Annotated in this window: 52 protein-coding genes and 3 pseudogenes (1 of these 55 cut by a window edge); 33 read left to right on the forward strand and 22 right to left on the reverse strand. The window is 67.5% G+C overall.

From position 1 onward, the window contains the following. Positions 1-167 precede the first annotated feature (167 nt). From AC5Y2S_RS04045 to rraA, 7 genes are all read left to right on the forward strand, one after another. Positions 168-860 carry a TMEM165/GDT1 family protein gene (locus tag AC5Y2S_RS04045; RefSeq protein WP_499953927.1) on the forward strand — a complete coding sequence of 231 codons (693 nt, stop codon included), beginning with the start codon at positions 168-170 and terminating at the stop codon, positions 858-860. A gap of 454 nt (positions 861-1314) precedes the next feature. Beyond that, positions 1315-1713, forward strand: coding sequence for a helix-turn-helix transcriptional regulator (locus AC5Y2S_RS04050; protein WP_066930409.1), 399 nt, complete (start codon positions 1315-1317; stop codon positions 1711-1713). A 131-nt stretch (positions 1714-1844) separates the two neighbouring features. Then, on the forward strand, positions 1845-2501 hold the full coding sequence (locus AC5Y2S_RS04055; protein WP_499953928.1) for a DUF6474 family protein: 657 nt from the start codon (positions 1845-1847) through the stop codon (positions 2499-2501). Then, positions 2498-3130, forward strand: coding sequence for a YcnI family copper-binding membrane protein (locus AC5Y2S_RS04060; RefSeq protein WP_499953930.1), 633 nt, complete (start codon positions 2498-2500; stop codon positions 3128-3130). The genes AC5Y2S_RS04055 and AC5Y2S_RS04060 overlap by 4 nt, the downstream gene beginning before the upstream one ends. Further along, entirely contained in the window at positions 3127-3639 is a 513-nt protein-coding gene (locus AC5Y2S_RS04065) for a copper resistance CopC family protein (protein WP_499905366.1), read from the forward strand. Before AC5Y2S_RS04060 ends, AC5Y2S_RS04065 begins: the two co-directional genes overlap by 4 nt. Before the next feature lie 113 nt (positions 3640-3752). Next, the gene (locus tag AC5Y2S_RS04070) at positions 3753-4193 is read left to right on the forward strand and encodes an Rv3852 family protein (RefSeq protein WP_499953932.1); all 441 of its coding nucleotides are present in this window, start codon (positions 3753-3755) and stop codon (positions 4191-4193) included. Position 4194: 1 nt separating this feature from the next. Further along, a complete protein-coding gene (gene rraA, locus AC5Y2S_RS04075) occupies positions 4195-4680 on the forward strand; it encodes a ribonuclease E activity regulator RraA (RefSeq protein ID WP_499953934.1) in 486 nt (161 codons plus the stop codon). Here the strand turns inward: rraA and AC5Y2S_RS04080 are convergent. After that, positions 4677-6146, reverse strand: coding sequence for a flavin-containing monooxygenase (locus AC5Y2S_RS04080; protein ID WP_499953936.1), 1470 nt, complete (start codon positions 6144-6146; stop codon positions 4677-4679). The two genes, rraA and AC5Y2S_RS04080, sit on opposite strands and share 4 nt — an antisense overlap. A gap of 76 nt (positions 6147-6222) precedes the next feature. Here AC5Y2S_RS04080 and AC5Y2S_RS04085 point away from each other — a divergent pair, with 76 nt between their 5' ends. The 3 genes from AC5Y2S_RS04085 (at position 6223) to AC5Y2S_RS04095 (ending at position 10087) form a co-directional block, all read left to right on the forward strand. After that, positions 6223-6864, forward strand: coding sequence for a TetR/AcrR family transcriptional regulator (locus AC5Y2S_RS04085; RefSeq protein ID WP_499953938.1), 642 nt, complete (start codon positions 6223-6225; stop codon positions 6862-6864). Positions 6865-6887: 23 nt separating this feature from the next. Beyond that, positions 6888-8093, forward strand: a complete 1206-nt coding sequence (gene dinB / locus AC5Y2S_RS04090; protein WP_499953940.1) for a DNA polymerase IV — start codon at positions 6888-6890, stop codon at positions 8091-8093. A 71-nt stretch (positions 8094-8164) separates the two neighbouring features. Continuing rightward, a complete protein-coding gene (locus tag AC5Y2S_RS04095; protein WP_499953942.1) occupies positions 8165-10087 on the forward strand; it encodes a PE family protein in 1923 nt (640 codons plus the stop codon). A 6-nt stretch (positions 10088-10093) separates the two neighbouring features. Here the strand turns inward: AC5Y2S_RS04095 and AC5Y2S_RS04100 are convergent, their stop codons facing one another. Both AC5Y2S_RS04100 and AC5Y2S_RS04105 read right to left on the reverse strand, forming a co-directional pair. Beyond that, the gene (locus tag AC5Y2S_RS04100) at positions 10094-11104 is read right to left on the reverse strand and encodes a PHP domain-containing protein (RefSeq protein ID WP_499953944.1); all 1011 of its coding nucleotides are present in this window, start codon (positions 11102-11104) and stop codon (positions 10094-10096) included. A gap of 22 nt (positions 11105-11126) precedes the next feature. Beyond that, positions 11127-11558 carry a hypothetical protein gene (locus AC5Y2S_RS04105; RefSeq protein ID WP_499953946.1) on the reverse strand — a complete coding sequence of 144 codons (432 nt, stop codon included), beginning with the start codon at positions 11556-11558 and terminating at the stop codon, positions 11127-11129. Between the two features lie 51 nt (positions 11559-11609). Here AC5Y2S_RS04105 and AC5Y2S_RS04110 point away from each other — a divergent pair, with 51 nt between their 5' ends. After that, positions 11610-12461 (forward strand): LLM class F420-dependent oxidoreductase, encoded by an 852-nt coding sequence (locus tag AC5Y2S_RS04110; protein ID WP_499953948.1) that lies wholly within the window; start codon positions 11610-11612, stop codon positions 12459-12461. Positions 12462-12806: 345 nt separating this feature from the next. Here AC5Y2S_RS04110 and AC5Y2S_RS04115 read toward each other — a convergent pair whose 3' ends face one another. Together AC5Y2S_RS04115 and gltB are read right to left on the reverse strand one after the other, a co-directional pair. Continuing rightward, the gene (locus AC5Y2S_RS04115) at positions 12807-14273 is read right to left on the reverse strand and encodes a glutamate synthase subunit beta (RefSeq protein WP_499953950.1); all 1467 of its coding nucleotides are present in this window, start codon (positions 14271-14273) and stop codon (positions 12807-12809) included. Further along, on the reverse strand, positions 14266-18843 hold the full coding sequence (gene gltB / locus AC5Y2S_RS04120; RefSeq protein WP_499953952.1) for a glutamate synthase large subunit: 4578 nt from the start codon (positions 18841-18843) through the stop codon (positions 14266-14268). Before gltB ends, AC5Y2S_RS04115 begins: the two co-directional genes overlap by 8 nt. Positions 18844-19423: 580 nt before the next feature. Between gltB and AC5Y2S_RS04125 the strand changes: the two genes are divergently transcribed. Further along, a complete protein-coding gene (locus AC5Y2S_RS04125) occupies positions 19424-20665 on the forward strand; it encodes a MinD/ParA family ATP-binding protein (RefSeq protein WP_499953954.1) in 1242 nt (413 codons plus the stop codon). Here AC5Y2S_RS04125 and sigI read toward each other — a convergent pair. After that, positions 20662-21537, reverse strand: a complete 876-nt coding sequence (gene sigI, locus AC5Y2S_RS04130; protein ID WP_499953956.1) for an RNA polymerase sigma factor SigI — start codon at positions 21535-21537, stop codon at positions 20662-20664. The two genes, AC5Y2S_RS04125 and sigI, sit on opposite strands and share 4 nt — an antisense overlap. A 110-nt stretch (positions 21538-21647) precedes the next feature. Between sigI and AC5Y2S_RS04135 the strand changes: the two genes are divergently transcribed. The 4 genes from AC5Y2S_RS04135 (at position 21648) to phoU (ending at position 24340) form a co-directional block, all read left to right on the forward strand. Beyond that, entirely contained in the window at positions 21648-22496 is an 849-nt protein-coding gene (locus tag AC5Y2S_RS04135; protein WP_499953958.1) for an NAD(P)H-binding protein, read from the forward strand. 1 nt (position 22497) lies between these two features. Next, the gene (locus tag AC5Y2S_RS04140) at positions 22498-22962 is read left to right on the forward strand and encodes a nitroreductase family deazaflavin-dependent oxidoreductase (protein ID WP_499953960.1); all 465 of its coding nucleotides are present in this window, start codon (positions 22498-22500) and stop codon (positions 22960-22962) included. Between the two features lie 234 nt (positions 22963-23196). After that, positions 23197-23547: a WhiB family transcriptional regulator gene (locus AC5Y2S_RS04145; protein WP_499953962.1), complete on the forward strand. Its 351-nt coding sequence runs from the start codon at positions 23197-23199 to the stop codon at positions 23545-23547. Between the two features lie 130 nt (positions 23548-23677). Then, the gene (gene phoU, locus AC5Y2S_RS04150; RefSeq protein ID WP_499953963.1) at positions 23678-24340 is read left to right on the forward strand and encodes a phosphate signaling complex protein PhoU; all 663 of its coding nucleotides are present in this window, start codon (positions 23678-23680) and stop codon (positions 24338-24340) included. Positions 24341-24349: 9 nt separating this feature from the next. Here phoU and AC5Y2S_RS04155 read toward each other — a convergent pair. Further along, positions 24350-25117, reverse strand: a pseudogene (locus AC5Y2S_RS04155) (AAA family ATPase); the annotation flags it as partial. Positions 25118-25203: 86 nt separating this feature from the next. Here AC5Y2S_RS04155 and AC5Y2S_RS04160 point away from each other — a divergent pair. Next, positions 25204-25605: a recombinase family protein gene (locus tag AC5Y2S_RS04160; protein ID WP_499953964.1), complete on the forward strand. Its 402-nt coding sequence runs from the start codon at positions 25204-25206 to the stop codon at positions 25603-25605. On the opposite strand, the gene AC5Y2S_RS04165 is transcribed toward AC5Y2S_RS04160, so the two are convergent. Together AC5Y2S_RS04165 and AC5Y2S_RS04170 are read right to left on the reverse strand one after the other, a co-directional pair. Continuing rightward, entirely contained in the window at positions 25559-26191 is a 633-nt protein-coding gene (locus AC5Y2S_RS04165) for a hypothetical protein (protein ID WP_499953966.1), read from the reverse strand. The two genes, AC5Y2S_RS04160 and AC5Y2S_RS04165, sit on opposite strands and share 47 nt — an antisense overlap. A gap of 27 nt (positions 26192-26218) precedes the next feature. Continuing rightward, on the reverse strand, positions 26219-26392 hold the full coding sequence (locus AC5Y2S_RS04170) for a hypothetical protein (RefSeq protein WP_499953967.1): 174 nt from the start codon (positions 26390-26392) through the stop codon (positions 26219-26221). Between the two features lie 301 nt (positions 26393-26693). Here AC5Y2S_RS04170 and AC5Y2S_RS04175 point away from each other — a divergent pair, with 301 nt between their 5' ends. The 4 genes from AC5Y2S_RS04175 (at position 26694) to AC5Y2S_RS04190 (ending at position 31980) form a co-directional block, all read left to right on the forward strand. After that, positions 26694-30194 carry a PIN domain-containing protein gene (locus AC5Y2S_RS04175; protein ID WP_499953969.1) on the forward strand — a complete coding sequence of 1167 codons (3501 nt, stop codon included), beginning with the start codon at positions 26694-26696 and terminating at the stop codon, positions 30192-30194. Between the two features lie 85 nt (positions 30195-30279). Further along, positions 30280-31239: a hypothetical protein gene (locus tag AC5Y2S_RS04180; RefSeq protein WP_499953971.1), complete on the forward strand. Its 960-nt coding sequence runs from the start codon at positions 30280-30282 to the stop codon at positions 31237-31239. A gap of 61 nt (positions 31240-31300) precedes the next feature. After that, the gene (locus AC5Y2S_RS04185; RefSeq protein ID WP_499953973.1) at positions 31301-31678 is read left to right on the forward strand and encodes a hypothetical protein; all 378 of its coding nucleotides are present in this window, start codon (positions 31301-31303) and stop codon (positions 31676-31678) included. Continuing rightward, entirely contained in the window at positions 31675-31980 is a 306-nt protein-coding gene (locus AC5Y2S_RS04190; protein ID WP_499953975.1) for a hypothetical protein, read from the forward strand. Before AC5Y2S_RS04185 ends, AC5Y2S_RS04190 begins: the two co-directional genes overlap by 4 nt. A gap of 392 nt (positions 31981-32372) precedes the next feature. Here AC5Y2S_RS04190 and AC5Y2S_RS04195 read toward each other — a convergent pair. Next, positions 32373-32456, reverse strand: a pseudogene (locus AC5Y2S_RS04195) (Rv0250c family protein); the annotation flags it as partial. A gap of 186 nt (positions 32457-32642) precedes the next feature. Between AC5Y2S_RS04195 and AC5Y2S_RS04200 the strand changes: the two are divergent. Then, positions 32643-32873, forward strand: a complete 231-nt coding sequence (locus AC5Y2S_RS04200) for a hypothetical protein (protein WP_499953977.1) — start codon at positions 32643-32645, stop codon at positions 32871-32873. Between the two features lie 50 nt (positions 32874-32923). Here AC5Y2S_RS04200 and AC5Y2S_RS04205 read toward each other — a convergent pair whose 3' ends face one another. The 3 genes and pseudogenes from AC5Y2S_RS04205 to AC5Y2S_RS04215 form a co-directional block, all read right to left on the reverse strand. Then, complete coding sequence (locus tag AC5Y2S_RS04205) at positions 32924-34414, reverse strand: metallophosphoesterase family protein (protein ID WP_499953979.1); 1491 nt, start codon at positions 34412-34414, stop codon at positions 32924-32926. 211 nt (positions 34415-34625) lie between these two features. After that, a pseudogene (locus tag AC5Y2S_RS04210) lies at positions 34626-34736 on the reverse strand (pullulanase); the annotation flags it as partial. 24 nt (positions 34737-34760) lie between these two features. Continuing rightward, positions 34761-36197 (reverse strand): CCA tRNA nucleotidyltransferase, encoded by a 1437-nt coding sequence (locus AC5Y2S_RS04215; RefSeq protein WP_499953981.1) that lies wholly within the window; start codon positions 36195-36197, stop codon positions 34761-34763. 111 nt (positions 36198-36308) lie between these two features. Here AC5Y2S_RS04215 and AC5Y2S_RS04220 point away from each other — a divergent pair, with 111 nt between their 5' ends. The 8 genes from AC5Y2S_RS04220 (at position 36309) to AC5Y2S_RS04255 (ending at position 47249) form a co-directional block, all read left to right on the forward strand. Next, positions 36309-37043: an NUDIX hydrolase gene (locus AC5Y2S_RS04220; protein WP_499905421.1), complete on the forward strand. Its 735-nt coding sequence runs from the start codon at positions 36309-36311 to the stop codon at positions 37041-37043. Further along, a complete protein-coding gene (locus AC5Y2S_RS04225) occupies positions 37040-39424 on the forward strand; it encodes a hypothetical protein (RefSeq protein ID WP_499953983.1) in 2385 nt (794 codons plus the stop codon). Before AC5Y2S_RS04220 ends, AC5Y2S_RS04225 begins: the two co-directional genes overlap by 4 nt. Beyond that, positions 39421-43002 (forward strand): murein biosynthesis integral membrane protein MurJ, encoded by a 3582-nt coding sequence (locus AC5Y2S_RS04230; protein ID WP_499953985.1) that lies wholly within the window; start codon positions 39421-39423, stop codon positions 43000-43002. Before AC5Y2S_RS04225 ends, AC5Y2S_RS04230 begins: the two co-directional genes overlap by 4 nt. Positions 43003-43066: 64 nt before the next feature. Next, entirely contained in the window at positions 43067-43657 is a 591-nt protein-coding gene (gene sigM / locus AC5Y2S_RS04235) for an RNA polymerase sigma factor SigM (protein WP_499953987.1), read from the forward strand. Between the two features lie 15 nt (positions 43658-43672). Continuing rightward, the gene (locus AC5Y2S_RS04240; RefSeq protein WP_499953988.1) at positions 43673-44404 is read left to right on the forward strand and encodes an RsmA family anti-sigma factor; all 732 of its coding nucleotides are present in this window, start codon (positions 43673-43675) and stop codon (positions 44402-44404) included. Between the two features lie 134 nt (positions 44405-44538). Further along, positions 44539-45546 (forward strand): thioredoxin-disulfide reductase, encoded by a 1008-nt coding sequence (gene trxB / locus AC5Y2S_RS04245; protein ID WP_499953990.1) that lies wholly within the window; start codon positions 44539-44541, stop codon positions 45544-45546. Then, positions 45543-45896, forward strand: a complete 354-nt coding sequence (gene trxA / locus AC5Y2S_RS04250) for a thioredoxin (protein WP_499953992.1) — start codon at positions 45543-45545, stop codon at positions 45894-45896. The genes trxB and trxA overlap by 4 nt, the downstream gene beginning before the upstream one ends. A gap of 132 nt (positions 45897-46028) precedes the next feature. Then, the gene (locus AC5Y2S_RS04255; protein ID WP_499953994.1) at positions 46029-47249 is read left to right on the forward strand and encodes an N-acetylmuramoyl-L-alanine amidase; all 1221 of its coding nucleotides are present in this window, start codon (positions 46029-46031) and stop codon (positions 47247-47249) included. On the opposite strand, the gene AC5Y2S_RS04260 is transcribed toward AC5Y2S_RS04255, so the two are convergent. The 9 genes from AC5Y2S_RS04260 to rpmH all read right to left on the reverse strand — a co-directional run bounded on the left by AC5Y2S_RS04260 (position 47246) and on the right by rpmH (position 53711). Further along, the gene (locus AC5Y2S_RS04260) at positions 47246-48004 is read right to left on the reverse strand and encodes an acetyltransferase (protein WP_499953996.1); all 759 of its coding nucleotides are present in this window, start codon (positions 48002-48004) and stop codon (positions 47246-47248) included. The genes AC5Y2S_RS04255 and AC5Y2S_RS04260 overlap by 4 nt on opposite strands. A 275-nt stretch (positions 48005-48279) precedes the next feature. Next, positions 48280-49263, reverse strand: a complete 984-nt coding sequence (locus tag AC5Y2S_RS04265) for a ParB/RepB/Spo0J family partition protein (protein WP_499953998.1) — start codon at positions 49261-49263, stop codon at positions 48280-48282. Positions 49264-49286: 23 nt separating this feature from the next. Further along, entirely contained in the window at positions 49287-50267 is a 981-nt protein-coding gene (locus AC5Y2S_RS04270) for a ParA family protein (protein WP_499953999.1), read from the reverse strand. Further along, on the reverse strand, positions 50264-51010 hold the full coding sequence (rsmG, locus tag AC5Y2S_RS04275; protein ID WP_499954001.1) for a 16S rRNA (guanine(527)-N(7))-methyltransferase RsmG: 747 nt from the start codon (positions 51008-51010) through the stop codon (positions 50264-50266). The genes AC5Y2S_RS04270 and rsmG overlap by 4 nt, the downstream gene beginning before the upstream one ends. 55 nt (positions 51011-51065) lie before the next feature. Beyond that, positions 51066-51638, reverse strand: a complete 573-nt coding sequence (locus AC5Y2S_RS04280; protein ID WP_499954003.1) for a Jag family protein — start codon at positions 51636-51638, stop codon at positions 51066-51068. A gap of 80 nt (positions 51639-51718) precedes the next feature. Next, the gene (gene yidC, locus AC5Y2S_RS04285; protein WP_499954005.1) at positions 51719-52855 is read right to left on the reverse strand and encodes a membrane protein insertase YidC; all 1137 of its coding nucleotides are present in this window, start codon (positions 52853-52855) and stop codon (positions 51719-51721) included. Continuing rightward, positions 52836-53192 carry a membrane protein insertion efficiency factor YidD gene (gene yidD / locus AC5Y2S_RS04290; RefSeq protein ID WP_499954007.1) on the reverse strand — a complete coding sequence of 119 codons (357 nt, stop codon included), beginning with the start codon at positions 53190-53192 and terminating at the stop codon, positions 52836-52838. The genes yidC and yidD overlap by 20 nt, the downstream gene beginning before the upstream one ends. Then, the gene (gene rnpA / locus AC5Y2S_RS04295; protein WP_499905443.1) at positions 53189-53545 is read right to left on the reverse strand and encodes a ribonuclease P protein component; all 357 of its coding nucleotides are present in this window, start codon (positions 53543-53545) and stop codon (positions 53189-53191) included. Before rnpA ends, yidD begins: the two co-directional genes overlap by 4 nt. A 22-nt stretch (positions 53546-53567) precedes the next feature. Beyond that, a complete protein-coding gene (gene rpmH, locus AC5Y2S_RS04300) occupies positions 53568-53711 on the reverse strand; it encodes a 50S ribosomal protein L34 (protein ID WP_068111553.1) in 144 nt (47 codons plus the stop codon). 590 nt (positions 53712-54301) lie between these two features. Here rpmH and dnaA point away from each other — a divergent pair. The 3 genes from dnaA to recF form a co-directional block, all read left to right on the forward strand. Beyond that, positions 54302-55858 (forward strand): chromosomal replication initiator protein DnaA, encoded by a 1557-nt coding sequence (dnaA, locus tag AC5Y2S_RS04305; protein ID WP_499954009.1) that lies wholly within the window; start codon positions 54302-54304, stop codon positions 55856-55858. Between the two features lie 492 nt (positions 55859-56350). Next, on the forward strand, positions 56351-57550 hold the full coding sequence (dnaN, locus tag AC5Y2S_RS04310) for a DNA polymerase III subunit beta (RefSeq protein ID WP_499954011.1): 1200 nt from the start codon (positions 56351-56353) through the stop codon (positions 57548-57550). Further along, on the forward strand, positions 57551-57671 hold the start of the coding sequence (gene recF / locus AC5Y2S_RS04315; RefSeq protein ID WP_499954013.1) for a DNA replication/repair protein RecF. Its footprint extends 1037 nt past the window's final position; the window shows 121 of its 1158 coding nt (coding positions 1-121); its start codon is at positions 57551-57553; its stop codon lies off the right edge, out of view.

Consider the following 57671-nt stretch of genomic DNA (forward strand, 5'->3'; position numbering starts at 1 on the left):
GAACCGTTAGCGAAGGGGAGTAGCCCCCAATCGTCGAGTCGACATACTGGCGTATAGCCCGGCCGGCGAACCGGTCCCACGGGTCCGGTGGGCGAGACCTTCGACCGATGTTCGGAGGGACCGAAGGGTCCCAGACATTACCGACGACGTGTCGAAAGGTCGCCCCCATGCTCGCAGCCACGTTGCTGACCCTCGGGGTGGTGTTCCTCGCCGAACTCGGCGACAGGTCCCAGCTGATCACCATGACCTTTGCGCTGCGCTACCGATGGTGGGTGGTGCTGAGCGGCGTGGCGATCGCCGCCTGTCTGGTGCACGGGGTGACGGTCGGGATCGGCCATTTCCTCGGCACGACGCTCCCGTCCCGCCCGATGGCGTTCGCGTCTGCGATCGCGTTCCTGATCTTCGCCGTGTGGGCCTGGCGCGAGGGCGCCGCCGACGAGACGGTCTCGACGGAGGGGGAATCCCGCTTTGCCTTGCTGACCGTCGCGTCGTCCTTCGTGCTCGCCGAGATGAGCGACAAGACGTCGCTCGCGACCGTGTCGTTGGCCAGCGATCACGACTGGACCGGCGTCTGGGTCGGCTCCACCCTGGGGATGGTCCTCGCCGACGGACTTGCGATCGGGGTTGGCACGCTGCTGCATCGGCGGCTTCCAGAGCGGCTGCTGCACGCCATGGCCGGCCTGCTGTTCCTGATGTTCGGACTGTGGATGCTGTTCGACACCGCGTTGGGACTGCGCTCGGTGGCCATCGCGGCGACCGTCGCCGTAGCGCTGGCCGCCTCCGCGGTGGCCGCGGCGCAAACTGTGCGTCGGCGCCGGAAAGCGGTTGCACCCGCCGGGAGGTCACCGGACATCGGCTAGAGTGCCGTCGGCGCCCCATTCCCTCAGCTGCCGCGACCCCGGAGACGTCCCAGGGGCATCTTCCGGGGCAATCAGGTGCACCCTTGGCCCGTTTCGCGGGCGGGTCGCCGAACTGACAGCAAATGATGTCGCCGACGGGTGCGCGTTGCGGGTTGGTTGCCGTGCAATCGCCCAGCATCCTCGGCCGGAGCGCGCGGGGATCCGCCCGGCCGGCGGCCCGCCACGCCCGGCCATGACCCGAACGCTGCGGATAACCTGTGAGTTTCGCTTATCTGGTGGACACCCCAGCGAATTAGTTAGACGCTCGTAAAGTGGGTATTCGGCAACCGTCAGCTATGCCGGTACCCAACCACCCCGGGTTTGCACCTGGATGCGGACCCAAACCGTCGCTACCATGATCAGCAAATACACCTCGGCAATAATTCACTTCTACAGCCAAGTGGAGGTCATATCGATGAGCACGACGTTCGCCGCCCGCCTGAATCGCTTGTTCGACACGGTGTACCCACCAGGGCGCGGGCCGCACACCTCGGCGGAGGTGATCGCGGCACTCAAGGCGGAGGGCATCACGATGTCGGCTCCCTACCTGTCCCAGCTACGTTCGGGCAACCGCACCAATCCGTCGTCGGCGACCATGGCCGCCCTGGCCAACTTCTTCCGGATCAAGCCGGCGTACTTCACCGACGACGAGTACTACGAGAAGCTCGACAAGGAGTTGTCCTGGCTGGCGACGATGCGAGATGACGGCGTGCGCCGCATCGCGCTGGCCGCGGTCGGGTTGTCCCCGCAGGCCCAGCAGGACGTCGTGGAGCGGGTCAAGGAGCTCCGCCGCGCCGAACACCTGGACGCCTAGCGGACGCGCGGGCCGAGACCCGCTGTACGCCCCGACCTGAACGGCCGCCGTCGGCGTATGCCGATTAGGGTTGGCTCTCGGATCGCGCACACGCGAGCGATAGTCCACTAGATACCGGGAGGCGGCCGGGAATGGGCCTGTTCCGCAAGCGAAAGAGCCGCGCGACGCGTCGCGCCGAGGCCCGCGCGATCAAGGCCCGCGCCAAGCTCGAGGCCAAGCTGGCCGCCAAGAACGACGCTCGCCGACTCAAGGCCGACCGGCGCGCCGCCGAAAAGGCCCTCAAGGCGCAGATCAAATCGCAACGGGACAGCGACCGCACGGCGCTGAAGGTCGCCGAGACCGAGCTCAAGACCGCACGGGAGGGCAAGTTGCTGTCGCCGACTCGGATTCGCCGGGCGCTGACCGTCTCTCGGCTGCTCGCCCCGATCCTGACGCCGCTGATCTACCGCGGCGCGATGGCCGCGCGCGCGGTGATCGACCAGCGGCGCGCGGACCAGCTCGGCGTCCCGCTGGCGCAGATCGGCCAGTTCTCCGGGCAGGGCGCCCAGCTGTCGGCCCGGATCGCCGGCTCGGAGAAGTCGCTGCGGGTTGTGCAGGAAAAGAAGCCCAAGGACGCCGAGACCAAGCAGTTCGTCGGCGCCATCACCGAACGGCTGAGCGACCTTTCGGCGGCCGTCACCGCCGCGGAGAACATGCCGGCCGCGCGACGGCGCGCGGCCCACGCCGCGATCTCCTCGCAGCTCGACGGCATCGAGGCGGACCTGATGGCGCGCCTCGGACTGACGTGACCGCCGCACGCGTCCTGATCGCGGTCGCGGCGCTCTACCTCGGCTCGGCGCTCGGCGCCCCCGCGGCGTGGGCGCACGTACACGCCAGCAGCGACAACCCCGTCCGCGGCGCCATGGCAATCGTCACCTTCCAGGTGCCCAACGAATCCAACACGGGCGCGGCCACCACCGCGCTGACCGTCGGCCTGCCCAACGTGGCGGCGGCGAGCACCGAAACCGTCCCCGGATGGACGGCCAAGCTCGACCGCGACGCGGCGGCCGGCACCGTCCGCTCGGTGACCTGGACGGCCGCCCCCGGCGCCGGGATCCCCCCGGACCAATTCGCGCTGTTCCGCATCTCGGTCCAGCTGCCCGACACCGACACCGTCAGCTTCCCGGCCACCCAGACGTATTCCGACGGCACGGTCGTCAAGTGGGACCAGCCGCCGCTGCCCGGCGGCGGTGAGCCGGAACACCCGGCGCCGGCGCTGACGCTCGGCGGGACGGCGGCCGCACCGCACGACCACCACCCGCCCGCGGCGGCCACGCAGCCGAAGTCATCGGACAACGCCGCGCGCCTGCTGGGCGGGGCGGCGCTGGCGCTGGCCGCCCTCGGCGTCGGTCTCGCCCTCTACCGCCGACGGGCATGACGCCCCGCGCGCTCGCCGCATGGGTGGGGCTGCTGCTGGCCGCCATGGTGTCGACCGCGATGCTCACCGCGCAACCGGCGTCCGCGCACGCGGCGCGGGTCTCCGCCGACCCCGCCGACAATGCGGTTCTCACGACCGGTCCCGGCCGGGTGACCGCGACGTTCAACGAGCGGTTGCAGACCACGTTCGCGGCCATGACGGTCGTCGGGCCCGACGGCAACCAGTGGGCCAGCGGCGAACCCAGCGTGCAGGGCGCTGTCGTCGGCGTCGGCGTGCGGCCGCTCGGGCCGGCCGGCACCTACACGGTGCATTACCGCGTGACGTCCGCCGATGGCCACGTGGTGTCCGGATCCTGGTCGTTTCGGCTTACGGTCCCGGGCACCGGAACGCCCGGACCTCCCGCCGCGGGTCCCGACGGCGGCGGGAGCGTCCCGGTGTGGCCTTTCGCGGCGGCGGCCGTGGCCCTGGTCGCGGCGGGCGCCTGGTGGGCGGCGCGACATAGACGTTGAGGGCCCAGACCGTCACCTGGTCGCCGAGCGCCCGCCGCGCCTCCTGGCATGATGGGACGCGAGCAACCCGGCGCCCGACTGAGAACTTGAGACAGCTGCAAAGGAGCGGCCGCATGGCAGACCCGCAGGACCAACCCAACAGCGAACCCGACGGCGCGTCGACCCCACCGGAGAAAAAACCTCCCGCCAAAGCGGTCAAGAAGGCGGCGAAAGCGCCCGCTAAAAAGGCACCGGCGAAGAAGGCACCGGCGAAAAAGGCAGCTGCCAAGAAAGCACCCGCCAAGAAGGCCCCGGCCAAGAGTCCCCCGCCCGCGCCCCCGAAACCGCCCGCGCAACCCCTCGGCATACAGCAGCGCATCGAGACCAACGGCCAACTCGCCGAGGCCGCCAAAGATGCTGCGGCGCAAGCGAAGTCGACCGTGGAGGGCGCCAACAACCCGGTCTCGCTCCAGGTCGCGCCGGCCGCCTCCGGCCAATCCCGGGTGCCGCTGATCGTGGCCGTGGCGCTCAGCCTGCTGGCGATCCTGCTGATCCGGCAGCTGCGGCGCCGCTGAGGTGACGATGTCCTTCCGGCCGACCGCCGACCTCGTCGACGCCATCGGCCCCGACGTACGCAGCTGCGACCTGCAATTCCGCCAGTTCGGCGGCCGCTCGGAGTTCGCCGGGCCCATCAGCACCGTGCGCTGCTTCCAGGACAACGCGCTGCTGAAGTCGGTGCTCTCGGAGCCGGGTGACGGCGGGGTACTCGTGATCGACGGCTCCGGCTCGCTGCACACCGCGCTCGTCGGCGACGTGATCGCCGAGTTGGCGCGCTCCAACGGCTGGGCCGGGCTGGTCATCAACGGCGCGGTGCGCGACGCCGCCGCGCTGCGCGGCATCGACATCGGCATCAAGGCGCTGGGCACCAATCCGCGCAAGAGCACCAAGACCGGCGCCGGGGAGCGCGGCGTCGAAATCAGTCTCGGCGGAGTGACTTTCGCGCCCGGGGACATCGCCTACAGCGACGACGACGGCATCGTCGTCACCGCGTCAGCAGTCTAAACAGACACGGCCGCAGGGTTTTTGGCGAATCGCAGGCCTTCGTCGGCGATCTTGCCGCGCCGGATCAGCCGGATGTCGCGCACGTAGTTCTGGTTCAACCGCCACGGCGTGCGTGAGCCCTGCTTGGGCAGCTCATCGAGCGAGCGCAGCACGTAGCCCGGTGTGAACTCCATGAACGGGCGCTCCTCGACGTCGGAACCCGGGTGCTCGACCACCACGGTGTCGAAGCCGTTGTCGTCCATATAATTCAGCAGGCGGCAGGCGAACTCGGACACCAGGTCGGCCTTCAGCGTCCACGACGCATTGGTGTAACCGACGGTGTAGACCATGTTCGGCAACCCCGAGAGCATCATGCCCTTGTAGGCCATCGTCTTGGTCAGGTCAACCGGCTGCCCGTCGATGGTCACCGTCGCGCCACCGAACAGCTGCAGGTTCAAACCCGTTGCGGTGATGATGATGTCGGCGGGCAGCTCCTGACCCGAGGCGAGCCGGATGCCGGTCGGGGTGAACCGGTCGATGGTGTCGGTGACCACGTCGGCCTTGCCTTTGCGGATGACGCGGAAGAGGTCGCCGCTGGGGACCAGGCACAGCCGCTGGTCCCACGGGTTGTACGTCGGGCCGAAGTGCTTCTCCACGTCGTAGCCCTCGGGGAGCTGGCGCTGCACGAAGCCGAGCAGGATCTTTCGCATCCGCCGCGGCCACTTCTGACAGGCGCCGTACAGCGCCGCCTGCCGCAGCACGTTCCGCCAGCGAATCGCGGTGTACGCCTGCTTCTCGGGCAGCCATCGGTTGAGCCGCTCGGCAAACTTGTCCCGCTTCGGCTGCGAGACGATATACGTCGGCGAGCGCTGCAGCATCGTGACGTGTTTGGCACCCGACTCCGCCATCGCCGGAATCAGGGTGACCGCGGTGGCGCCGCTCCCGATCACGACGACGTTCTTGTCCGTGTAATCGAGGTCCTCGGGCCAGTGCTGCGGGTGGATGATCGGGCCCTTGAAGTCCTCCGAGCCGGCGAACGTCGGTGCGAAACCCTGTTCGTAGTTGTAGTAGCCGCTGCACAGGAAGAGGAACGTGCACGTGATTGTGCTTGGCGTGCCGTCGTTTTCGATCTGCAGGGTCCAGCGGTTGTCCGCGTTGGACCAGTCGGCGCCGACCACCCTGTGGTTGAGCCGGATGTGCTTGTCGATGCCGTACATGGCCGCGGTGTCCTTGACGTAGTCGAGGATCGGCCCGCCGTCGGCGATGGCCTGGCGCTCGGTCCACGGGCGGAACCGGAAGCCCAGCGTGTACATGTCCGAGTCGGAACGGATGCCCGGGTAGCGGAACAAGTCCCAGGTGCCCCCCATGGCCGCGCGCTTCTCCAGGATGGCGTAGCTCTTGGTCGGGCAGCGATCCTGCAGGTGCCAGGCCGCGCTCACGCCGGAGATGCCGGCGCCCACGATGATGACGTCAAGGTGCTCAGTCATGGGCCCACGCTATCAACACCCTGTCGAGCTAGTCAACGGGGTGTCGAAACTTTCAACTCCATGTAAAGTAGCCGCCGTGACTACCGCCGGCACGTCTCGCGCCCTCCGCGGCCGCCGAGCGATGCGCCCCTCCGGCGACGACCGCGAGCAGGCGATCCTGGCGACCGCCGAGCGGCTGCTGGAAGAGCGCGGGTTCGCCGCCATCTCGGTCGACGACCTGGCCAAGGGCGCCGGCCTCTCCCGCCCGACGTTCTACTTCTATTTCAAGTCCAAGGAGGACGTGCTGCTGTCGCTGCTGGAGCCGGTCATCGCGCGCGCCGACTCCGAGTTCGACGGGGCGGTGCAACGGCTGCCTGAAGACCCGCGCCGGGTGTGGCGCAACGGCATCAAGGCCTTCTACACGGCGTTCGGCTCGCACCGAACGCTTGCGCGCGCCGCTACGGAGGCGCTGGCCACCAGCTCCGAGCTCCGGTCGATGTGGCTGGGATTCATGCAGAAGTGGATCGACCAGACCGCGGCGATGATCACCGCCGAGCGGGCACGCGGCGCCGCCCCGGAGACCATCCCCGCCGCCGACCTCGCGACCTCGCTGAACCAGATGAACGAACGCACGATGATGGCCGCGCTGTCGGCCGAGACACCGGCCGTCGACGAGGACCGGGTCGTCGACACGCTCACCCACATCTGGGTCACCAGCATCTACGGCGAGTCCGGCTAGTCGTCGTACCCGCGTGCGAACATATGTTCGTGCGGTGTGACGCGTCCATCCTGCACGCGGACCTGGATTCGTTCTACGCGTCCGTCGAACAGCGCGACGACCCGACGTTGCGCGGCCGCCCGGTGATTGTCGGGGGCGGAGTGGTGCTGGCGGCGAGCTACGAGGCCAAGGCCTACGGCGTGCGCACGGCGATGGGCGGGGCGCAGGCGCGGCGGCTATGCCCGCACGCCATCGTGGTGCCGCCGCGCATGAACGCCTACAGCCGCGCCAGCGACGCCGTGTTCGAGGTGTTCCGCGACTGCACACCGGTGGTGGAGGCGCTGTCCGTCGACGAGGCATTTCTGGATGTCGGCGGCCTGCGCCGCGTCGCCGGCACACCGACCCAGATCGCGCATCGATTGCGCGCCGACGTGCGTGGTCGCGTCGGCCTGCCCATCACCGTCGGGATCGCCCGGACGAAGTTTCTCGCCAAGGTGGCCAGCCAGGAAGCCAAGCCCGACGGGCTGCTGCTGGTGCCGCCCGATCAGGAGCTGGCGTTCTTGCGCCCGTTGCCGGTGCGCCGGTTGTGGGGCGTGGGCGCGGTGACCGCCGAGAAGCTGCACGCGCACGGCCTCGTGACCGTCGCCGATGTCGCCGAGCTCAGCGAATCGACACTGGCCTCGCTGCTGGGGCCCGCGATGGGCCGTCAGCTGTACGCGCTGTCGCGCAACATCGACCGCCGCCGGGTGACCACCGGGGTGCGCCGGCGCTCGGTGGGGGCGCAGCGGGCTCTGGGCCGTGCGGGCAATCGCATGTCGGCCGCCGAGGTCGACGCGGTGGTGGTGAACCTGATCGACCGGATCACCGCCCGGATGCGCACCGCCGGGCGTACCGGTCGCACGGTGGTGCTGCGACTGCGCTTCGACGACTTCAGCCGGGCGACCCGCTCGCACACGTTGCCGTGGGCCACCTCGTCGACGCAGCCGATCCTGACCGCGGCGCGGCAGCTGGTCGCGTCCGCCGCGCCCCTGATCGCGCAGCGGGGGCTGACGTTGGTCGGGTTCGCGGTGTCGGGCATCGACCGCAGCGGAGCACAGCAGCTGATGCTGCCGTTCGGCGAGGACCCCGGCCGGCTCGAGATCGACGACGCGATCGACCGGGTGCGCCGCCGTTATGGCAAGTCCGCGCTCACGCCGGCGGTGTTGGTTGGCCGTGACCCGGGCCTCGAAATGCCGCATCTCCCCGACTGAGGCCATCGCCGCAAGAATCTCGCAAGTCGCCGGCTTTAACCTACGGCCCCACAAGGGATTAGGAGCCGTAGATGTCCTCTTTCGTGCAAGTAGACCCGGAGATTCTCAGCGCCGCGTCGGCGGACTTGGACGCGATCGGATCCGCGATCAGGTCGGCCAATGCGACCGCGGCGGCCTCGACTACATCGGTGGCGGCCGCGGCGCAGGACGAGGTCTCGGCCGCGATTTCTCAGCTGTTCGGCAGCTACGCCCGGGAGTTTCACTCGCTCAGCGCGCAGGCGGCGCTTTTCCATGACCAATTCGTGCGGTCACTGACGTCGGGCGGTGGGCAGTACGCGGCCGCCGAGGCGGCCAATGCCGACCCGCTGACGTCCTTGGTCGGCGAGATTCAGAGCCTGGGGTTGCCGCCCGGGCCGGTCAAGCTGCTCACGGGGCGCCCGCTGATCGGCAACGGGGCCAACGGGGCGCCCGGAACCGGAGCTCGCGGCGGCGACGGCGGATGGCTGATCGGCAACGGCGGCAACGGCGGGTCGGGCGGGGCCGGGCAGGCCGGCGGGTCCGGCGGGTCGGCGGGATTGTGGGGCCACGGCGGTGACGGCGGAGCCGGCGGAACCGGCAAGCCCCTGATCGGTGGCGCCGGCGGAAGCGGCGGTGCCGGCGGGGCCAACGGATGGATCGGCGGCGGCCCGGGCGGTGCCGGCGGGGCCGGCGGGACCGGCGCCTCCAGCCTGTTCGGAGGGACCGGCGGCCACGGCGGGGATGGGGGCGCCGGCGGGGCCAACCGACAACTGCTTTCCCTGTTCGGCGCCGGCGGTGCGGGTGGAGCGGGCGGCCAGGGCGGCCTCGGCGCTGCCGGCCTCGATAACGCCACGGCCGGCGGTACCGGTGGGCCGGGCGGGCACGGCGGAGCCGGCGGCCATGGCGGGGCCGGCGGCGCGAATCAGGCCCTGCTGGGCGGTGCCGCCGGACTGGGCGGTCACGGCGGCGACGGCGGCCACGGCGGCACGGGCGGCGGCGGCGGAAGCGCCACCTCGACTGGCGGAACCGGAGGAGTCGGAGGCGACGGCGGTGCGGCCGGCGCCGGTGGGGCCGGCGGAACCGGGGGCGGGCTCTTCGGGCAGGCCGGCAGCGGCGGCTCGGGCGGCACCGGCGGGGGCGGCGGCACCGGCGGCACGGGCGGCGGCGTCAGCGGAAACGTCTTCGGCAGCGTGGCCGGTCAAGGCGGCCAGGGTGGCCATGGCGGCGCCGGCGGGGCCGGCGGCAACTCCAGCGGCAGCGCACTCAACGGCACCGGCGGAGGCGGCGGTGCCGGCGGCACCGGTGGCTTCGGCGGCAACGCGGTGACCGGAACCGGCACCAACCACTCCACCTACGGCGGCGGCGGGGGCGGCGGCGGCGCGGGCGGCAAGGGCGGCCTGGTCGGTGTCGGCGGCATCGGCGGGGGCAGCGGCACGGGCGGCGCCGGCGGGGGCGGCGGCACCGGCGGCGCCGCCTCGACCCAACTCAGCCAGCCTGTCGCCCTCGGGCTCGGCGGCGACGGCGGAGGCGGCGGCGCCGGTGCCCCCAACGGCGGGGCAGGCGGCACCGGAGGTGGGGGCGGCGCCGGCGGCGGCGCGCTCGGTGTGTCGACCGGGGACATGGCCTTAGGCGGAGGCGGCGGGGGCGGCGGCGGGGCCGCCTACGCCGGCGGTGCGGGAGGTGCGGGAGGCGCCGGCGGTAACGCGATCACCACCGCGTCCCAGCTCGCTCAAGGAGGCGCCGGCGGATTCGGCGGCGCCGGCACCGGAGGGGGTGGTGGTGGCGGCGCCTGGGCCTACCCGGCCAACGCCGTCCCCGGTGTCGCCGGAACGGCGGGTGCCTTGGGCGGCACCGGAGGCGCCGGCGGTGGTGTCGGCCAATTCGGCGGTGACGGGGGCGCCACCGGTGTCGCCGGCTCCGGCGCCGAGGCCCTGATCATCGGCGGCAACGCCGGCGGCGACGGGCAGTCCACCTGACAACCGCTATCCGGCTGATCCCGTCCACTCCAGCAGCTTGTCGGCCGGCCAGGTATTGACGATCCGGTCAACGGGCACGCCGGCGTCCAGCGCGCGCTGCGCCCCGTAGCCGAGGAAGTCCAGCTGGCCCGGTGCGTGCGCGTCGGTGTCGATGCTGAATACGCAGCCGATCTCCAGCGCCCGCTTGAGTAGCCGGGTTGGCGGGTCGCGGCGCTCGGGGCGGGAGTTGATCTCCACTGCCGTCCCGTGGTCGCGGCAGGCGGTGAACACCGCCTCGGCGTCGAACTTCGACTCGGGCCGGATGCCGCGGCCGCCCGAGACCAGCCGGCCGGTGCAGTGGCCCAGCACGTCGGCGTGCGGATTGGAGACCGCGCGCAGCATGCGTCGCGTCATCGCCGCCGCGTCCATCGACAGCTTCGAGTGCACGCTGGCCACGACGACGTCGAGGCGCTCGAGCAATTCGGGTTCCTGGTCGAGGCCGCCGTCCTCCAGGATGTCGACCTCGATCCCGGTGAGAATGCGCATCGGCGCGAACTGGTCGCGCAGCTCGTCGATGACGTCGAGCTGCTTGCGCAACCGCTCCGGCGACAACCCGTTGGCGATGGTCAGCCGCGGCGAGTGGTCGGTCAGCGCGCAGTATTCGTGACCCAGCGCCGACGCGGTGGCCATCATCTCGTCTATCGGCGCCGACCCGTCCGACCAATTCGAATGCAGGTGCAGGTCGCCGCGCAGCGCGGCGCGGATGTCGCCACCGCCGAGATCCTCAACGCCGGAACGCAATTCGACGAGGAGGTCGGGTTCGCGGCCGGACCAGGCCTGGTCGATCACCTTCGCGGTCTTCGGACCGATACCCGGCAGCGTCTGCCAGCTGTTGGCCTGGCCGTGCCGCTCCCGCGCGGCGTCGTCGAGGCCCTCGATGATGTCGGCGGCATTGCGGTAGGCCATCACCCGCCTCGGGTCGTGCCGGCTCCGGTCCTTGTAATAGGCGATCTGCCGCAGGGCGGCTACCGGGTCCATGGCTCCAGTGTGCCCCGCCCAGTCACCGGAATTGGCCTGCGACGAACCCCGTGAGCAGCACGGCGAACCCGCCGATCTCGCCGGCGATCAGCAGCACCATCGTCATTTCCAGCCCGCGGCTGGGGCTTTCGAACTGGTTGACGGTGTCGCGCCGCGCGCCGTGCGCAACGTAGCCGAGGATGGCGGCGACGAAAAAGAACACGACGACCGCCGCCGCGGCCAGGTTGACCCACGCCGGCCAGGCGCTGAGTTCGACGAAGACCGCCAGCAGCAGGGTCGCGAAGGAATAGAGCAACGCCGCCCGGTGCGCGATGTCGACGTACGGATGGGCGCGATGATCCTCGGCGGTCATGATCTGGCGGTACTTCCAGACGCCGAGCACCAGCGCCAGCAGGAAGATCAGCCCAGCGGCCAGCAGGGTGATCCTGGTGTCGATACCGAGTGCGGTGGTCATCGTCCGCATGAGTTTAGTTGCGCTTCATAAAGATCGACTAACGTCGGTTTCATGCGATTCGCGTTCAAAACCTCACCCCAAAACACCACCTGGGCCGACATGCTCGCCGTCTGGCAGGCCGCCGACGATATCGAGGTCTTCGAGTCCGGCTGGACGTTCGACCACTTCTATCCGATCTTCTCCGACAGCAGCGGACCCTGCCTCGAGGGGTGGACCACTCTGACCGCGCTGGCGCAGGCGACCAAGCGACTGCGGCTGGGCACCCTCGTCACCGGCATCCACTACCGCCACCCCGCGGTGCTGGCGAACATGGCCGCCGCGCTCGACGTCATCTCCAACGGGCGCCTCGAGCTCGGGATCGGCGCCGGCTGGAACGAGGAGGAGTCGGGCGCCTACGGCATCGAGTTGGGCTCCGTCCGGGAACGCTTCGACCGGTTCGAGGAAGCCTGCCAGGTGCTGATCAGTCTGCTGAGCGAGGAGACCACCGACTTCGCCGGCAAGTACTACCAACTCAAGGGCGCCCGCAACGAGCCCAAGGGCGTGCAGCGCCCGCACCCGCCGATCTGCATCGGCGGCAGCGGCGAGAAGCGCACCCTGCCGATCACCGCGCGCTACGCCCAGCACTGGAACTTCGCCGGCGGCCCACCCGAACTGTTCGCGCAGAAGCGCGACGTCCTCGCCGCACGCTGCGCGGACATCGGGCGCGACCCGAAGGAGATCACCATGTCGGCGCATCTGCGACTGGACGCCGACCGCAACTACGGACAGGTCATCGACGACGCCGCGGCGCTGGGCGCCGAGGGGCTGGACCTGGGCATCGTTTACATCAATCCGCCGCACGACCCGGCCGTGCTGGAGCCATTGGCCGAGGCGATCCGGGATTCGGGACTGCTGGCTAAGTGAGGCCCGGCGAGCAAACTAACTTGGGCGTCGCCGGCGCTTGAACGAGGCGCTTACACCCCGAAGAACATCAGCTCTTCGGCCGTTACCAAGCGCTCGAGCTTAGCGGGATACTCGCGGCTCTTCACCGGGTGACGCAACCAGGACCAGGCGATTCGCCCCATCTTCGACCGGGGCATCGGGTTGACATGCACAGTGACCACTCCTGCGATCGGTCCGTTCCGGCGGGACGCCCCCCGCGATTGCTACGCGATGAGGCCCACAGAGAACCATTAGACAACAATCGTCTGGCAAACGTGGGCAGAAACGCCGAATTGAATTCTTCTGTTTCTGGTGTGACTGATGTGACTACGTCAGCGGCGCCGCGGTGGGCTTGATCGGCGCCGGAAGCGCCGTCGAACCCATCAAGAACCGGTCGACGCCCGCCGCGGCGGCCCTGCCCTCAGCAATCGCCCAAACGATCAATGACTGGCCGCGACCCATGTCACCGGCAACGAATACGCCCGGAACCGAGGTGTCGAAGTCGGCCCCGCGGGCGACGTTGCCGCGCTCGGTGAGCTTCACCCCGAGGTCGGTGAGCAGGCCCTCCTTCTCGGGGCCGACGAATCCCATCGCCAGCAACACCAGATCGGCCTCGAGCTCGAAGTCGGAGCCTTCGACTTTGACGAACTTGCCGTCCTGCATGGTCACCTCGTGAGCCTTGAGCCCGGTCACGTGGCCGTCCTTGCCGACGAACTCCTCGGTGTTGACCGAGAACACCCGCTCGCCGCCCTCCTCGTGCGCCGACGACGTCCGGTACATCAGCGGGTAGGTCGGCCACGGGGTCGACTCGGCGCGCGCGTCCGGCGGACGCGGCATGATCTCGAACTGGTGCACCGCGATCGCACCCTGCCGGTGCACGGTGCCCAGGCAGTCGGCCCCGGTGTCGCCGCCGCCGATGATGATGACCTTCTTGCCCTTGGCGGTGATCGGCGGTTCGCCGTCCGCGTCCAGGACGTCGTCGCCTTCCTGCACGCGGTTGCCCCACGGCAGGAACTCCATCGCCTGGTGGATGCCGTCCAGCTCGCGGCCGGGGATGGGCAGGTCGCGCGCGGCGGTGGCACCGCCGGCCAGCACCACCGCGTCGAAGTCGCCGCGCAGCTGTTCGACGGTGATGTCGACGCCGACGTTGACGCCGGCCCGGAACTCGGTGCCCTCGGCGCGCATCTGCTCCAGCCGCCGGTCCAGGACGCGCTTTTCCATCTTGAATTCCGGGATGCCGTAGCGCAGCAGCCCGCCGATTCGGTCGTCGCGCTCGAACACGGTCACGCTGTGACCGGCGCGGGTCAGTTGCTGGGCGGCGGCCAGGCCGGCGGGGCCGGAACCCACCACGGCGACGGTCTTTCCGGTCAGCTTGTCCGGGGGCAGCGGGACCACGAAGCCTTCGTCGAAGGCGTGATCGATGATCTCCAGCTCGATCTGCTTGATCGTCACCGGGTCCTGGTTGATGCCCAGCACGCACGCCGGCTCGCACGGGGCCGGGCACAGCCGCCCGGTGAAGTCCGGGAAGTTGTTGGTGGCGTGCAGCCGCTCGATCGCGTCGCGCCAACGTCCCCGGCGCACCAGATCGTTCCATTCCGGGATCAGGTTCCCCAGCGGACAGCCGTTGTGGCAGAACGGAATACCGCAGTCCATGCAACGGGTCGCCTGGTGGCGCAGCGTCTCGTCGTCGAAGTCTTCGTAGACCTCGTTCCAGTCGCGCAGTCGCAGCGGGACAGGCCGGCGTTTCGGCAATTCCCGATGCGTGTATTTCAGGAAGCCGGTGGGATCAGCCATGCGCGGCCGCCATGATCGCCTTGTCGATGTCGACGCCGTCGCGCTCCGCCTCGGCGATCGCCTGCAGCACGCGCTTGTAGTCGCGCGGCATCACCTTGACGAAGTGCCGGTGCTGGCCGGGCCAGTCGGCGAGGATGCGCTGGCCGACAGCGGAATCCGTGGCGTCGACGTGCGCCTGGATGGTGCCCCGCAGGTACTCCAGGTCGTCCTCGTCGAGCGCCTCGAGCTCGACCATTTCAGCGTTGAGGTTGTTCGGCAATTCGCCCTCCGGGTCGTACACATAGGCCATGCCGCCGGACATGCCCGCCGCGAAGTTGCGGCCGGTGCGACCGAGGATGACGACCTTGCCTCCGGTCATGTATTCGCAACCGTGGTCGCCGACGCCCTCGACCACCGCGTGGGCGCCGGAGTTGCGCACGGCGAACCGTTCGCCGACGACACCGCGCAAGTAGACCTCCCCGCTGGTGGCGCCGAACAGGATCACGTTGCCGCCGATGATGTTGTCCTCGGCGACGTAGTCGGCCGGCGCGTTGTCCGACGGCCGCACCACGATCCGGCCGCCCGACAGGCCCTTGCCGACGTAGTCGTTGGCGTCGCCGTAGACGCGCAGCGTAATCCCCCGCGGCACGAAGGCGCCGAAGCTGTTGCCGGCGGACCCGTCGAAGGTGATGTCGATGGTTCCGTCCGGCAGGCCTTGGCCGCCATAGGCTTTCGTCAGCTCGTGGCCCAGCATGGTGCCCACCGTGCGGTTGACGTTGCTGATGGTGGTGGAGAAGCGGACCGGCTTGCCGGAATCCAGCGCCTCGCGGCTCATCACGATCAACTGCTGATCGAGCGCCTTGTCCAGGCCGTGGTCCTGCCGGGAGCTGCAGTACAGGTCCTGGTTCATGAACGCCGACTCGGGCTCGTGCAGCACCGGGGCCAGGTCCAGCTTGTGCGCCTTCCAGTGCGCCCGCGCCAGCGTGGTGTCCAGCGACCCCACCTGACCCACGGCCTCGTTGAAGGTGCGGAAGCCCAACTGCGCCATGTACTCCCGCACTTCTTCGGCGATGAACATGAAGAAGTTCTCGACGAACTCGGGCTTGCCGGTGAACCGCTCGCGCAGCACCGGGTTCTGGGTGGCGACGCCGACCGGGCAGGTGTCGAGGTGGCACACCCGCATCATGATGCAGCCGGCCACCACCAGTGGGGCAGTGGCGAAGCCGAACTCCTCGGCACCGAGCAGCGCCCCGATGATCACGTCGCGTCCGGTCTTGAGCTGCCCGTCCACCTGGACCACGATCCGGTCACGTAACCCGTTGAGCAACAGGGTCTGCTGGGTCTCGGCCAACCCCAGCTCCCACGGGGCGCCCGCGTGCTTCTGCGATGTCAGCGGCGTCGCGCCGGTGCCGCCGTCGTGCCCCGAGATCAGCACCACGTCGGCGTGCGCCTTGGACACACCGGCAGCAACGGTGCCCACTCCGTTTTCGGAGACCAGCTTGACGTGCACACGCGCGGCCGGGTTGGCGTTCTTCAAGTCGTGGATCAGCTGCGCCAGGTCCTCGATGGAGTAGATATCGTGGTGCGGCGGCGGCGAGATCAGCCCGACGCCGGGCGTGGAGTGCCGAACCTCGGCCACCCACGGGTACACCTTGTGGCCCGGAAGCTGGCCGCCCTCACCGGGTTTCGCGCCCTGAGCCATCTTGATCTGGATGTCGGTGCAGTTGGTCAGGTAGTGCGAGGTCACCCCGAAGCGGGCCGAGGCGACCTGCTTGATCGCGCTGCGGCGCCAGTCCCCGTTGGGGTCGCGGTCGAATCGCTTGACGTCCTCGCCGCCCTCGCCGCTGTTGGACCGGCCGCCGAGGCGGTTCATCGCAATGGCCAGCGTCTCGTGCGCCTCGGCGGAGATCGAGCCGTAGCTCATCGCCCCGGTGGAGAAGCGCTTGACGATCTCGCTGGCGGGCTCGACCTCTTCCAGCGGAACAGGAGGCCGCACGTCGCCGCGGAACTTCAGCAGCCCGCGCAGCGACGCAAGCCGCTCGCTCTGGTCGTCGACCAGGCGGGTGTACTCCTTGAAGATCTTGTACTGCCCGGTGCGGGTGGCGTGCTGCAGCTTGAACACGGTCTCCGGGTTGAAGAGGTGGTACTCGCCCTCGCGGCGCCACTGGTATTCGCCGCCGACCTCGAGCTCGCGGTGGGCGCGCTCGTCGGGCCGGTCGAGGTAGGCCAGCTTGTGGCGGGCGGCGACGTCGGCGGCGATGTCCTCCAGGGTGATCCCGCTGGTGGGGCAGCTCAGCCCGGTGAAGTACTCGTCGAGCACGTCCTCGGAAATGCCGACGGCCTGGAACAACTGCGCGCCGGTGTAGGAGGCCAGCGTCGAAATGCCCATCTTGGACATGACTTTCAGCACGCCCTTGCCGGCGGCCTTGACGTAGTTGTTCAGCGCCTTGTTGCGGTCGATCCCGTCGATGACCCCGCGGTCGAGCATGTCCTCGATCGACTCGAACGCCAGGTACGGGTTGATCGCCGCCGCGCCGAAGCCGACCAGCGCGGCCATGTGGTGCACCTCGCGGGCGTCACCGGTCTCGACGACCAGGCCGACGTGCGTGCGCGTCCGGTCGCGCACCAGGTGGTGGTGCACCGCCGACACCGCCAGCAACGACGGGATGGGCGCCAGCTGCTCGTCGGACCCGCGGTCGGACAGGATGATGACCCGGGCACCGTCGGCGATCGCCGCCGACGCCTGCGCACGCACCTCCTCGAGCGCGGCGGTCAGCCCGGCGCCACCCTCGGCGACTGGGTACAGGCAGTGAATCACCTTGGACCGCATGCCATGCGGGCGCCCGTTGACCTTGTCGTTCGGGTTGAGGTTGACCAGCTTGGCCAGCTCATGGTTACGCAGGATCGGCTGCTGCAGGACGATCTGGTGGCAGGAGTGCTCGTCCGGGTTGAGCAGGTCGCGCTCGCCACCGGTGGTGCCCTGCAGGCTGGTCACCACCTCCTCGCGGATGGCGTCCAGCGGCGGGTTGGTCACCTGGGCGAACAGCTGCTGGAAGTAGTCGTAGAGCATCCGCGGGCGCTGGGACAGCACGGCAACCGGGGTGTCGGTGCCCATCGAGCCGATCGGCTCGGCCCCGGAGCGCACCATCGGCGTCACCAACAGGTTGAGTTCCTCGTAGGTGTAGCCAAACGTCAACTGGCGCTTGACGAGTCGCTCGTGGGGCATCCGGACATACTCGCCCTGCGGCAGGTCGTCGAGCGGCACCAGGCCCTTGTCGAGCCATTCCTGGTAGGGGTGCTCGGCGGCCAGCTCCGCCTTGATCTCCTCGTCGGCGACGATGCGTCCTTGGGTGGTGTCCACCAGGAACATCCGGCCGGGCTGCAGCCGCATCCGGCGGACCACCTTGGCCGGGTCCAGGTCGAGCACGCCGGCCTCGGAAGCCATCACCACCAGGCCGTCGTCGGTCACCCAGATTCGGGAGGGGCGCAAGCCATTTCGATCCAGCACGGCACCGATGATGGTGCCGTCGGTGAAGGTGATCGACGCGGGACCGTCCCACGGCTCCATCAGCGAGGCGTGGTACTGGTAGAAGGCGCGCCGCGCCGGGTCCATCGACTCGTTGCGTTCCCATGCCTCGGGGATCATCATCAACACCGCGTGGGCCAGGCTGCGCCCGCCCAGGTGCAGCAGTTCCAGGGCCTCGTCGAAGCGCGCGGTGTCGGACGCGCCCGGAGTGCAGATCGGGAACAACTTCTCCACGTCGTCGCCGAAGAGGTCGGTCTTGATCAGCGCCTCGCGGGCCCGCATCCAGTTCTCGTTGCCGGTGACGGTGTTGATCTCGCCGTTGTGCGCGATGCGGCGGAACGGATGCGCCAGCGGCCAGGACGGGAAGGTGTTGGTGGAGAAGCGGGAGTGCACGATGCCCAGCGCACTCGTCAGCCGATCGTCTTGCAGGTCAAGGTAGAACGCCTTGAGCTGCGGGGTGGTCAGCATGCCCTTGTAGATGAATGTCCGGCCGGAAAGGCTTGGGAAGTATACGGTTTCGCGACCGGGTCCGTCCTGTCCCGGGCCTTTCGTGCCCAGTTCGTGCTCGGCGCGCTTGCGGACCACGTAGGCGCGGCGCTCCAGCGCCATCCCGGAGGCGCCGGTCATGAACACCTGCCGGAAGGTCGGCATCGCGTCGCGGGACAGCGCGCCCAGCGACGAGTCGTCGGTGGGGACGTTCCGCCAGCCCAGCACCTGCAGGCCCTCGGATTCGGCGATCTTCTCCACCGCGGCGCAGGCGGCCGCGGCGTCCTTGGACGACTGCGGCAGGAACGCGATGCCGGTGGCGTAGCTGCCCGGCGCGGGCAACTCGAAGTCCACGACTTCGCGCAGGAACGCATCCGGGACCTGAATCAGGATGCCGGCGCCGTCACCGCTGCGCGGCTCGGCGCCCTGGGCGCCCCGGTGCTCGAGGTTGAGCAACGCGGTGATGGCCTTGTCGACGATGTCGCGGCTACGGCGGCCGTGCATATCGACGACCATGGCAACCCCGCACGCATCGTGCTCGAACGCGGGGTTGTATAACCCGACGCGCTTGGGCGTCATATGCACCTGACCCTTCACCAAACGTTCTTCGCTGCCGTTACGAGCGGCCCGGCGGGGCCCCAACCCAGGAGGGTTGCGGGCCTCGGACCCGTTAGGCCCCTTCGGTCTTGCCGATAGGCTGTGCCCCAGGCGGTGATGATCCGTCGTTGGGGATTCGTCCGTGCAGCGTTGAACGGTGGCCTGGAGCTGGTTTCGACAAGTCGTAAAACGATATGACAATACCCGCCTGACATGCCAACTTCGTTAAGTCTAACCGCCAACGGGCAGCGGCGTAAATTCGCAGCGACGGGCGGTCGACGGCGTCGCCGACATGGGAGTTTTGGGCTTGTAGCACCCCGACCCCGGCGCTGATCCTAGCCGACCGGTGGGCCGGATCACCAATTCGTCCCAGTTTGCTGTGATCGCGCCCACGCGTGCCGGGGTCGCCGCGGGGCTTGCTCACCCGCGTGCTCAGCGAACGCCGGAAGCAGTCGCGGCGGGAGGCGGCCCACCCGGCCAAAGTTTGCACGCGCCGGGCGACGTTTCGCCGACGGCGCGTGACCGATACTGGACGGGTACCGGTCCGGCACCCGAGGAGCCCATGAACGAGCGCGACGAATTCCTGCGGGACCGGCTACGGCCCGACCAGGCCGGTGCGCCGGCGCCACGCCCACCCGCTCCCCCGCCCAGGGATCCCCGGACCGCGGCACCGGGTGCGCCGGCGGTTGCGCCCGCGCCCGGCCCGGCCCCCGCGGCATCCCGTCCGCCGGCGCCGCCGCAACAGCCACCCCGTCCCGCGCCGTCTGCCGCACCCGCCCCGCCCCACCCACCCGCGCCCCCGCAGCGCCCGGCGGGCCCGCCCCACCCGCCGCCCCGACCCGCCCCTCCCCCGGTCCCGCCGCCGCAACAGCCCGCACCCGCACCCGTCGCGTCCGCGGCCGCACCCGGGGCGGAGCTGCCCGAGCGCGGGTGGCGACGCGTCCTGCGGCTGGCCACCTTTGGCCTCGTCAAGCTGGGCCCGTCGCCCGCGCAGCGGCAGGAGGCGCAGTTCGAGGCGGCCATCCGAACCGCCCTGCACGGCAAGTACAAGGTCGGCGTGCTGGGCAAGGGCGGGGTGGGCAAGACGTCAGTGGCCGCCAGCGTCGGGTCGCTCTTTGCCGAGCTGCGCCGCCAGGACCACGTGGTGGCGATCGACGCCGACACCGCGTTCGGCCGGCTGGGCTACCGAATCGACCCGCGATCGAACGCCTCTTTCTGGGAATTGACCTCCGACAAGAACCTGCGGTCCTACGCCGATGTGGTTGGGCGCCTTGGCCGTAACTCCGCCGGCCTGCACGTGCTCGGCGGCGAGCCGGCGTCCGGACCGCGGCGGGTGCTCGATCCCGCGATCTACCGCGAAGCCGCGCGCCGGCTGGACCACCATTTCACGATCTCGATCATCGACTGCGGCTCCACGATGGATTCACCGGTGACCCAGGAGGTGCTGCGCGATCTGGATGCGCTGATCGTGGTGACCTCGCCGTGGGCCGACGGGGCCAACGCCGCCGCCCGGACCATGGAATGGCTGTCAGAACAACGGATGACGAGCCTGCTGCGCCGCACCATCGTGGTGCTCAACGATTCCGACGGCCACGCCGACAAACGCACCCGGGCGTTGTTGGCGAGCGAGTTCGTCGATCACGGGCAACCGGTGGTCGAGGTGCCCTACGATCCCCACCTGCGTCCGGGCGGCGTCATCGACGTGACCCGCGAGATGTCCCCGGCGACGCGGCGCAGGCTTCTTCAGGTGACGGCGACGATCGCGGGCTATTTCGCCGCGCGACCGGACCGGGCGGCGCGCTAAGGCCGTTGACCTCCACCCAGGCGCGCCCACGGGTCGGCGACGGCCTCGATCTTCGTCACCAGGCGACCGCGAATCGTCAGCACGATCGACGCGAAGAGGCGCCGCTCGACGAAGGCCAACACCGCGGGTCCGCCCGCGGGCCCGGTGACCAGGGTCACCTCCGGGCCGAGATAGCGCAGCAGGTTGGTAGCCACGGCGTCTGGCCCATGGTTGATCTGCGGCGGCGGCGCCGGCTCGGCCAGGACGGTGCCCACGCCCCAGACCGCCGGATCCAGCACCGCGGTCAACGCGGCGATGTCGCCGTTGGCGCACGCGGTGATGAACTTCTCCGTGACGAGCTGATGCTCGGCCGGGGCCACCTCGCTCAATTTCGGTTGCGCCACAGTGAATTTGCCGCGGGCGCGCCGCGCCAGCTGGCGGCAGGTGCCGACGGGACGGCCGACGGTCTCGGCGATCGTCTCGAACGGGACGCCGAACACGTCGTGCAGCACGAAGGCCACCCGTTCACCCGGACTGAGCCTGCGTAACACCTCCAGCAGCGCGGTACGAACCTCGTCGTCGAGGGTGACCCGGTCGGCCGGGTCCAGGCGTGGCGACGCCGGCTCCTCCTTCACCTCGCCCGGCCGCTCGTAGCGGGCGCGCGCCGAGCGCACCTGGTCGAGGCAGATCCGGCTCGCCACCACGGTCAGCCAGCCGCGGACGTCGTCGATCTCGTTCAGGTCGGCACGCGAGAGACGCAAGAACGCTTCCTGCGCAACGTCTTCGGCGTCGCCGACATCGCCGAGCATCTGATAGGCGAGATTGACCAGATACGGGCGATTGCTGCGCCAGGCTTCGGTGACCTGGTCGCCGGGTGACTGCGACTGGCTCATGAACCTTCGACGAATTGATCCCGCAAAAAGTTACGCGTTTCGACTGTAACTTTCCCACCTCCGGCGCCGTCCTTGGTGCAGCACTGAAAACTCACGGAAGGAACACCCCCATGACGATCGTCGTAACCGGAGCGACGGGCAACGTCGGGCGCCCGCTCGTCGCCGAACTTCTCGCCGCCGGCGCCCACGTCCGCGCGATCACCCGCGCACCCGACACCGCCGGGCTTCCCACCGGCGTCGAGGCGGTCCGCTCGGCTTCGGACGCGCTCGCGGGCGCCTCGGCGATGTTCCTGAATTCCCGCGCACTGGGCCCGGACCTGTCCCGGGTGGTCACGGAGTGCGGCCGCGCCGGCGTCACGAAGCTGGTTGCGCTGTCGGCGATCAACGCCGACGACGACTTCTCCCGGCAACCGTCGCGCTTCCGCGGGGACCGCAACAAGGAGGTCGAACAGCTCGCCGTCGAATCCGGCCTGGATTGGGTGAGCCTGCGGCCGTCGGTCTTCGCAACCAACTTCGCCGGCATGTGGGGAGCGCAGATCCGCGCCGGCGACGTGGTGGCCGGACCATACGCGGCGGCGTCCACGGCGCCGATCGTCGAGCGCGACATCTCGGCGGTCGCGGCGCGGGCGTTGCTCACCGATGAGCTTGTCGGCCAACGGATCCCGCTGACCGGTCCGCAGGCGTTCACCAACGCCGAGCTGGCCGAGGTCATCGGCGACGTGCTGGGTCGCCGGCTGCGCTACGTCGAGGTGCCGGCCGAACTGGTGCGGCAGCGGTTCATCGACATCGGATTCGGCGCCGACTTCGCCGATGCCTACATCGCCATGCTCGCCGAGACGCTCGACAAACCCGCGCTGGTCACCCACGACGTGGAGAAGATCCTCGGCCGGCCGGCGACCCCGATCGCGCAGTGGGTTTCCGAGCACCGCGACCTGTTCGCCCAATCGAACGGAGCCTGACGTGTCCGACCCACGCCCGCCGCGCTACCTCAAGCCGATGAACAAGGTGATGATGGCGGTTCAGCGGCTCGGGATCCCCACCGGACCCGCCATGGTGCTCACGGTGCCCGGCCGCAAGTCGGGTCAGCCCCGCCGCACACCGATGACGCCCTTCGAATTTCGCGGCGGGCTCTACGTGGTGGCTGGCTACCCCGGCGCCGACTGGGCGGCCAATGCCCGCGCCGCGGGCAGCGGCACGCTGAGCCGGGGCCGGCGATCCCGCGAGGTCAGGATCGTCGAACTCGACGCCGACGAGGCGCGTCCGGTGCTGCGGGCGTTCGCCGCCGAGGTGCCGGTCGGGGTGGCGTTCGCGAAGCGCTCCGGGATGGTGCGCGACGGAACCGCCGACGAGTTCGAGGCGCTCGCGGGCCGCGTCGCCGTATTTCGGTTCGAGCCGAACGTCAAACAGCGCGAAAAATCTCTTTGATTTTCTCGCGCCGTGCTTCAGCGAAAGGCCCTCGACTCGATCACCCTCTGCGGCAGGTCGTCGCGCTAGACACGACTTCGCTTTTCCGGCCCACTAACCGCACACCAACCGCAGGGAACGGCTAAATTAGCAACAGACGAATCGCTGCATTGCCGGGTTTTCAGCGGTGACCTCCCGGGAATCAGGGCAGCGTGTTTTGTTGCGGTGAGGGATGCTGAGCCGGGGAGAAGGCCGATGTCAGGTTCACAAGAAGCCGGCCGAAGGCGGCAAGGTGGGGTTTCCCGAGGGGCGCTGCGCAGCGCGGCGGAGGCGGAAGAGACAAGTTGGGTGTCCAGAGCCCTCTGCCGGACCATCGACCCCGACACACTCTTTGTCCGGGGTGCCGCGCAGCGCGAGGCCGCGGCCGTTTGCCGCCGCTGCCCGGTCATGCAGGAGTGCTTAGCGGAAGCGTTGGACAGCCGGGTGGAATTCGGTGTCTGGGGCGGCATGACCGAGCGCCAACGACGGGCCCTCCTCCAGCGGCATCCCGAGATGCCGTCCTGGTCAAAGTTTCTGAGCGAACGACGAAATCGCGGCGCGGGCTGATCTGCGCGCCGCGTCCAATCAGGGCCTGTCGCAACGTGTCTCGCTGCATCGCTGTCCGAGATCGCCGTCCGATTCCTGGGCGAAGCTAACCCGAACAATGGCATAACCTGGCCGGACGTAACCTGGGGCAATGCGCACGGCCTATCACGAGCAGCTAGCCGCCCTCAATGAGCAGCTCGCTGACATGTGCGCGATGGCCGGCGCGGCGATGCAGGACGCCACCCAGGCCCTGCTGCAGGCCGACCTTGCGCTGGCCGAAAAGGTCATCGCCGAGAAGGGCGAGCTCGCGAAGCTGAGCGGCGCCGCCGAAGATGCCGCGTTCGTGCTGCTTGCCCTGCAAGCGCCGGTGGCCGGCGACCTCCGAGTCGTGGTTACCGCGATCAGGATCTGCGCCGATGTCGAGCGCATGGGCGGCTTGGCCGCGCACGTCGCAAAAATCGTTCGCCGTCGCCATCCCGAGCACGTCCTGCCCGAACAGGCCAATGGCTATTTCGCTGAGATGGGCCGTGTGGCGGTCGAATTGGCCGGCGCCGCCGAGGAGGTCTTGCGCACCGGTGACCCCGAAAAGGCTCGGCTTGTCAATCTCGAAGACGACGCGATGGACGACCTGCATCGCGAGCTGTTCACCGAGCTCATGGATCGCGAATGGCAACACGGCGTGGCCGCCGCGGTCGATGCGACCCTGCTGGGCAGGTTCTACGAACGCTTCGCCGACCATGCCGTCGAAATCGCCAGGCGGGTCATCTTTCAGGCCACCGGCAGGTTACCGGGCAGCGCGGATTCCCTCGGCTAGCGGACTTCACTACCAAACGATGGCAGCCATGTCGCGGTTGTCCGAACACACGCTGCGCACCGCCGCCTCGATGTCGGCGGCGGTGATGATCTGCAGGTCCTCGACGGTCACCGGCTGGCCCGACCGCTTCTGGGCGACGACCCGGGTATCGCGGAAGCCCTCGGCGCGCTCGATGACGTTGCGGGCGAACCGGCCGTTCTGCATGGCGTCGATCCCATGCTGACCGCCGGGGGTGGTGTAGTTGCGGATGGTGGTCGCCGCGTCCAAGAACGCCTCCCGCGCGCCGTCGTCGAGCAGGCTGGCCCGGGGCGAGGCGTAGCGTTGCCCGATCTCGACGATCTCGGCCGGAGAGTACGACTCGAACCGGAGCTTGCGGTTGAATCGGCCCGCCAAACCCGGGTTGACGGTGAGGAATTGGTCCACCTGATCCTCGTAGCCCGCGCCGATGAAGCAGAAGTCGAATCGATGGGTTTCCAGTGCGACCAGTAGCTGGTTGACGGCTTCCATGCCGATCATGTCCGGCGTGCCGTCCTGGTGGCGTTCGATCAGCGAGTAGAACTCGTCCATGAAAATGATTCGGCCCAGCGACTTTTCGATCAGCTCGTTGGTCTTGGGTCCGGATTCCCCGATGTAGTGGCCGCAGAAGTCGGACCTTCGGACCTCCCGGATTTCGGGGTGGCGCACGATGCCCATCCCGGCGTAGATCTTGCCCAGCGCCTCGGCGGTGGTCGTCTTGCCGGTCCCGGGTGGCCCCACCAGCAGCATGTGATTGGTCTGCCGTTACGTGAAATGTCAGTGCTCGAAAGATTAGACGTGTCAGCGGGAAAACGTCCCCGTTCGAGCGCCCCCAGCTCGGGGACTGGTTGAAGAACCACCCCGACGAGTTCGACGTTCTGGTGTTTTTCCGGGCCGACCGCGTGGTGCGTCGACTATTCGACCTTGCCGACCTAATCCGTTGGGCGCGTGAGTATTCCGTCGCGCTGCTGTCTGCCGCCAAGTCCCATTTTGACCTGTCGTCGGAGTGGGGCGACATTATCGCCATGCTGGTGGCCAAGGTGGCCAAGATGGAACTGGCGGCCATCAGCGAGCGCAATGCTTCCGCGGCCCGGTTCAATATCCGCGCTGGAAAGTACCGGGTACCGTCCCGGGGATACCTCCCGGACAAGTCCACCGGCTCAGAATCCACCGGGGATCTAATCTCCAAGATCAGCAACGGGCCTACGGGGATGTGGTCGGTGGCGGCGCCGGGTAGACGTACGACCTAATGAATCCGGAGGCGGGCCTGGTGCTCCGATAGCCGAAGGCAAGCTCGGCTCTCACCTGCGCTCCGAGCTCTCTCCGGGTTCGTCTCTCCTCGGGTCGCAGCTGCTGCTCTATCGTCGCCCTCGCGATCAGCTCGCCAGGTGGAACACTTGACGGATTCGCGTCTTGTAGCGGGACCAATCCCGCCTGAGTGATCATCCGCCTGACCACGGTTCGCCAGGCTTCGGTCTTCTCCCGGACCTCATCGGTGCCGAACGCGGCGAGGAGCGCGGCGGTATCGGCTTGAACTTCCAACGGCGGTAGCGGAGTATCTGGCGGCTGTCCCTGCTGGAACAGCGGATAGATCATCTCAGCCCACTGTCCGACCTGCTCTGTCATCTTGAGGAGCTCCAGGTATGCCTTCTCGAGCCGCTCCTGCTCTCGTTCTTCCCGTGCTTGTAGTCGGTCATGGCCGAATTGTTCTTCGAGGGTCTGCGAGAGCTGATCCCGGCTCTGCTTGCCGCTCAGCCACGTGAAGTAGGCGCCTATACCGCCACCCAGCAAGCCGCCACTGGCTGCCGCAACTGGGCTGACCCACTCCCACGCCATAGGCCAATTATGGAGCTGCTGTTGGCCTCATCCAATTAGTTCCAACTCCCAGCGCACCAGATCGAGCGCGGCTCGCATGTCGGGGGCGTCGGGGTCGAGCCCTTCGGCGCGGATCGCTTTGCGTTCATCGTTGTCCATACGGGCTTGGACGTCGTTGGGCCCCATTTGGATTCGCGTCGGGCGACTGATCACAAAAGTCACAGCGGGTGTCTAAACCTCCCAACTCGTCCGTGGACCATGAAAGGCTGGGGCCGCAGCCACACAGCGGGCTGAGAATCGAGTGGAACGAAGTCGGCGAGAGGCGGAACCGCACGGCACGCATACCAACAGCCAGCGAGCCCGACAGCGTGATTGAGCTCGACAGCGTGCATTGGAAACCAAAACCGGGGTGCGACCGGTGTGTCCGTGCGGGCCATTACGGTGCTAGTAGTTGCTTCTGCGTTTGACGGACGCCTTGGGGGCTGTTGTGGATTGGTCCATCCTCATCCGGACGGTGACTCCGGTGGCCAGCAAGTTAGTCACCTCTCGCATTCAAAAGATGTTCCTCCCCTGGCAGGTCGCCTACCAAATGCGGAAGCGTGGGCGAGAAAGCAATCTGCCGGTGCCCGATTACGCGCCACTTCGCAAGTATCTGGGTAAAGAGCGTGCGCTAGAGGCCTTCAGGTCGGGAGATCCCAACCTTTATGACGGCGTCCGCGACGATTTGATCGACACCTGCGCTCGGTGCGGAGTCGAGTTATCTGATGAGGACGCCGCGCGGCTCGTCGCCATCCTGTTGTCGGCTTACACACAGGTCCTCCCAACCGGCGCGGCCGTCGAAGTCCAGGTCCGTGATGCAGTACTCGAGATCGCCAGCTGGCAGTCGAAAGTCGAAGCGTCCCGGTTCGCCGGCGCCGTCAAGTTCGAGGACAGCCTTGAGCAGCTTCCGCCCCAACGTGCCGCCGAAGCGGTCGAACTCCAGTCTGTTTGGCCCGCGATAGGACGCCTGGCATACGAGTTGGTTCGCGCCGACGACCCAAGGTCTGCGATCGCAAGCTGGCAAGAAACTCGGCCGTCGTGGTTTGAAGCGCCTCCATCGGACGCCTACGTGTGGTTCGCGCGCCTGGCGCTCGACTATGGCCTGACCGAGACAGCCATATCCGCCTTCGACGACGCTATCGCAGCAGGTGCAGCGCCAGCATCGAAATGGCAAGCGCGACAGGCAGTGCTCCGCGCTGGCGGAGATCGGCAGCGACGTGAGGAAACGTTAGGCCGGTTCGAGGAGAACGATCCGGTCGCCCGTGCTCTACTCCTGAGCGATCGCGAAGAGATCGAGTCGGCAATCGCCGTGCTCAATGAGTGGGTGCCGTTTCACCCGGCTGAAAAAGCGCTGAAGGCGACGCTCCTTGCCCAAGTCACGGCAGTCAATGACATTGACGCCGCGATTCGGATCTCCCAGGCAGCCGCAGATGACCTTCAAAGTGCAGACTGCGCCCTTTTGTGCGCCGACTACCTTCTTGAACGGGGTTCCAAACGAGAGACACCGATCGACTTCGCCGATATAGAGGAGAGCCTCCGCCTAGCGATCGACGCGCGCAACGCTATTCGCCGATGGCGCGGCCCAAGTCATGGGGCCGTTCGCCGCGCTATGTCCGCTGCTCATGCACTCGGCCGGAAAGACGAGGCTTGGCGGATCTCGCAAACTCCGCCAGACGGCGAAGCGCTTCCAAGCGAAGCCGCAGATCCCGCTGTGCGCGGAGAGTCAGCACTCCTCGCGGCGCAGTTGGGCGATCGATCAAGAGCAGTTCAGCTACTCGACGGTTTGACGGATGACCGCATTCAAAATGAAGCAAAAGCGATTTTCGCGATGGTTGATGGCGACAACCAGAGCGCACTGCAGCATTGGCAAGCGGCCGCAGCGTTGTCCCAACAACCGCAGGACATCCTGCGGACGTGTCACTATGTCGCCATTCATGGAGTCCGATCCAGCGAACTTCCAAGACTGGCCGACACGCATCCCGATATCGCAGAGAACATCGGACTTATAGCGGATGCTTATGCCAAGCAACCTGCGGCAATAGGGACACTCAAGACACGGGCGCACACAAATCGCCTATGCGCCTTCGCGCTTGTGGAGTGGTACATCCAACAGGACAAAAAGATCGACGCGGCGCAACTCGCGGATCGCAGCGGACAAGCGTGGGGTGACGCGAACTTCAGTCTGATTGCAGCACAACTTTTCCTGGAATCCGGCGAGCATGACTCGGCACAGCGCGCTGCGCGCGAGACCTTGCGTGTTTCAGGCTCGAGTTCTGCGAAACGGCTTGAAGCTTACGACGTTCTGATTCGCTCGCTCACTGTCGAGCAGCAGTGGGAGAAGGCCACCATAGCAGCTGCCGAAGTACTTGCCCTCGACCAGTCGAATGTGTCCGCTGCATGGATACTTACCATTGCGCAGGTATATCTAGGTGAGTTCAATGACGCGTGGCGGACGTACACCGAGATCGCAGGCCGGCCGGATCCGCGCATTGAGCAGGAAGCCGTCGTTCGAATCTATCTGTGGCATAAATTCGAACGGAACGCGTCCCGGCTAGACCACCTGTTCGAACTGGTTGACAGATGGCAGGCAAGCGACGCTGTCCGGTCCGCCGCTGCAATGGCGCTTATCCAATTTCCCATTGAGAGCGGCGATGAGGCCACGGCAAGTCGTGTGCAAGAGCGACTTGGCGCGCTGATTGGGACGTTGGACGACATCTTCATTCGGAAGGAGGTCGATCCAGAAGACCCTCTGGCGACTCTCAACGCTCTCGTTGCGGATCTGCCGGACACAACTGAATTCGACCTTAAGGTCGCCGACGGCAGGCTTCCGCTCGGCTTTGGAGCCTCAATCCATGGCAAGAATTACGCAGAATTGTTGGCGTGCAGTACAAGTAGCGCGCTGTTCTCCGGCGATGACGCAACGTTTACTTCTGATATTGAGCACGCGGTGCAGTCGGTTGACTCGTCTGTGGTCGTCGATATCACCGCTCTGCTCGCCTTGAACACTCTTGATCATGCAGTGCGCGAACAACTTCTAGGCTTCGTTCGCGATCTACGGGTAAGTCGCGATCAGAAGCTAGAAGTCGTCAACGCAATCGAGAGTCTGTCCCGATTAAGTACTCTCACTGTGGGCAAGGCTGGCGACTCTGCTCGATTGCATGCGATTTCCGACGAAGAAGCCCAGAAGCGGCTACGAAGAGCAGAGTCCCTGAAGGCCGCCTTTGGTCAGATCACGCCCGCTCCCAATCCGCCGCCATCGACCAAGCCCAATCCTGTGTGGCTCTCGAGTCTTGAGATCGCGAGAGCTGAGCATGCCAGTCTTTGGTGCGACGACGCAATTATTCGCCGCGAGGCCAACAAGCAAGGAGTTCACTCCTTCGGCACACAGACTCTGATTGAAGTGCTGCGCCGAAGAGGCGATCTCAGCGACGACGTAGCCATGCATTGTCAAGTAGTCTTAATGTCAAACTTCTATATTGGCACTGAATTCCGGCGTGATTGGGCGCGCGGAGCAGCTGAGGTCGACAGCTGGAAGCCTCGCGGTTCGGCAGCTCATCTTGCTTTCGGCCCGGTTTCTCATACTCCGAATGATGTCGTCGGCTTCGCAATCGAAGCGATGGCACAAAACCTTGATGATCCCGAAGCTATGGCCGGCTGGGTTACTGCGGCTTCTACTTGGCTGATTCGGGTCTCCGGCTCGGAACAAGCCGGGCGGCAGAACCTGGCGAAGTTGCTGTTGCAGCTGTTTGGGCAACGCTGGCTCGACTCAAGCCGTTTGCCATTTGTGCTGCAAGGGCTCCGCGCTGCTGTCTCAGCCTCGGGCGTTGCGGACCCATTCGAACCGGCCATGGAAACTTACTATCGCGCCCTGGCAGGTTCAACCGGGCATCCAGCGGCAATGGCCCACGTGCGGTCATTGACTGCGTTGGTTGAATCCAGTGATCGACTAATTGTTACCAAGGTCGTGCTGACCGCGCCAAATTGAGGCATTGCCACGCAGATGACTCTTCCTAGAGGTCATTCCGCCGTCTCGAGATGCGGCCGATGCATCCCATAGGCACGATTCCACAGTGGACCTTGGTGACGAGTGGATCTACCGCTTGAAGGGATACTCTCCGTCTGAGCGCGTCAAGATCTTGGGAATCGAAACCCGGAAGCAGACCATTCGCGCGGACATCAAATTTCTCGACGGCGAGCGAGCCGGCCTACACGAAAACGTCCCGGGAACCAGATTGCACGGTCGATGGAGCACCGTCGAGCGCTTCGACGAATGGATAGCCAATTGGCGGCGGCTCAGCGCCAGCGAAATCGGCGAGACCGAGGAATCGGCGGTCGGCGACGTATTCGACTTATTGGTTCCGGAATCCGTTGCTAAGTACTACGACTCGTCCGTTCGTAACGGAGCGACGGTACGGGATCAGGAAGCACTAGAGCAGCTCATGCGCGGCCCGACGGGGGACCTATTGGACCGCGCCGAGTGGTTCGAGCACGACGGTGTGGTGGAATTGTCCGCCGCCGGGACCCTGTTGATCGCTCAATACGTGTGCACTGCAATCCCAATCCCAATCCCAATCCCAATCCTTGAACGAGTCATGGCAGAAGAAGCCCAATCGCGGGAGCACTGCAAACGGGGTAGGGAGTACGACGCCATCGACGGTTCGGGGATGACGACCTCTACGCCCGAATGGGAATACGAGTGGTACCGCAAACATCACCGCCCGGTCCATAAGCTTCTCCGAGGATGGTGCGGACCTCGGTCAGTGACATTCGTGGAAAGGCTCACTGCCGCCGAAGCCGAGGTGCGGCGCCTCGGCGTACTCGTCGCCACCTTGGTCGACATGCTTAGAACGCACGACACTTTTGGCGCCGACATCTACGAGCGCGATCACGACGAGAATCGAATCCGTCCTGAGACGATTCGGCCAGTGATCGACCGACCTCTCGCGCCATGGGAAATGCCCGTCCGAGAGGTGCCGGTACGGCGAGGGCGGTGGTGGTGGCCATTGTTCTGCGACCATGCACAGTCTTGACTGCCGGTCGGGATGGCCCACACCGTAGCCGTCCCCGGTTCAGTCTGTATACGCTCGCTGGATGGCGAGTGGCCAGGGCTCCCAACCGTGGAATCAGATCTTCCTAGGCGCGGCAGGAATTCTGGTACTAGCTGCCGTGTTCCTCTTCGGCAACCGTCTTGCCTGGGAAATCGATGTGGTCATAGTTTTGGTGGGTGCCGCACTCCTCATTCTCGCCGGCTTCTGGTCGAGGGTCAGCGGGCCAGTCGGAATCACCAAGGGGGGGCTCGCAATACCGATCGAGGCCGCGAACCGCGCCGAGCAGCAACTCGAGCGGGGCGAGGTGGTTGAGGCAGACAAGCTGCCGGAGCTCCTGCAGGAGCTCAGAGACCTGTTGGCTAAGGCCCGCGATCACCCAGATCCCGCCCCCTCGCCTGAAGCGGAGGACAACTATCCGTGAGTGGACCTAACCGCCGCAACGTGATCCTGGTAGACGACGCGGTGATCAGAATGGCGACGCTCAACGCGACGGAGCAGTCGCTAGTTCAGGCCGAAGTCGCTCGAATGAGCAATCCCGACTTCCGGCCAGAATCTGATCTACGGGGACACCGGCGCGGGGGTGGCGGGCGGGCGTACTTCGTGCACAAAGTGACCGGATCGCCCGACATCAGACTCTGGTACCGGCGGCTCGACAAGAAAAGCCCCGCCGATCCCGAAACGCTGGCCGTGATGGTCATCGATCGGACGGGCGAACCCGCCTAGCTCTGCGCGGTCGACCACCACCGAGGAACCCAAGTCCTGACCCCGCACCCTTGCGTGCTTCGGGGATCGGCCAGGAGGTGGGTTATCGAAGCTGGGGTCCAGGAATCGGTAGACGTTCCGCATCCGGTTGTACTGCATGACTTGCACGCAATCGCTTGTCCGCCGTCGTAGGCGCGCTGCGTCGTGCCCACCCCCACTGGGGTGCCCCCGCCCGCGCTCACCACGACCCGGATGGTTATGCGTCTGCCCGATCCTGTAGGGGTGTCCAGGTCGATTTGGCCCGATTCCGGCCGCGCCTACGGCTCTGTCGCCGCCTAGAAATTGAAATCCTCGTCGTCGAGACCCCTGTGTGCGTCGTCGTCAAGAGAGCGTTGCTGGCCGTGGCCGCGGCCATGACCCCCGACCCCCTCGTCGTCGACATCGCGCCAGAAGTCACTGTCGTACTGGGTGTCGGGGATGGCAATCTTCTCGCCTGGCGCGTGACTCGCGGTGACTTGGCCCAACAACGTCCGGATCGCTTCTTCGACCGCGTACCGCCCCGACTGAGCGTCGATCACCGGGAAAGTAGCCCCTTCGAGCATTCCGGCTGACTTTATATCTATAGCTGCGACCAGCAATGGAAGATCCATTTGTCGAGCTAAGGCGGCCTCCAAGGGTATTGCTTGGCTCTTCCCATCGAATATTACAAATACCGCATCGGCGCTGGCGAGGCGGTGAATTGCGTCAACCCACAGAGCGCGAGGCTCGCGCTCCGGCGGTGCCAAAGGGAAAGAGACTTCGACTCCGAAACTCCGGGCGAAGTTATTGGCGACATGATACAGCTCGCCTACGAGAGGGTCTATATTGCCACGCCGGAAAACGAGGTCGTATTGACCAGCGTTATCGTAATATGAAGAATCTAAATAGGGCCCGACAACTACGAGGTGGGCAACTACGAGCCGGGTCACTTCTCGATCTCTTCGAGTTGTGCGTAAATGAACATGTCCGCCGTGTGATCGTCTTCCCAAGTAACCGACGCTTGAATGAGCATCGACCCGTAATAGTCGAAAGCTGCGCGAAACCTCTGCGTGTCATCGTCCTGCAGCTCGAAAACTGCGTGCTTTTCGCCTGCGGACCAGCGAACAGATTTAACGCCAACAGGTGGGATGCCGTCTACGCGAGGATGGTATCGAAGCTCGACGGTTGCTTGATGAGCTTGACCTGGAGTTAGCGATGGTTGGACAGAGACGGTAGGGAAGGTCCCGCGATTATCGAGGTACTGCTGTTTTCGCTTTGAGTCATTGTCGATTTTTTTGTCGAATTTTCGCCAGTCGGGCAGATCGCTAGTGTATGGATTCGCAGGCCTGAAGGATCGATCGTCGTGGGAGAGTTCTTTCCAGTGCCACAGCCCCGGAATAAGGTCCTCCCCGTCTTCCCTCTGTACGAGCACACGGGTCTCGACGCGGCATCGGTACTGCTTTGCTCCGGGCAGCCATTTAATGTCGATAATGTTGTAAGTATTGATCGGGCAAGATTGAAAAAGTTCTTGAGTTCCTGCGGAGCCGCCGCACACAACGAAAAGCGGATAGTCATCCACCTTCAATTGCTGCGCCGATCGTGAGTCTTCTGTAAACGTGAACGGGACGTGTTTGTGCCCGTGCAGGAGCAAATGAAATCCGTGACGACCTAGAACCCCAAGTAAAAGCGCTGAATTAAGTATAGCCTCATATCCCCTGCTGGGCTCTGCGAGTTCAGGGATCAGAATCGGGTGATGGTGCACTAAAGCGATCTTTATGCACGATGCGGTCCTGTTGTCGGCCTCGAGCGCATCGAGTTGCGTTTTCAACGCTCTTAAAGCATCCGGCGTTATTACACCACGCTGAGCATTTGCGGTCCCCTGCTGGACATATGCAGAAGAATTTATTTCGACAACTACTACGCCGTATTTATCAATCAGATCGGTCCGTACCCGAGCGTCGCGGCTTTGGGCTTGCCAGTCATCAAAACCTGGGCGAAGACGGCCAAGGAAATCCTGCCACGGTTCTATCCTCGGATCGACAGCCGCTTGCGTCCAGTCAACATCGTGATTGCCCGGTACGAGAGCCAACGGGCCAAGAGATTCTTCAAGCGCATTGCAGCATTCTTTAGCTTCTCGGAACTGCTCACGGTTGGCCGTCTCGGTCAAATCGCCTGTTACGCATACGATCTGCCGCCCTTTTTCTTCGAGCGGAGGCACATCGCTGCATACCAGATCCGCCAGCGTCGGGTAACCACCTTGTCTGAAAACGTCACCCTGGGGCGTCGTAACACCGCCAAATTGATGTCGCGGGCCGAAATGAAGATCGGATAAGTGGATGATCCTAAGCGACCGGCCGCCCTGTTGGTCTTGTGTTTCGAGATCTTCGGACAGTGGAAGAGCCGACACTTCCTGGTGCTTGTCTTCATCGTTTGCCACGCTCGTATGTTAAGTCTCTGACCTGCGGTCGGGAAGCGAAAATTGCGGGCAGTTCTTCTTGTTTGGTACCGACCGACCATCAACGGCTCGCGGCACGGTCGGTGGTTGTAAACCAGCTCGTTCGAGTACGCGATCGGGACGATCACCGCAGCGAAGTTTGGCGAAATCCTTTCGTCCGCTGTAACCCGCGATTCCACTGTTTGGGTTCGCGGTCGAGATCCAACCCGATCGCATCGAGCCGGCCGTCACCGTCCAGGTCGAGATTGGGTTGGCCGTTCCAAATGGCAGCTGCGCCATCGTCATTGCCCAGGCAGTAGTCCATGCCTTCTCGGACGCTGGGCCGCCCCTACGCGTTCCCGCGCGATTGCCACCAGGACAACAGCTCGGCGGTGGCCTCCTGGGTCGTCAGCGGCCCGCGCTCGAGCCGCAACTCCTTCAGATACCGCCACGCCTCGCCGACTTGCGGGCCGGCCGGGATCCCGAGCAGCTCCATGATCGCGTTGCCGTCCAAATCGGGGCGCACCCGCGCCAAATCCTCCTGGGCCGCCAGCTCGGCGATCCGCTCCTCCAGCCGGTCGTAGCTGGCCTGCAGGCGGGCGGCTCGGCGCTTGTTGCGGGTCGTGCAGTCGGCGCGAACCAGCTTGTGCAGGCGCGGCAGCAGCGGCCCCGCGTCGGTGACGTAGCGGCGCACCGCCGAATCGGTCCACTTGCCCTCGCCGTAGCCGTGGAACCGCAGATGCAGAAACACCAGCTGCGAGACGTCATCGACCATCTGCTTGGAGTACTTCAACGCCCGCAACCGCTTTCGGGCCATCTTGGCGCCCACCACCTCGTGGTGGTGAAAACTCACCCCGCCGTTTTCCTCGTGCCGCCGGGTGGCCGGCTTGCCGATGTCATGCAGCAGCGCCGCCCAGCGCAGCACCAGATCCGGTCCGTCGTCTTCCAGCGCGATGGCCTGGCGCAGCACGGTCAGCGAATGCTGGTAGACGTCCTTGTGCTGGTGATGCTCGTCGATGGCCATCCGCATGCCGCCGACCTCGGGCAGCACCACCTCACCCATCCCGGTCTCCACCAGCAGGTCGATGCCGGCCACCGGGTCGTCGCCGAGCAGCATCTTGTCCAGCTCGGCGGCCACCCGCTCGGCGCTGATCCGCGCCAGCTGCGGGGCCATCTCGTCGATCGCCTCCCGCACCCGCGGCGCGACGGTGAAACCGAGCTGCGAGACGAACCGCGCCGCGCGCAGCATCCGCAACGGGTCGTCGTTAAACGACACCCAGGGTGCGGCCGGGGTGTCCAGCACTCGCTCGCGCAGCGCCGCCAAACCGCCCAGCGGGTCGAGGAATTCGCCCGGCCCGGTCGGCGTCACCCGCACCGCCATCGCGTTGGCGGTGAAATCGCGGCGCACCAGATCGTCCTCGAGGCGATCGCCGAAACGCACCTCGGGATGACGCGTCACCTTGTCGTAGGCGTCGGCGCGGAACGTGGTGATCTCCAGGCGATGGTCGCCCTTGCCGACACCGACGGTGCCGAACCGGATCCCGGTCTCCCACACCGCGTCGGCCCAGCGCCCCACCAATTCCTGGACCTGCTCGGGGCGGGCGTCGGTGGTGAAATCCAAGTCGGGACTGAGCCTGCCCAGCAACGCGTCCCGCACCGAACCGCCGACCAGGTACAGCTCGTGGCCCGCGCCGTCGAAGAGCGCGCCCAACTCACCGAGGATGGAGGCGTGCCTATTCAGCGCGACCGCGGCGGCGGTCAACAGGGCGGCGTCGGCGTCAGGCACGTTCGATCAGCGTAGTCGGGTGACGTGGCTGACACTGACCCCGCGCCGCCGCACGGCAACCAGCGGCGAGTATCTCGGGAAGAAGGACCCCCGCCAGCTACTATCGCTTGGGTGTCGGACGCCGAACAAGCCAGACCACGTCGACGCCGGGGGCGGCGCCGGCGTCGTGGCGCGGCTGCCGCGGCCGAAACCCCCAAAGATCCCCAGACCAACGGCGACTCGTCGCCCCCCAAACCCCGGCGGTCCCGGCCATCCGGCCGCGTCCCCGATCGGCTGCGGACGGTGCACGAAACATCCGCCGGCGGGCTGGTCATCGACGGCATCGACGGGCCGCGCGACGAGCAGGTCGCGGCGCTGATCGGACGCGTCGATCGGCGCGGACGGATGCTGTGGTCGCTGCCCAAGGGACATATAGAGATGGGCGAGACCGCGGAGCAAACCGCGATTCGTGAGGTCGCCGAGGAAACGGGTATCCGCGGCAGCGTGCTCGCCGCGCTGGGACGCATCGACTACTGGTTCGTCACCGACGGCCGCCGGGTGCACAAGACCGTGCACCACTATTTGATGCGCTTCTCCGGCGGCGAGCTGTCCGACGAGGACCTCGAAGTCGCCGAGGTGGCGTGGGTGCCGATCGGCGAGCTGCCGTCCCGGTTGGCCTACGCCGACGAGCGCCGCCTGGCCCAGGTCGCCGACGAGCTGATCGACAAGCTGCAGAACCACGGCCCGGCCGCGCTTCCGCCGCTGCCGCCGAGCTCGCCACGGCGGCGCCCACAGACGCATTCACGGACCCGGCATTCCGACAAGCCCGTGGCGGGTCGGAAGAACGGTCACGGGCCGGGGCCGTGACGGCTCCCCGACTCTGTTGGGCCGGCTTCGTGCGCCTCGCCGTAGTGGTTGGCATCGTGGCCGGTTTTGCGGTGCTCGCCGGCCCCGCGCCGCGCGCTTCCGCGGGCGAGCCGGGGGAGACGCCGTTCGTGCGGGTCCGCATCGACCAGGTGACCCCCGACGTGGTCACCACGACAAGTCCACCGGTCGTCACCGTCACCGGAACGGTGAGCAACATCGGTGACCGCCCGGTCCGCGACGTCATGGTCCGGCTCGAGCACGCGCCGGGGGTCAACGACTCCGCGGCGTTGCGGACCTCCCTGGACGGCAGCACCGACCAGTACCAGCCGGCCGCGGACTTCCTCACGGTGGCCCCCGAACTGCAGCGCGGCCAGCAGGCGAGCTTCACCCTGTCGGCCCCGCTGCGCTCGGTGGCCAAGCCGTCCCTGGGGATGGACAAGCCCGGGATCTTCCCCGTCCTGGTCAACGTCAACGGGACCCCCGACTACGGCGCCCCGGCCCGCCTCGATAACGCCCGGTTCCTGCTGCCCGTGGTCGGCGTGCCGCCGGATCAAGCCGATGACCTTAATTCCGCCGTCGCACCCGACACCTCCAAGCCGGTGTGGATCACCATGCTCTGGCCGCTGGCCGACCGGCCGCGGCTGTCCCCCGGCGTACCCGGAGGCACCATTCCGGTCCGGTTGGTCGACGACGACCTGGCCACTTCACTGGCCACGGGCGGGCGCCTCGACGTTCTGCTGTCCGCCGCCGAGGTCGCCACCAGCCACGACGTCGATCCGGACGGCGCCGTCGGCCACGCGCTGTGCCTGGCCGTCGACCCCGATCTGCTGGTCACCGTCAACGCGATGACAGCCGGCTACGTGGTGTCCAACTCGCCCGACGGGCCCGCCCAAATGCCCGGCACCCCAACGCATCCGGGCACCGGCCAGGCCGCCGCGACCGAATGGCTGAACCGGCTGCGCGCCCTTTCCCACCGCACCTGCGTGGCGCCGCTCCCCTACGCCCAGGCCGACCTCGACGCCCTGCAACGGGTCAACGACCCCGGGCTGAGCGCCGCCGCCACCAACGGCGTCGGCGGCATCGTCGACCGCATCCTGGACGTGCAGTCCACCCGCGGGGCCACGCTGCTGCCCGACGGCCCGTTGACCGGCCGGACCGTCAACCTACTCAGCGCCAACGACAGCACCGTCGCGATCGCCGCCGGCGACTTGTCCGCCCAGGACTCGACCAACGACAACGCCGGCGTCGACACCGCGCCCAGGCGGCTGTCTCCCCAGGTGGTGGTCGCGCCGTTCGACCCGGCCGTCGGGGCCGCGCTGGCCGGCGCGGGCAACAACCCCATCGCCCCCACCTACCTGGACCCGTCGCTGACGGTCCGGCTCTCGCACGACTCGAACACCGCCCGACGCCAGGACGCGCTGGGCTCGATCTTCTGGCACGCGTTGCAGCGCGACGCCGCCCCGCGCACCCAGCTGTTGGTGCCGCCGGCGACCTGGAACCTGCAGGCCGACGACGCGCAGGTCATCCTGACCGCGCTGGCCACCAGCATCCGGTCCGGTCTGGCGGTGCCGCGGCCGCTGCCCGGCGTCGTCGCCGAGGCCGCCGCCCGCACCGAGCCGCCGCAGCAGGTGGCGAACGACGGCCCCGCGCGCGGCCGGTTCGGCGACGACGTCACCGCCAACATCGCCGCCCAGGTCGGCCGGCTGTGGGGCCTGACCTCCGCGCTGAGCACCGACGAGCGCACCGGCCTGACCGGCGTCCAGTACACCGCGCCGCTGCGCGAGGACATGCTGCGCGCGCTGAGCCAATCCGAACCCCCGGACACCCGCAACGGGCTGGCCCAGCTGCGCCTGGTGGTGGTCGGCAAGACGATCAACGACTTGTTCGGCGCGGTCACGATCGTCAACCCGGGCGGCTCCTACACCCTGGCCACCGAGCACAGCCCCCTGCCGCTGGCGCTGCACAACGGCCTCGCCGTTCCCATCCGGGTGCGGCTGCAGGTCGACGCCCCACCGGGGATGACGGTCACCGACGTCGGCCAGATCGAATTGCCGCCGGGTTACCTGCCGCTGCGGGTGCCGATCGAGGTGAAATTCACCCAGCGCGTCGCGGTCGACGTGACGCTGCGGACCCCCGATGGCATGCGGCTCGGCGAGCCGGTGCGGCTATCGGTGCATTCCAACGCCTACGGCAAGGTGCTGTTCGCGATCACGCTCAGCGCGGCGGCGGTGCTGGTGCTGCTGGCCGGTCGCCGGCTGTGGCACCGGTTCCGCGGCCAGCCCGACCGCGCCGACCTGGACCGTCCCGACCCCCCGCACCCGACATCCGCCGACCTGCACGACGAGATCGACGATCGGGTCGAGCCCAAACCGAGAGTATGAACCCCGCCTCCCGGCGAACGCACCCGCAGCCGCCACCACAGCGCCTGCCGGCGGCGCCACGCCACGCCCGCCCAGGGCCGCCGACCGGTCCCCTGCCGCCGGTGCCGGAGCTCGCTCGTCGCCGACCCGAGCTGTCCGACGCCGCGCTGGTCTCGCGGTCGTGGGCGATGGCGTTCGCGACGCTGATCAGCCGCCTCACCGGCTTCGCGCGCATCGTCGTGTTGGCCGCCATCCTGGGTGCGGCGCTGTCCAGTGCCTTCTCGGTGGCCAACCAGCTGCCGAACCTTGTCGCGGCGCTGGTGCTGGAGGCGACGTTCACCGCGATATTCGTGCCGGTGCTGGCCCGCGCCGAGCAAGGCGACGCCGACGGCGGGGCGGCGTTCGTGCGGCGCCTGGTCACGCTGACGACGGGGCTGCTGGTGGTGGCCACGGCGCTGTCGGTCGTGGCCGCGCCCCTGCTGGTGCGGCTGATGCTGGGCCGCGCCCCGCAAGTCAACGAGCCGCTGACCACCGCCTTCGCCTACCTGCTGCTGCCGCAGGTGCTCGCCTACGGGCTGACGTCGGTGTTCATGGCGATCCTGAACACCCGCAACGTGTTTGGGCCGACGGCGTGGGCTCCCGTCGTCAACAACCTGGTCGCGCTGGCGACCCTCGCGGTGTACCTGGCGGTGCCCGGCGAGCTCTCCGTCGACCCCGTCCGGATGGGCAACGCCAAGCTGCTGGTGCTCGGCATCGGCACCACGCTCGGGGTGTTCGCGCAGACCGGCGTGCTGCTGGTGGCGCTGAAACGCCAGCGGGTGAGCCTGCGCCCGCTGTGGGGCATCGACGAGCGCCTCAAGCGGTTCGGGGCGATGGCCGGCGCGATGGTGCTCTACGTGGTGATCAGCCAGCTCGGCCTGGTGGTCGGCAACCAGATCGCCAGCACCGCGGCCGCATCCGGTCCCGCGATCTACAACTACACCTGGCTGGTGCTGCAGCTGCCCTACGGCATGATCGGCGTGACCGTGCTGACCGTGGTGATGCCGCGGCTGAGCCGCAACGCCGCCGCCGACGACACCGGGGCCGTGCTCGCCGACCTGTCGCTGGCGACCCGGCTGACGCTGGTCACGCTGATCCCGATCGTGGCGTTCATGACCGTCGGCGGCCCGGCGATCGGCAGCGCGCTGTTCGCCTACGGGCATTTCGGCGAGGTCGACGCCGGCTATCTGGGCGCCGCGATCGCGTTGTCGGCGTTCACGCTGATCCCCTACGGGCTGGTGCTGCTGCAGCTGCGCGTCTTCTACGCGCGCGAGCAACCCTGGACGCCGATCGTCCTCATCCTCGTCATCACCGCCGTCAAGATCGCCGGCTCGGTGCTGGCGCCCCACCTCACCCACGACCCCAAGTTGGTGGCCGGATTCCTCGGCCTGGCCAACGGCGTCGGATTCCTGGCCGGCGCCGTCGTCGGCTACTACCTGCTACGACGAGCGCTGCTGCCCAGGGGCGGCCACCTGATCGGCGTCGGCGCGCTGCGGACCATCCTGGTGACGCTCGTCGCGTCGATGCTGGCCGGCCTCGTCGCCCACGTGGCCGACCGGCTGCTCGGGCTCGCCAGGCTGACGGCGCACGGCGGCGCGGGTTCGCTGCTGCGGTTGTTGGTGCTGGCGGTCATCATGTTGCCGATCATGACCGCGGTCATGGTCAGCGCGCGGGTGCCCGAAGCGCAGGCGGCGACCGACGCGCTCAGGCGCCGCTTTTCGCGCCGCGGCCCGGGTATCCCGGTAGCTTCGCGCAAACCGGCTGGGCCACAGGCATCGTCTCGGCCGGGGCACGTCACGTACCCTGAGCAGAGGAATTCGTCCCCGCCGGGGGTAAGTGCGGTCCAGGAGCCGATCCGGCGCAGGCCTCCGGAGCGGGTAGCCAGCGCCCGAACGAAAGGACCGGAGGTGACCGACCGCCCAGTGGAAAGCGCATCGAGCGCTGGATCCGGCTTGGGGTCAGGCGCCGAGGACTTCAAGCCCGACATTCCGCCCGGCCCGGCGCCCGAACGGCCGGCGCCGCGCCCGTCGGACCGGCTCAACGGCGACCTGTCGGTCGAGACCGCCGGCGGACCCGCCGATGACGTCCACCTCGTTCCGGGCGCCCGCATCGCCGCGGGCCGGTACCGGCTGCTGGTCTTCCACGGCGGCGCACCCCCGCTGCAGTTCTGGCAGGCGCTGGACACCAAGCTCGACCGGCAGGTGGCGCTGACCTTCGTCGATCCCGACGGCGCCCTGCCGCACGAGGTGCTGCAGGACATCCTGTCCCGGACCCTGCGGCTCAGCCGCATCGACAAGCCCGGCATCGCCCGCGTGCTCGACGTGGTCCACACCGGCTCCGGCGGCCTGGTCGTCTCGGAGTGGATCCGCGGCGGTTCGTTGCAGGAGGTGGCCGACACCGCGCCGTCGCCCATCGGCGCCGTCCGCGCGATGCAGTCGCTGGCCGCCGCCGCCGACGCCGCGCACCGCGCCGGGGTCGCCCTGTCGATCGACCACCCCAGCCGGGTGCGGGTCAGCATCGAGGGCGACGTCGTGCTGGCCTACCCCGCGACCATGCCCGACGGCAACCCGCAACAGGACATCCGAGGAATCGGGGCCGCCCTCTATGCGCTGCTGGTCAACCGGTGGCCGCTGCCGGAATCCGGGGTGCGCAGCGGGCTGGCGCCGGCCGAGCGTGACTCCACGGGTAACCCCGTCGAACCCATGGTCGTCGACCGCGACATCCCCTTCCAGGTTTCCGCGGTCGCGGTGCGGGCGGTTCAGGAAGACGGCGGAATACGCAGCGCCTCAACACTTTTGAACTTGCTGCAGCAGGCGACGGCGGTGGCCGATCGCACCGAGGTGCTCGGCCCCATCGATGATTCGCCGGCGTTGCCTCCCACCACCCGGTTGTCCACCGGTCGCGAGTACGCGACCTTCGCGCGCAGGCGCCGCAACGTGCTGATCGGTGTCGGCGCCGCCGTCGCCGTCATCGTGGTGGCCCTGCTGGTGTTGGCGTCGGTGGTCAGCAAGATCTTCGGCAACGTCGGCGGCGGGCTCAACAGGGACGAGCTCGGGCTCAACGGCCCCTCGTCGTCGACGTCGTCGGCTCCCAGCTCCGCGGCCGCCGGCAGCCTCGTCAAACCCACCAAGGCGACGGTCTACTCCCCCGACGGGGACGCCGACAATGCCGGCCAGGCCGGGCAGGCGATCGACGGCGACCCCTCGACCGCCTGGTCCACCGAGGTCTACACCGACGCCGTCCCGTTCCCCTCGTTCAAGCAGGGCGAAGGCCTGATGTTGCAGCTGCCCAACCCCACCGTGATCGGTCAGGTCACCATCGACACGCCGAGCAGCGGCACCAAGGTGGAGATTCGCTCGGCGTCGACGGCGGCGCCGTCCCGCCTCGAGGACACCACCGTGCTGGCTCCGGCGTTCACGCTCAAGCCCGGGCACAACGTAATCCCCGTCCGGGGCGGCTCGGCGACGTCGAACGTGCTGGTGTGGATCTCCACGCTGGGAACCACCAACGGCAAGAGCCAGGCCAGCTTCTCGGAAGTGACGGTTCAGGCCGCATCCTGAGCACGCTCACAGCCCCCCGCGTTGGTGAAGTGCCGCGCGACCACCGATTGGTTAGTGTCCGGCCGTGGGTCTCGGGGGGAACAGCCAGGGCGAACGCAGTGACGCCGAACTGCTGGCAGCCCATGTCGCCGGCGACCGCTACGCCTTCGACGAGTTGTTCCACCGTCACCAACGCCAGCTGCACCGGCTGGCCCGGCTGACCACCCGCACCCGCGAGGACGCCGAGGACGCGCTGCAGGACGCGATGCTCTCGGCGCACCGCGGCGCGGGATCGTTCCGCCACGACGCCGCGGTCGGCAGCTGGCTGCACCGCATCGTGGTCAACGCGTGCCTGGACCGGCTGCGCCGCACCAAGGCCCACCCGACAGCCCCGCTCGAGGACGTCTATCCCGTCGCCGATCGCACCGCACAGGTGGAGACGGCCATCGTGGTGCAGCGGGCCCTGATGCGCCTTCCCGTCGAGCAGCGGGCCGCGGTGGTGGCCGTCGACATGGCGGGCTACTCGGTCGCCGACACCGCCGCGCTGCTGGGCGTCGCCGAGGGCACCGTCAAGAGCCGGTGCTCCCGCGCCCGGGTCCGCCTCGCCGAACTGCTCGGCTACCTCAACGTCCGCGCCACTCCCGAGCGCCCCGCCGGTCAGGCTGGCTGCGCATGACGGACACTGGGGCGGATGGGTGAAACCGACGACGAAGCCGCCGAGCCGCCCCTGACGGTCGACCTCCTGGCCGACCTGCAGGCCGGTCTGCTCGACGACGATTCCGCGGCCCGCCTGCGCAAACGGGTCCGCGACGACCCGGAAGCGGAGAACGTCCTGCGGGCCCTCAACCAGGTGCGCCGCGACGTCGCGGCGTTGGGTGCCGATCCCGCGTCCGCGCCGGACGTGCCCCCCGAGGTCACCGCCCGGATCTCGGCGGCGTTGCGCTCGGCCGATCAAACCGCCGCTGCACATTGGGCGCGGCCGCACCTGGGGCCGGCCAAGATGGTCGCCGGCGTGGCCGGCGTGGGCGCGGTGCTGGCGGCGGTCGGGGTCGGCACGGTAGCGCTGATCCGTGCGCCGGAGCCCGCCCCGAGCACCCCGGCCACCGCCCAACACATCACGGTGTCGACGCCGCCGATGACGATCCCACTGTCACAGGCCGAAATCCTCGGCCTGCTCCACCGCGGCCCGAACTACGGCCCGCTCGGCGACCCCGCCCGGCGCGCGTCCTGCCTCAGCGGCCTCGGCTACCCGGCGTCCACGCAAGTGCTGGGCGCGCGACCGGTCGACATCAACGCCCGCCCCGGCGTGCTGCTGGTATTGCCCGGCGACACGCCCGACAACCTGGCTGTCTTCGCGGTGGCGCTGAATTGCAGTGCCGCCGATACCGGGTTGCTGGCCAACACGCAGGTCCCCCGCCCTTAGCGGCGATCACAAGCGCGGCGTAGCCGGGCGAAGCGGGTCGTCGCCGTCACACTTAATGTGGTGCCGAACAACCCGGGAACACCCGCGCCTACGCTGGCGTTCGTAGACGTAGCTTCCGCACCTGAAAGGCCCGAATGACTGCCGACACCACCACGCACGACACCGTCCACGACGTCATCGTCATCGGCTCGGGTCCCGCCGGGTACACCGCCGCGCTCTACACCGCCCGCGCGCAGCTGGCCCCCCTGGTTTTCGAAGGCACCGCGTTCGGTGGCGCGTTGATGACGACCACCGAGGTGGAGAACTACCCGGGCTTCCGCAACGGAATCACCGGCCCGGAGTTGATGGACGAGATGCGTGAGCAGGCGCTGCGGTTCGGCGCGGACCTGCGGATGGAAGACATCGAATCGGTATCGCTGGACGGGCCCGTCAAGTCGGTCGTCACCGCCGACGGGGAAACCCACCGGGCCCGCGCCGTCATCTTGGCCATGGGCGCGGCCGCTCGCTACCTGCAGGTGCCCGGCGAGCAGGAGTTGCTGGGACGCGGGGTGAGCTCCTGCGCCACCTGTGATGGCTTCTTCTTCCGCGACCAAGACATCGCCGTGATCGGCGGCGGCGACTCGGCGATGGAAGAAGCCATCTTCCTGACCCGCTTCGCCAGCAGCGTCACGCTGGTGCACCGGCGCGAGGAATTCCGGGCGTCCAAGATCATGCTCGACCGCGCCCGCAACAACGACAAGATCAAGTTCATCACCAACGCCGCCGTGTCCGCGGTCGAGGGCGACACCACGGTGACCGGACTGCGGTTGCGCGACACCGTAACTGGCGAAGAATCCACCCTCGCGGTCACCGGCGTTTTCGTGGCGATCGGCCACGAGCCGCGCTCGGGGCTGGTCCGCGATCTCGTCGACGTCGATCCCGACGGCTACGTCCTTGTGCAAGGGCGCACCACCAGCACCTCGCTGGAGGGCGTGTTCGCGGCCGGCGACCTGGTGGACCGCACCTACCGGCAGGCGATCACCGCCGCGGGCAGCGGCTGCGCCGCGGCCATCGACGCCGAGCGTTGGCTGGCCGAGCAAGAAGACGAGTCTGCCACCGGAAACGCTGAGGGTACCGACACACTGATTGGAGCACAACGATGACCGATGCCGAAAAGGCCGGCGCCACAATAGAAGTCTCCGACGCATCCTTCTCCTCGGAGGTATTGTCGAGCAATAAGCCTGTGCTGGTGGACTTTTGGGCCACGTGGTGCGGGCCGTGCAAGATGGTCGCTCCGGTTCTGGAGGAGATCGCGAGCGAGCGCGGCGACCAGCTCACCGTCGCCAAGCTCGACGTGGACGCCAACCCGGAGACGGCCCGGGACTTTCAGGTGGTTTCGATCCCCACCATGATCCTGTTCAAGGACGGCCAACCGGTGAAGCGGATCGTCGGCGCCAAGGGCAAGGCGGCGTTGCTGCGCGAGCTTTCCGAGGCGGTTCCCAACCTCGCCTGACGGCCAACCAGTTCGTCGCACCACGCCCGGCGCTTAGCCTGGGGTTTTCCGAAAATTGAGAAGCATCTGCGACAATAGCGCTTAGCCGTTGCCCGCATTCAGCCTGTCAATTTGTCCCGGAGGGCCTTTGGTATGTCGAGTCCGCGCCGTGAATACGGCGACGCGCTGCGCTGTGGTGACCGCAGCGCTGCCGTGACCGAAATCCGGGCGGCGCTGGCTGCGCTAGGGCTGCTGGACAATCCCGAGGAAGACCTGACCACCGGCCGGCACGTCGCCGTGGAGGTCTTCGATGCCCAGCTTGATCAGGCGGTACGCGCCTTCCAGCAGAATCGCGGACTCCTGGTGGACGGCATCGTCGGCGAAGCCACCTACCGCGCGCTGAAGGAGGCCTCGTACCGGCTGGGCGCGCGCACGCTGTACCACCAATTCGGTGCACCGCTTTACGGGGACGACGTCGCGACCCTGCAGGCGCGGCTCCAGGACCTCGGTTTCTACACCGGCCTGGTCGACGGGCACTTCGGCCTGCAGACCCACAACGCTTTGATGTCCTATCAGCGCGAATACGGACTCGCCGCCGACGGCATCTGCGGCCCGGAAACCTTGCGCTCCTTGTACTTTCTCAGCTCACGGGTCAGCGGCGGCTCCCCGCACGCCATCCGCGAGGAAGAACTGGTCCGCCGCTCCGGACCCAAGCTGTCGGGCAAACGCATCATCATCGATCCGGGCCGTGGCGGCACGGACCACGGCGCCCTTATGCAGGGACCGGCCGGACCTGTCAGTGAGGCAGATGTGCTGTGGGACTTGGCCAGTCGGCTCGAGGGCCGGATGACCGCGATCGGCATGGAGACCTTTCTGTCGCGGCCGACCAACCGCAGCCCGTCGGACGCCGAGCGCGCCGCTACCGCCAACAACGTCGGTGCCGACCTCATGATCAGCCTGCGCTGCGAATCGCAGACCAGCCCGTCGGCCAACGGCGTCGCCTCCTTTCACTTCGGCAATTCGCACGGTTCGGTCTCCACGATCGGACGCAATCTCGCCGACTTCATTCAGCGAGAAGTGGTGGCCCGCACCGGTTTACGGGATTGCCGCACACACGGCCGGACGTGGGATCTGCTGCGGCTGACCCGGATGCCCACCGTTCAGGTCGACGTCGGCTACATCACCAACCCGCGCGACCGCGAAATGTTGATCTCCGCGCAGACCCGCGACGCCATCGCCGAGGGCATTCTCGCCGCGGTGAAGCGGCTGTATCTGCTCGGCAAGAATGACCGCCCCACCGGCACCTTCACCTTCGCCGAACTGCTGGCCCACGAATTGTCGGTGGAACGGGCATCGAGGCTGGGCGGTTCCTAACCGCTCTCGTTGATCTGCAACGTATTTCCCGCAGCAGAAGAACCCGCCCCCACGGGTTCTTCCAGTTGGGCGTTGGCCAGCAGGCGTTCCAGCGCCGCCTCGACTTCGGCCTTCCAGCCGAGCCCCTTGTCCAGCTCCAGCCGCAGCCGCGGGAAATACCGGTGCGGCGCCACCACGACGAATCCCACGTCCTTCAAGAACTCCGCGTCGATGATGCAGTGCTCCACCGAGCAGTCGCCGAGCGCCTCCAGCACCGGCCGGACATCGGGGTCCACCATCTGCGGGTCCTGCAGCTCGGACGCGGCCGGCGTGCGACCGAAGGCTTCCAGCGCGCGGACCCCGCGTCTGACCATCTCGTCGACGACCCGGGCGATGAGCCCGTGCGGCAGATCGTCGGCGGCTTGCCCGGGCTCGATGTTCATCGATGTCAGCAGCACCGCGTCGGCGGACACCGGCGCGGTGGGAAACCGTTGCGCCCGCGGCACCGCGCGGGGCGGGGCGTAGAGGACGTATCCCAGGCACGGCGGCTCGGCGTGGCTGCGCTCGTCGTCGGGAATCGCGGTGGCGACCTGCCCGCACGAACCCCACTCCAGCATCACCATCGACAACCACGCTTCCTTTTCGAATTCGGGGTCGGCGAGGTGGTCCTGGTTACCGAGGGTCGCGGGGTCGACCTCCCAGAACACGCAGCGGCGCGCATGCTTGGGAAGCTGCTCGAAAGCCTCGAGCCGAAGGGGCGTGATTCGAGCGGACACTAGCCTCCTGGCTTCCGTGCGGTCTTGGAGCCACGCAATTGTGGGCCACCGGCAACCTCTCCAGGATAGGAGAGTTTGACCTCGTCGGACCAGTGTTTGCCCCGCCACTTGCGCCGGCCCGGAATGACGGCCTCGGCATCGGGCCGCCGGCCCGGTAACGGACGAAACACCTTGAGGCACATAGCAACTCCGCAGAATTGGGGCACGCGAGGCCGGCGATTTCGGGCTCGGGAGCGGCCCAGTGTCACAGTGACGTAATTACACCGTGTGGACGGTCATGCCTTGGGAGGGGTCATCACGTCCACGATCCGCTGGAGGTCCTCGACCGAGCCGAACTCGACGACGATCCGCCCCTTGCGTTTGCCGAGGCTGACCGTCACCCGGGTGTCGAAGGTGTTGGACAGCCGCTCAGCAACGTCCTGCAGGCCGGGCATCTGAATCGGCTTGCGGCGCTGCGGTGCCGGGGCGGCGGCGTCGCCGCGGTTGGCCAGGGTGACCGCTTCCTCGGTTGCCCGAACCGACAGGCCCTCGGCGACGATCCGACTGGCGAGCTCCTCCTGGGCCTCCGGGCCGGCCTCGAGGGCCAGCAGCGCGCGGGCGTGGCCCGCGGACAGGACCCCCGCGGCGACCCGCCGCTGCACCGCGATCGGGAGCTTCAGCAATCGGATCATGTTGGTGATCAGCGGCCGCGACCGGCCGATGCGCGAGGCCAGTTCGTCGTGGGTGACGTCGAACTCGTCGAGCAGCTGCTGGTATGCAGCCGCCTCCTCCAAGGGGTTCAGCTGTACCCGGTGGATGTTCTCCAGCAGGGCGTCGCGCAGCAGGTTGTCGTCGCCGGTCTCGCGGACGATCGCGGGGATGGTGGCCAGCCCCGCCTCCTGCGCGGCGCGCCAGCGCCGCTCCCCCATCACGATCTGGTACCGCGCGCCGCCCGGCGCCCCGGTCACCGCGCGGACCACGATGGGCTGCAGGAGCCCGAACTCGCGGATGGAGTGGACCAGCTCCGACAGTGCCTCCTCGTCGAACACCTGCCGGGGCTGGCGCGGGTTGCGCTCGATGTCGCCCGGGGCGATCTCGCGATAGACCGCGCCCACCGAGGCGGCGTCCTGCGCCGGCCCGCCGATCAGCACGTCGGCCGCCGCATCCCCCATCCGGGGACCCAGCGTCGCCGGCCCCGAGTCGCCCTCCGCCGGGCCGGTGGGGATCAGCGAAGCCAGGCCCCGGCCGAGGCCGCCCTTCTTGCGTAACGGCTGCGTCATGGTCGTCCCTTCACGGATGGTGGTCAGTCGCGCTCGGCGAGTTCGCGGCTCGCGTCGAGGTAGCTCATCGCCCCGCGCGAACCGGGGTCGTAGTCGATGATCGTCATGCTGTAGCCGGGCGCCTCGGAAACCTTGACGCTGCGCGGAATCACGGTGCGCAACACCTTGTCTCCGAAGAACCGGCGGACCTCGTCGGCCACCTGGTCGGCCAGCTTGGTCCGCCCGTCGTACATCGTGAGGATCACGGTGGTCACTTCGAGCCGGGGATTGAGGTGGGCCTTGACCATCTCGATGTTGCGCATCAGCTGTGACACGCCCTCCAGCGCGTAGTACTCGCACTGGATCGGGATCATCACCTCGGGTGCCGCCACGAGCGCATTGATCGTCAGCAGGCCGAGCGAGGGCGGGCAGTCGATGAAGACGTAGTCGAAGTCGAACTGGTCGAGTTCGGCCAACGCGGTCCGGAGCCGGTTCTCGCGCGCGACCATGCTCACCAATTCGATCTCGGCGCCGGCCAGGTCGATCGTCGCCGGCACACAGAACAGCCGCGGGCTGTGCGGGCTCGGCCGTAACGCGTCGCGCAATGAGACCTCGCCGATGAGCACCTCGTACGAGGACGGGGTGCCCGCCTGCCGGTCGTGGATGCCCAGCGCGGTGCTCGCGTTGCCCTGAGGGTCGAGATCGATGACGAGGGTCTTCAGGCCTTGCACGGCCAGGGCGGCGGCTAGGTTGACGGCGGTGGTCGTCTTGCCGACACCGCCCTTTTGATTGGCGACGGTGAACACCCGTCGATGGGTCGGGCGGCGCAGCGGCGCGTAGGTCGTGTGGAGCACCCGCATGGCGCGCTCGGCCGCGGCGCCGATGGGAGTGTCGTATTCGGTCGATGTTTCACGTGAAACATCGGCGGGTGCGGCGTCCGCCGCTGTGGCCGGCGCCTCGGGCTGCGCCTGCGCGACGGGCGGTGACGGCGGGGGTCCGCCGGACCAATCGGGTGGAGAACTCACCGTGCCCCCCTGTCTGTCGACCGTGCCGGCTTCTGGCGCGAAGGCCTTCCTCGTCGCGCTAAGACCACGGTTGCGGGCGGACACAAGTAGTTCACGCCACATGTCACCACCCTGACATCAACGGCACCCGATCCGGCCATCACACGCCGGTGCGCTTCCACTTCCTCGGGAGCGCGCTCCCCTTTGATCGCGACCATCCGCCCGTCCTGCCGTAGCAACGGCATGCTCCACTTCGCCAACTTGTCCAGCGCCGCAACCGCCCGCGACACCGCGGCGTCCCGGGCGCCGAATCGTTCGCGCACCCAAGGGTCCTCCGCACGGCCACGCACCACCTCGACCGCCAACCCTAGTTCGGCAACGGCCTCGATGAGAAACTCGCTGCGGCGCAGCATCGGCTCGAGCAGGACGACCTCGAGATCCGGCCGTGCGATCGCCAGCGGTATCCCCGGCAGGCCGGCCCCGCTGCCGATGTCGATGACTCGTTCGCCCGGATCGAGAAGCTCTCCGATCGCCGCACTATTTAATAGGTGGCGGTCCCAGAGCCGGCCGACCTCCCGGGGTCCCAAGAGGCCGCGCTCCACGGCCGGGCCGGCGAGCAGCTCGGCGTAGCGCTGCGCCAGATCCATCCGGTTCCCGAAGACGGCGGCCGCGGCATCGCTCATTGACCCGGCGGCCTCGGCGCCCGTGGCGTCGCGGGCATGTTTCACGTGAAACGTCTCGCGGTCTTGTTTCACGTGAAACATCCTCGATCCTCTGCGGCCCGCCGGGAGCATCCGTGAATTACACGGCTGTGACTCGTCAGTCGAGCAGGACAACGACCCGGCGCGACGGCTCCTGGCCCTCGCTCTCGCTGTGCACCCCAGGCACCGCCGCCACGGCGTCGTGGACGATCTTGCGCTCGAACGGCGTCATCGGGGAAAGCTCCTCGTGTTCGCCGGTGTTCAGCACGCGCCGCGCCACCTTGTCGCCCAGCGCGGCCAACTCCTCGCGGCGCCGCCGCCGCCAGCTCGCGACGTCAAGCATCAGCCGGCTACGCACACCGGTCTTCTGGTGCACCGCCAGCCGGGTGAGTTCCTGCAGGGCGTCGAGAACCTCGCCGCCGCGGCCGACCAACTTGTTCAGGTCGTCGCTGCCGTCGATGCTCACAACTGCGCGGTCGCCCTCGACGTCCAGGTCGATGTCACCGTCGAAGTCCAACAGGTCCAACAGCTCTTCGAGATAGTCGCCGGCGATCTCGCCCTCGGCGACCAACCGCTCCTCCTGGTCGTCGCCGTGGTCGGATCCGCGATCCTCCGCCGCCTCGTCGGCGGACGTCTCCTGCGCATCGAGTTCCGTGTCCACATCGCGCTCGGTGGTGTCGGCGTCTGTCATGTCGTTCCCTCTCCCTCATCACGGGTCCCTCTGCAGTCGGGTCACTCGCCCGGGGACCCCCTAAAAGCTGTGGCGCCTCGTCAGCGCTTCCGTTTCTTCGGCCGCGCCCCGGGCCGCGGGGTGCGGTTGGTCGGACCGTCGGTGCGGCCCGCCGTGTTCGGTTTGTCCGGTTGCGCCGTTGCCGCTTTAGCCCCGGCGGCGCCGTTATCCGATTGATCGGAATCCGAGTCCAAACCGTCGCTCCCGTCGTCGACCCCCGACGACGAACCATTGCCGCTCGCCGACGTCGTCTTCGGATTGCGCTTCGGCTTGGCCCCCGGTGCGGGCGCGTTCGCGGCTCGCCGCTGAACGGCCTCCTGCCGCTTGGCCTCTTCCTCTTTCTCGATCATCCCGAACACGTAGTGCTGCTGGCCGAACGTCCAGATGTTGTTGGAGAACCAGTACAGGATGATCGCCAGCGGAAGGAACGGGCCGCCGACCACGACGCCGAGCGGAAACACATATAGCGCAAGCTTGTTCATCATCGCGGTCTGCGGATTGGCCGCCGCCTCCGCGCTTTGCCGGGCCACCGACGCCCGGCTGTTGAAGTAGGTCGCGACGCCGGCCAGGATCATCACGGGCGCACCGACGGCGATCACCGCGGGTCGGCTGAAGTGCGTGAAGGCGTCCAACCCGGCGTGCTGGGTCATGAAAGCGCCGATCGGGGCGCCGAACAGGTTCGCGTCGAGGAAGTGCCCGACGTCGGCCGGGGTGAAGACGTAGTTGCCGGTCGCCCGGTTTTGGGCCACCGACATGTGCGGTTGGCCGAAGCCGCCGGTCGTCCGGTTGAAGGACCGCAGCACGTGATACAGCCCGAGGAACACCGGGATCTGAGCGAGCATCGGCAGACAGCCCAGGATCGGATTGAAGCCGTGCTCGCGTTGCAGCTTCTGCATCTCGAGCGCCATGCGCTGGCGGTCCTTGCCGTACTTCTTTTGCAGCGCCTTGATCTGCGGCTGCAGCTCCTGCATCTGCCGGGTGGTGCGGATCTGGCGCACGAACGGCTTGTACAGGATCGCCCGCAGGGTGAAAACAAGGAACATCACCGACAGTGCCCAGGCGAAGAAGTTCGACGGTCCCAGCGCGGCCGCGAACAACTTGTACCAAGCCCACATGATCCACGACACCGGGTAGTAGAAGACGTCGAGGCTGAACCAATCAAACGACAAAAGACTCACTCTCCCGTTGCTGCGGCGCGGGGCGCCCCGCTTGTCTGGGGCCGGCGCCTTCGAAGCTCGCCCGGCATTCGTGTCGATCCGGTATCGGATCCCATCCTCCCCGATGCCACGGTCCGCATCGGGCCAGCCGGGTCGCGGACAACCAGCTCCCCCGAATCAACCCGTATTCGGTGAGGGCGTCGACGGCGTACTGACTACAGGTCGGTACGAAGCGGCACGTCGCCGGACGGAGCGGCGACACCATGTGCCGGTACAGCTGGATCAAGAAAATCAACCCGCGCGCGCTGGCCCGCCCCGCTCCCCCGATCACGGCACGCGCCCTCGCCGGAGCCGTCATCGGTCGGTTCCCGCCGACTCGAACGCACGTCGCAGGCAGCGGCGCAGTTGCTGCTCCAGCCGCGCCGACGACGCCAGCCGGCTGCTCGGCAGCGCCCGGATCACCACGTGATCGGATTGGTGAAGGTCGCCCACCATGGTCCGGGCGGCGTGCCGCAGCCGCCGCGCAACCCGATGACGCTCGACGGCCGATCCGACCGGTTTGCCGATGATCAAGCCCACGCGGGGACCGGTGCCGTTCTCGGGAGCCCGCCGGACATGCACGACGACGTCGGGCTGCGCCGAGCGCATCCCGTACTTCACCGCGGCGTCAAACTCCGTTGACCGCCTCATGCGGTTGCGTGCGGAAAGCACCGCCAAAGACCTGGCGTTGCGATCAGGCAGTTAACGCGCGGCGGCCCTTGCGCCGCCGGCCGGAGACAATCGCCCGCCCGGCGCGGGTGCGCATCCGCAACCGAAAGCCGTGCACGCGAGCTCGGCGCCGGTTATTCGGCTGGAAGGTCCGCTTGCCCTTGGCCACGGCGTTCTCCTCGTAATTCGAAACTTCCGGCCGCTCGCGCAATTCGTCCGCGGGTCGATCGGAGGTGGGTCTTGCTACTGGCCGGCGCGGTCCCCGGTCTTCATCTGGGTCGCAGCCGTATCGCCGACTTTCGGGCGACTGTTTGAGGGTACTGACGTGCCTTCGCTGGGTCAAACTTGGTCTGCCGCAACGCACCAAACTCACACATCCGCGAAAACCGAAGTTCTCGGCGCCCTCGCTGCGGCACCATAGAAGTTTGGGCGACAAGCAGGCCCCAGGACACCCTAGAGAAGCCGATTGGAATGCAACACAACTGTTGGCAGCCGAACGGAAAACTGTTAACTTCGGGCAATGCCGTTTCAGAGTGGAACGGCGCTCGACGACAAAGCGAGGATGGCGGATCGAGTAGCTGTCTAGGCGACCGGCCGGGGTTGCCATCAGCACGGAGATCGCGGGCCGTCGCCGGTAGGGTGCGGTTCGTCTACGATTATCCTGTCCACACCTGTGGATAACTATGTGGACAGCTGCTTCGTCGTTAAGCGTGGTTGCCCCTCGACCCGGGATCTGCGAGAGCCAGGGAGATTACGTCGTTGACCGATGACCCCGGTTCAGGATTCACAACAGTTTGGAATGCGGTCGTCTCCGAGCTCAACGGCGAGTCCGCCTCGGACGGCCTGGCCGCCAACCGCACGGCACTAGCCACCCCACTGACCCCCCAGCAAAGGGCGTGGCTGAATCTCGTCCGGCCGCTGACGATCGTCGAGGGGTTTGCTCTGTTGTCGGTGCCGAGCAGCTTCGTGCAAAACGAGATCGAACGCCACCTCCGCGCCCCGATCACCGACGCGCTCAGCCGCCGGCTCGGACAGCAGATCCAACTCGGCGTCCGCATCGCCCCACCCCTCGAGGACACCGACGCGAGCGCGTTCACCAACGGCGACGCCTTTCCACCCGTCTCGGAAACTTCCGCCCTCGACCAGGCCGACGATGCCGACCTGGACACCGCGATCGACACCGACGAGACGGACGAGAACGGTGACGTTCCGGCCGGCGCCGAACAGAGCTGGCCCAACTACTTCACCGAACGCCCGCACGCGGCCGACCCGGCCGTCGCCGGCGGCACCAGCCTGAACCGGCGCTACACCTTCGACACCTTCGTCATCGGGGCGTCCAACCGCTTCGCACACGCCGCGGCCCTCGCCATCGCCGAAGCCCCCGCCCGCGCCTACAACCCGCTCTTCATCTGGGGCGAGTCCGGCCTGGGCAAAACCCACCTGTTGCACGCCGCCGGCAATTACGCCCAACGGTTGTTTCCCGGCATGCGCGTGAAGTACGTCTCGACCGAAGAATTCACCAACGACTTCATCAACTCGCTGCGCGACGATCGCAAGGTCGCGTTCAAACGCAGCTACCGCGACGTCGACGTGCTACTGGTCGACGACATCCAGTTCATCGAGGGCAAAGAAGGTATCCAGGAAGAGTTCTTCCACACCTTCAACACGCTGCACAACGCCAACAAGCAGATCGTCATCTCGTCCGACCGGCCACCCAAACAACTCGCCACGCTGGAAGACCGCCTGCGGACCCGGTTCGAGTGGGGACTGATCACCGACGTGCAGCCCCCCGAGCTGGAGACCCGCATCGCCATTCTGCGCAAGAAGGCACAGATGGAGCGGCTGGCGGTGCCCGACGACGTGCTCGAGCTGATCGCGAGCAGCATCGAACGCAACATCCGCGAGCTCGAAGGGGCTCTCATCCGGGTGACGGCATTCGCCTCGTTGAACAAGACGCCGATCGACAAGGCGCTCGCCGAGATCGTGCTTCGTGACCTCATCGCCGACGCGAGCACCATGCAAATCAGCGCGGCCACCATCATGGCCGCCACCGCCGAGTACTTCGACACCACCGTCGAGGAGCTCCGCGGCCCTGGCAAGACTCGGGCGCTGGCACAGTCACGACAAATAGCGATGTACCTGTGCCGTGAGTTGACCGACCTGTCGCTGCCCAAGATCGGTCAGGCATTCGGTCGTGATCACACCACGGTCATGTACGCGCAGCGAAAGATCTTGTCCGAGATGGCCGAGCGACGTGAGGTCTTCGATCACGTCAAGGAGCTCACCACCCGCATCCGGCAGCGGTCCAAGCGCTGATCCCGGCGCCTCGAGACCGCCCGGCCGAAGTTTTTTTCAAAAAACTTCTCGCTCCCCTGTCACAGCTGTCACTCCAGGGTGTTGTGGGCAGCGCTGTGCACAAGCCCGTCAAAGATCGGTGCAGCAATGGGATCGCCGTGCACATCCGTCTTCCATCCCCATCCGCCCAACAAGCGCGGCTACGTTGTCAACCGCTTCATTCACAACCCCGTTGCTCCCCTAGCTGCACCAAAGCCACGCTGTCCCCAGAATCCACAGCCCTTAATACTGTTACTTAGATCTTTCCGATGTTTCTTCTTTGAAGAACGGCGTTGGGGACACCCGTCGACCGCGCCGCGCCGAGGCCCGCGTTCCCGCGGCTTGTCGGCGTCTGCGGTTAGCTTTCAAGATGGCGGCAGAAGATCTACGGTTGTGGTTCGACTGCTAGCGGACGGGCGGCTAGCCACTGTGGTTTTTGCAGGTTTTTGGACACTCGGCAGGTAAAGGGACGCTATGGACGCGGCGACGACAACAGCTGGGCTCACGGACTTGAAGTTCCGTCTGGTGCGAGAGTCATTCGCCGATGCGGTGTCGTGGGTGGCGAAGAACCTGCCGACCCGCCCGGCGGTGCCGGTGCTGTCCGGCGTCCTGCTCTCTGGCTCGGACGACGGCCTGACGATCTCCGGGTTCGACTACGAGGTGTCCGCCGAAGCCCAGGTTGCGGCCGAAATCGCTTCTCCTGGAAGCGTTTTGGTATCCGGGAGGTTGTTGTCCGACATCACCCGGGCGTTGCCGAACAAGCCCGTCGACTTTTATGTGGACGGCAATCGGGTCGCGTTGACGTGCGGAAGCGCACGGTTTTCACTCCCGACGATGCCGGTCGAGGACTACCCCACGCTGCCCACGTTGCCGGAAGGTACCGGCACCCTGCCGGCTGACCTGTTCGCGGAGGCGATCGGTCAGGTCGCCATCGCCGCCGGCCGGGATGACACGCTGCCCATGCTGACGGGGATCCGCGTCGAGATTTCCGGGGACAAGGTGGTTTTGGCCGCGACGGACCGGTTCCGTCTTGCGGTTCGCGAGCTGACGTGGACGGCTTTGTCGCCCGACATCGAGGCCGCGGTGCTGGTACCGGCGAAGACGTTGTCCGAGGCGGCCAAGGCCGGCGCCGACGGGTCCGAGGTTCAGTTGTCGTTGGGCGCGGGCGCCGGAGTCGGAAAAGACGGGTTGCTCGGGATCAGCGGCAACGGCAAGCAAAGCACCACCCGGCTCCTCGATGCGGAGTTCCCGAAGTTTCGTCAGCTGCTGCCGGCCGAGCACACCGCGGTTGCCACCATCGACGTGGCCGAGTTGACCGAGGCCATCAAGCTGGTTGCGTTGGTGGCCGACCGCGGCGCCCAGGTGCGAATGGAATTCTCCGACGGGTCGCTCCGGCTTTCGGCCGGCGCCGACGACGTGGGCCGCGCCGAAGAAGATCTCCAGGTCGATTTCGTCGGCGAACCGTTGACGATCGCGTTCAACCCGACGTATTTGACCGACGGGCTCGCATCAGTCCATTCGGAACGGGTGTCGTTCGGTTTCACGACGCCCGGCAAGCCCGCGCTGCTGCGCCCCGCATCGGGCGGCGACAGCTCCCCCACCGGCACCGGGCCCTTCCCCGCATCGCCGACGGATTACGTGTACCTGCTGATGCCAGTCCGGTTGCCCGGGTAGGTGTACGTCCGGCATTTGGGACTGCGCGATTTCCGGTCCTGGGCTCACGCCGACCTCGAATTGCAGCCGGGCCGGACGGTGTTCGTCGGCCCCAACGGCTTTGGGAAAACGAATTTGGTTG

The organism is Mycobacterium sp. NGS69 (assembly GCF_059812165.1).

What these genes read in the sequence shown, in the direction of transcription:
- AC5Y2S_RS04045 (WP_499953927.1), top strand. Translation starts at nt 168, where the DNA reads ATGCTCGCAGCCACGTTGCTGACCCTCGGGGTGGTGTTCCTCGCCGAA.
- AC5Y2S_RS04050 (WP_066930409.1), top strand. Translation starts at nt 1,315, where the DNA reads ATGAGCACGACGTTCGCCGCCCGCCTGAATCGCTTGTTCGACACGGTG.
- AC5Y2S_RS04055 (WP_499953928.1), top strand. Translation starts at nt 1,845, where the DNA reads ATGGGCCTGTTCCGCAAGCGAAAGAGCCGCGCGACGCGTCGCGCCGAG.
- AC5Y2S_RS04065 (WP_499905366.1), top strand. Translation starts at nt 3,127, where the DNA reads ATGACGCCCCGCGCGCTCGCCGCATGGGTGGGGCTGCTGCTGGCCGCC.
- AC5Y2S_RS04070 (WP_499953932.1), top strand. Translation starts at nt 3,753, where the DNA reads ATGGCAGACCCGCAGGACCAACCCAACAGCGAACCCGACGGCGCGTCG.
- AC5Y2S_RS04080 (WP_499953936.1), bottom strand. Translation starts at nt 6,146, where the DNA reads ATGACTGAGCACCTTGACGTCATCATCGTGGGCGCCGGCATCTCCGGC.
- dinB (WP_499953940.1), top strand. Translation starts at nt 6,888, where the DNA reads ATGTTCGTGCGGTGTGACGCGTCCATCCTGCACGCGGACCTGGATTCG.
- AC5Y2S_RS04095 (WP_499953942.1), top strand. Translation starts at nt 8,165, where the DNA reads ATGTCCTCTTTCGTGCAAGTAGACCCGGAGATTCTCAGCGCCGCGTCG.
- AC5Y2S_RS04100 (WP_499953944.1), bottom strand. Translation starts at nt 11,104, where the DNA reads ATGGACCCGGTAGCCGCCCTGCGGCAGATCGCCTATTACAAGGACCGG.
- AC5Y2S_RS04105 (WP_499953946.1), bottom strand. Translation starts at nt 11,558, where the DNA reads ATGACCACCGCACTCGGTATCGACACCAGGATCACCCTGCTGGCCGCT.
- AC5Y2S_RS04110 (WP_499953948.1), top strand. Translation starts at nt 11,610, where the DNA reads ATGCGATTCGCGTTCAAAACCTCACCCCAAAACACCACCTGGGCCGAC.
- AC5Y2S_RS04115 (WP_499953950.1), bottom strand. Translation starts at nt 14,273, where the DNA reads ATGGCTGATCCCACCGGCTTCCTGAAATACACGCATCGGGAATTGCCG.
- gltB (WP_499953952.1), bottom strand. Translation starts at nt 18,843, where the DNA reads ATGACGCCCAAGCGCGTCGGGTTATACAACCCCGCGTTCGAGCACGAT.
- AC5Y2S_RS04125 (WP_499953954.1), top strand. Translation starts at nt 19,424, where the DNA reads ATGAACGAGCGCGACGAATTCCTGCGGGACCGGCTACGGCCCGACCAG.
- sigI (WP_499953956.1), bottom strand. Translation starts at nt 21,537, where the DNA reads ATGAGCCAGTCGCAGTCACCCGGCGACCAGGTCACCGAAGCCTGGCGC.
- AC5Y2S_RS04135 (WP_499953958.1), top strand. Translation starts at nt 21,648, where the DNA reads ATGACGATCGTCGTAACCGGAGCGACGGGCAACGTCGGGCGCCCGCTC.
- AC5Y2S_RS04145 (WP_499953962.1), top strand. Translation starts at nt 23,197, where the DNA reads ATGTCAGGTTCACAAGAAGCCGGCCGAAGGCGGCAAGGTGGGGTTTCC.
- phoU (WP_499953963.1), top strand. Translation starts at nt 23,678, where the DNA reads ATGCGCACGGCCTATCACGAGCAGCTAGCCGCCCTCAATGAGCAGCTC.
- AC5Y2S_RS04165 (WP_499953966.1), bottom strand. Translation starts at nt 26,191, where the DNA reads ATGGCGTGGGAGTGGGTCAGCCCAGTTGCGGCAGCCAGTGGCGGCTTG.
- AC5Y2S_RS04185 (WP_499953973.1), top strand. Translation starts at nt 31,301, where the DNA reads ATGGCGAGTGGCCAGGGCTCCCAACCGTGGAATCAGATCTTCCTAGGC.
- AC5Y2S_RS04230 (WP_499953985.1), top strand. Translation starts at nt 39,421, where the DNA reads ATGAACCCCGCCTCCCGGCGAACGCACCCGCAGCCGCCACCACAGCGC.
- AC5Y2S_RS04240 (WP_499953988.1), top strand. Translation starts at nt 43,673, where the DNA reads ATGGGTGAAACCGACGACGAAGCCGCCGAGCCGCCCCTGACGGTCGAC.
- trxB (WP_499953990.1), top strand. Translation starts at nt 44,539, where the DNA reads ATGACTGCCGACACCACCACGCACGACACCGTCCACGACGTCATCGTC.
- trxA (WP_499953992.1), top strand. Translation starts at nt 45,543, where the DNA reads ATGACCGATGCCGAAAAGGCCGGCGCCACAATAGAAGTCTCCGACGCA.
- AC5Y2S_RS04255 (WP_499953994.1), top strand. Translation starts at nt 46,029, where the DNA reads ATGTCGAGTCCGCGCCGTGAATACGGCGACGCGCTGCGCTGTGGTGAC.
- AC5Y2S_RS04265 (WP_499953998.1), bottom strand. Translation starts at nt 49,263, where the DNA reads ATGACGCAGCCGTTACGCAAGAAGGGCGGCCTCGGCCGGGGCCTGGCT.
- rsmG (WP_499954001.1), bottom strand. Translation starts at nt 51,010, where the DNA reads ATGTTTCACGTGAAACAAGACCGCGAGACGTTTCACGTGAAACATGCC.
- AC5Y2S_RS04280 (WP_499954003.1), bottom strand. Translation starts at nt 51,638, where the DNA reads ATGACAGACGCCGACACCACCGAGCGCGATGTGGACACGGAACTCGAT.
- yidD (WP_499954007.1), bottom strand. Translation starts at nt 53,192, where the DNA reads ATGACGGCTCCGGCGAGGGCGCGTGCCGTGATCGGGGGAGCGGGGCGG.
- dnaN (WP_499954011.1), top strand. Translation starts at nt 56,351, where the DNA reads ATGGACGCGGCGACGACAACAGCTGGGCTCACGGACTTGAAGTTCCGT.